Annotated in this window: 38 protein-coding genes (1 of these 38 running past the window's edge); 14 read left to right on the plus strand and 24 right to left on the minus strand. The window is 72.4% G+C overall.

Annotation, left to right across the window (positions count from 1 at the left end):
- Nucleotides 1-666, plus strand: a 666-nt coding sequence (locus AC4IJH_RS21795) for an acyl carrier protein (RefSeq protein WP_490853481.1), incomplete at its 5' end; no start/stop codon positions are given.
- 91 nt (nucleotides 667-757) lie between these two features.
- Here AC4IJH_RS21795 and AC4IJH_RS21800 read toward each other — a convergent pair.
- Nucleotides 758-1,879, minus strand: coding sequence for a tyrosine-protein phosphatase (locus AC4IJH_RS21800; protein WP_490853482.1), 1,122 nt, complete (start codon nucleotides 1,877-1,879; stop codon nucleotides 758-760).
- 193 nt (nucleotides 1,880-2,072) lie between these two features.
- Nucleotides 2,073-2,414, minus strand: coding sequence for a transposase (locus AC4IJH_RS21805; protein WP_490853483.1), 342 nt, complete (start codon nucleotides 2,412-2,414; stop codon nucleotides 2,073-2,075).
- A gap of 152 nt (nucleotides 2,415-2,566) precedes the next feature.
- Between AC4IJH_RS21805 and AC4IJH_RS21810 the strand changes: the two genes are divergently transcribed.
- Complete coding sequence (locus tag AC4IJH_RS21810; RefSeq protein WP_490853484.1) at nucleotides 2,567-3,469, plus strand: NAD(P)H-binding protein; 903 nt, start codon at nucleotides 2,567-2,569, stop codon at nucleotides 3,467-3,469.
- Nucleotides 3,470-3,912: 443 nt separating this feature from the next.
- A complete protein-coding gene (amaB, locus tag AC4IJH_RS21815) occupies nucleotides 3,913-5,478 on the plus strand; it encodes an L-piperidine-6-carboxylate dehydrogenase (protein ID WP_490853538.1) in 1,566 nt (521 codons plus the stop codon).
- 108 nt (nucleotides 5,479-5,586) lie between these two features.
- On the opposite strand, the gene AC4IJH_RS21820 is transcribed toward amaB, so the two are convergent.
- Genes AC4IJH_RS21820 through wecB form a run of 4 tightly spaced genes read right to left on the minus strand, consistent with a single transcriptional unit; the run spans nucleotide 5,587 to nucleotide 13,798 of the window.
- Nucleotides 5,587-7,890, minus strand: coding sequence for an NHL repeat-containing protein (locus tag AC4IJH_RS21820; protein ID WP_490853485.1), 2,304 nt, complete (start codon nucleotides 7,888-7,890; stop codon nucleotides 5,587-5,589).
- A gap of 32 nt (nucleotides 7,891-7,922) precedes the next feature.
- Complete coding sequence (locus tag AC4IJH_RS21825; RefSeq protein ID WP_490853486.1) at nucleotides 7,923-10,205, minus strand: NHL repeat-containing protein; 2,283 nt, start codon at nucleotides 10,203-10,205, stop codon at nucleotides 7,923-7,925.
- Between the two features lie 36 nt (nucleotides 10,206-10,241).
- Entirely contained in the window at nucleotides 10,242-12,554 is a 2,313-nt protein-coding gene (locus AC4IJH_RS21830; RefSeq protein ID WP_490853487.1) for an NHL repeat-containing protein, read from the minus strand.
- Nucleotides 12,554-13,798 (minus strand): non-hydrolyzing UDP-N-acetylglucosamine 2-epimerase, encoded by a 1,245-nt coding sequence (gene wecB / locus AC4IJH_RS21835; protein WP_490853488.1) that lies wholly within the window; start codon nucleotides 13,796-13,798, stop codon nucleotides 12,554-12,556. The genes AC4IJH_RS21830 and wecB overlap by 1 nt, the downstream gene beginning before the upstream one ends.
- A gap of 779 nt (nucleotides 13,799-14,577) precedes the next feature.
- Between wecB and AC4IJH_RS21840 the strand changes: the two genes are divergently transcribed.
- Nucleotides 14,578-16,017, plus strand: a complete 1,440-nt coding sequence (locus AC4IJH_RS21840) for a glycosyltransferase (protein WP_490853489.1) — start codon at nucleotides 14,578-14,580, stop codon at nucleotides 16,015-16,017.
- A 1,108-nt stretch (nucleotides 16,018-17,125) separates the two neighbouring features.
- Complete coding sequence (locus tag AC4IJH_RS21845; RefSeq protein WP_490853490.1) at nucleotides 17,126-17,347, plus strand: dodecin; 222 nt, start codon at nucleotides 17,126-17,128, stop codon at nucleotides 17,345-17,347.
- A gap of 98 nt (nucleotides 17,348-17,445) precedes the next feature.
- Here the strand turns inward: AC4IJH_RS21845 and AC4IJH_RS21850 are convergent, their stop codons facing one another.
- The 3 genes from AC4IJH_RS21850 to AC4IJH_RS21860 form a co-directional block, all read right to left on the minus strand.
- Nucleotides 17,446-17,907: a universal stress protein gene (locus tag AC4IJH_RS21850; RefSeq protein ID WP_490853491.1), complete on the minus strand. Its 462-nt coding sequence runs from the start codon at nucleotides 17,905-17,907 to the stop codon at nucleotides 17,446-17,448.
- 120 nt (nucleotides 17,908-18,027) lie between these two features.
- Nucleotides 18,028-20,889 (minus strand): peroxidase family protein, encoded by a 2,862-nt coding sequence (locus AC4IJH_RS21855; protein ID WP_490853492.1) that lies wholly within the window; start codon nucleotides 20,887-20,889, stop codon nucleotides 18,028-18,030.
- Between the two features lie 109 nt (nucleotides 20,890-20,998).
- The gene (locus tag AC4IJH_RS21860) at nucleotides 20,999-21,655 is read right to left on the minus strand and encodes a helix-turn-helix transcriptional regulator (protein ID WP_490853493.1); all 657 of its coding nucleotides are present in this window, start codon (nucleotides 21,653-21,655) and stop codon (nucleotides 20,999-21,001) included.
- A gap of 105 nt (nucleotides 21,656-21,760) precedes the next feature.
- Here AC4IJH_RS21860 and AC4IJH_RS21865 point away from each other — a divergent pair, with 105 nt between their 5' ends.
- Both AC4IJH_RS21865 and AC4IJH_RS21870 read left to right on the plus strand, forming a co-directional pair.
- Complete coding sequence (locus AC4IJH_RS21865; protein WP_490853494.1) at nucleotides 21,761-24,916, plus strand: cytochrome P450; 3,156 nt, start codon at nucleotides 21,761-21,763, stop codon at nucleotides 24,914-24,916.
- A gap of 206 nt (nucleotides 24,917-25,122) precedes the next feature.
- On the plus strand, nucleotides 25,123-26,313 hold the full coding sequence (locus AC4IJH_RS21870; protein ID WP_490853495.1) for an FAD-dependent monooxygenase: 1,191 nt from the start codon (nucleotides 25,123-25,125) through the stop codon (nucleotides 26,311-26,313).
- 40 nt (nucleotides 26,314-26,353) lie between these two features.
- Here AC4IJH_RS21870 and AC4IJH_RS21875 read toward each other — a convergent pair whose 3' ends face one another.
- Nucleotides 26,354-27,076 (minus strand): SDR family oxidoreductase, encoded by a 723-nt coding sequence (locus tag AC4IJH_RS21875; RefSeq protein ID WP_490853496.1) that lies wholly within the window; start codon nucleotides 27,074-27,076, stop codon nucleotides 26,354-26,356.
- A gap of 119 nt (nucleotides 27,077-27,195) precedes the next feature.
- Here AC4IJH_RS21875 and AC4IJH_RS21880 point away from each other — a divergent pair, with 119 nt between their 5' ends.
- On the plus strand, nucleotides 27,196-27,507 hold the full coding sequence (locus AC4IJH_RS21880; protein WP_490853497.1) for an ArsR/SmtB family transcription factor: 312 nt from the start codon (nucleotides 27,196-27,198) through the stop codon (nucleotides 27,505-27,507).
- On the opposite strand, the gene AC4IJH_RS21885 is transcribed toward AC4IJH_RS21880, so the two are convergent.
- The 8 genes from AC4IJH_RS21885 to AC4IJH_RS21920 all read right to left on the minus strand — a co-directional run bounded on the left by AC4IJH_RS21885 (nucleotide 27,497) and on the right by AC4IJH_RS21920 (nucleotide 37,398).
- Nucleotides 27,497-28,012, minus strand: coding sequence for a DUF2165 domain-containing protein (locus AC4IJH_RS21885; RefSeq protein WP_490853498.1), 516 nt, complete (start codon nucleotides 28,010-28,012; stop codon nucleotides 27,497-27,499). The two genes, AC4IJH_RS21880 and AC4IJH_RS21885, sit on opposite strands and share 11 nt — an antisense overlap.
- A gap of 219 nt (nucleotides 28,013-28,231) precedes the next feature.
- The gene (locus AC4IJH_RS21890) at nucleotides 28,232-29,239 is read right to left on the minus strand and encodes a hypothetical protein (protein ID WP_490853499.1); all 1,008 of its coding nucleotides are present in this window, start codon (nucleotides 29,237-29,239) and stop codon (nucleotides 28,232-28,234) included.
- The gene (locus AC4IJH_RS21895) at nucleotides 29,236-30,144 is read right to left on the minus strand and encodes a hypothetical protein (protein ID WP_490853500.1); all 909 of its coding nucleotides are present in this window, start codon (nucleotides 30,142-30,144) and stop codon (nucleotides 29,236-29,238) included. Before AC4IJH_RS21895 ends, AC4IJH_RS21890 begins: the two co-directional genes overlap by 4 nt.
- Nucleotides 30,145-30,203: 59 nt before the next feature.
- Complete coding sequence (gene glgX / locus AC4IJH_RS21900; protein WP_490853501.1) at nucleotides 30,204-32,210, minus strand: glycogen debranching protein GlgX; 2,007 nt, start codon at nucleotides 32,208-32,210, stop codon at nucleotides 30,204-30,206.
- Nucleotides 32,211-32,241: 31 nt separating this feature from the next.
- Nucleotides 32,242-33,495 carry a cupin domain-containing protein gene (locus AC4IJH_RS21905; RefSeq protein ID WP_490853502.1) on the minus strand — a complete coding sequence of 418 codons (1,254 nt, stop codon included), beginning with the start codon at nucleotides 33,493-33,495 and terminating at the stop codon, nucleotides 32,242-32,244.
- A gap of 28 nt (nucleotides 33,496-33,523) precedes the next feature.
- Nucleotides 33,524-34,654 carry a cupin domain-containing protein gene (locus AC4IJH_RS21910; protein WP_490853503.1) on the minus strand — a complete coding sequence of 377 codons (1,131 nt, stop codon included), beginning with the start codon at nucleotides 34,652-34,654 and terminating at the stop codon, nucleotides 33,524-33,526.
- Nucleotide 34,655: 1 nt separating this feature from the next.
- Nucleotides 34,656-36,458: a GMC oxidoreductase gene (locus AC4IJH_RS21915; protein WP_490853504.1), complete on the minus strand. Its 1,803-nt coding sequence runs from the start codon at nucleotides 36,456-36,458 to the stop codon at nucleotides 34,656-34,658.
- 10 nt (nucleotides 36,459-36,468) lie between these two features.
- Nucleotides 36,469-37,398 carry a gluconate 2-dehydrogenase subunit 3 family protein gene (locus AC4IJH_RS21920; protein ID WP_490853505.1) on the minus strand — a complete coding sequence of 310 codons (930 nt, stop codon included), beginning with the start codon at nucleotides 37,396-37,398 and terminating at the stop codon, nucleotides 36,469-36,471.
- A 247-nt stretch (nucleotides 37,399-37,645) separates the two neighbouring features.
- Between AC4IJH_RS21920 and AC4IJH_RS21925 the strand changes: the two genes are divergently transcribed.
- Complete coding sequence (locus AC4IJH_RS21925) at nucleotides 37,646-38,686, plus strand: NADPH:quinone reductase (protein WP_490853506.1); 1,041 nt, start codon at nucleotides 37,646-37,648, stop codon at nucleotides 38,684-38,686.
- Here the strand turns inward: AC4IJH_RS21925 and AC4IJH_RS21930 are convergent.
- Both AC4IJH_RS21930 and AC4IJH_RS21935 read right to left on the minus strand, forming a co-directional pair.
- On the minus strand, nucleotides 38,671-39,231 hold the full coding sequence (locus AC4IJH_RS21930) for an SRPBCC domain-containing protein (protein WP_490853507.1): 561 nt from the start codon (nucleotides 39,229-39,231) through the stop codon (nucleotides 38,671-38,673). The genes AC4IJH_RS21925 and AC4IJH_RS21930 overlap by 16 nt on opposite strands.
- Before the next feature lie 51 nt (nucleotides 39,232-39,282).
- Nucleotides 39,283-45,432 (minus strand): DUF5979 domain-containing protein, encoded by a 6,150-nt coding sequence (locus AC4IJH_RS21935; protein ID WP_490853508.1) that lies wholly within the window; start codon nucleotides 45,430-45,432, stop codon nucleotides 39,283-39,285.
- 246 nt (nucleotides 45,433-45,678) lie between these two features.
- On the opposite strand from AC4IJH_RS21935, the gene AC4IJH_RS21940 reads away from it, so the two are divergent.
- The 4 genes from AC4IJH_RS21940 to AC4IJH_RS21955 all read left to right on the plus strand — a co-directional run bounded on the left by AC4IJH_RS21940 (nucleotide 45,679) and on the right by AC4IJH_RS21955 (nucleotide 50,861).
- Entirely contained in the window at nucleotides 45,679-46,266 is a 588-nt protein-coding gene (locus AC4IJH_RS21940; RefSeq protein WP_490853509.1) for a hemerythrin domain-containing protein, read from the plus strand.
- A 106-nt stretch (nucleotides 46,267-46,372) separates the two neighbouring features.
- Nucleotides 46,373-47,782 carry an NAD(P)/FAD-dependent oxidoreductase gene (locus AC4IJH_RS21945; protein ID WP_490853510.1) on the plus strand — a complete coding sequence of 470 codons (1,410 nt, stop codon included), beginning with the start codon at nucleotides 46,373-46,375 and terminating at the stop codon, nucleotides 47,780-47,782.
- A complete protein-coding gene (locus AC4IJH_RS21950; RefSeq protein WP_490853511.1) occupies nucleotides 47,763-49,637 on the plus strand; it encodes a transketolase in 1,875 nt (624 codons plus the stop codon). Before AC4IJH_RS21945 ends, AC4IJH_RS21950 begins: the two co-directional genes overlap by 20 nt.
- Nucleotides 49,638-49,817: 180 nt before the next feature.
- Complete coding sequence (locus tag AC4IJH_RS21955) at nucleotides 49,818-50,861, plus strand: phosphatidylinositol-specific phospholipase C domain-containing protein (RefSeq protein ID WP_490853512.1); 1,044 nt, start codon at nucleotides 49,818-49,820, stop codon at nucleotides 50,859-50,861.
- Between the two features lie 107 nt (nucleotides 50,862-50,968).
- Here the strand turns inward: AC4IJH_RS21955 and AC4IJH_RS21960 are convergent, their stop codons facing one another.
- The 4 genes from AC4IJH_RS21960 to AC4IJH_RS21975 form a co-directional block, all read right to left on the minus strand.
- Nucleotides 50,969-52,102, minus strand: a complete 1,134-nt coding sequence (locus AC4IJH_RS21960) for an alpha/beta hydrolase (protein ID WP_490853513.1) — start codon at nucleotides 52,100-52,102, stop codon at nucleotides 50,969-50,971.
- A 112-nt stretch (nucleotides 52,103-52,214) separates the two neighbouring features.
- A complete protein-coding gene (locus AC4IJH_RS21965; protein ID WP_490853514.1) occupies nucleotides 52,215-53,120 on the minus strand; it encodes a phosphatidylinositol-specific phospholipase C domain-containing protein in 906 nt (301 codons plus the stop codon).
- Between the two features lie 275 nt (nucleotides 53,121-53,395).
- On the minus strand, nucleotides 53,396-54,439 hold the full coding sequence (locus AC4IJH_RS21970; RefSeq protein ID WP_490853515.1) for a phosphotransferase: 1,044 nt from the start codon (nucleotides 54,437-54,439) through the stop codon (nucleotides 53,396-53,398).
- Nucleotides 54,440-54,496: 57 nt separating this feature from the next.
- Nucleotides 54,497-54,904, minus strand: coding sequence for a VOC family protein (locus AC4IJH_RS21975; RefSeq protein WP_490853516.1), 408 nt, complete (start codon nucleotides 54,902-54,904; stop codon nucleotides 54,497-54,499).
- 261 nt (nucleotides 54,905-55,165) lie between these two features.
- Between AC4IJH_RS21975 and AC4IJH_RS21980 the strand changes: the two genes are divergently transcribed.
- A protein-coding gene (locus AC4IJH_RS21980) for an AAA family ATPase (protein ID WP_490853517.1) crosses the window boundary here: on the plus strand, nucleotides 55,166-57,671 show its 5' portion. It continues 344 nt past the right edge of the window; 2,506 of the gene's 2,850 nt are visible here — the first part of the coding sequence; its start codon is at nucleotides 55,166-55,168; the stop codon falls past the right edge of the window.

Raw genomic sequence — 57,671 nt, forward strand, 5'->3', positions numbered from 1 at the left:
CTGCCGGTCCGCCTGGACCTGGCGACGCTGCGGGCCCAGGGCGAGCCGCAGCCGCTGCTGCGCGGCCTGATCCGTACCCCGGGTCGGCGCACGGCGGCAGCCGCGGCGGACGGCAATGCCCAGGCCGCCTTCGCTCAGCGCCTGACCGGCCTGTCGGCGGCGGAGGGGCGCGAGGTCGTCCTGGACGCCGTACGCGGCCAGGTCGCGGCGGTCCTCGGACACTCCGGGGCCACGGAGATCGACCAGGACCGCGCCTTCCTGGACCTCGGTTTCGACTCGCTCACCGCGGTCGAACTCCGTAACCGTCTGAGCGCCCTCACCGGAATCCGCCTGCCGGCGACCCTGCTCTTCGACTACCCGACGCCGGCGGAACTCGTCGACCACCTCCATGCCCGGATCGCCCCCGAGCCGTCCTCCGGCCCGGAGGCACTCCTGGGCGAACTCGAAAGGCTGGAGAAGGCCTTCGGCGGACTCGACATCACGAAGGAGACCCACGAACAGATAGCCGGCCGTCTGGAGGTCCTCGCGTCGAAGTGGAACGCCCTGCGGGACACGGCGGTGGCCACCGAGCGCGACGGCTCCCCGTCCGACAAGGACTTCGACTTCGAGTCCGCCTCCGACGACGAGGTCTTCGACCTTCTCGACAACGAACTCGGCCTGTCCTGACCTGAGACACGAGCCGCCACGCGGCAGAAACACAGCGCCCCTCTCCCGACTGCCGGGAGGGGGGCGCTTCTTCGTGCTGTCAAGCTGCCGTTCAGTCGGTGAGCAGCACCTCCCGCAGCCGCTCCAGGTACTGCTTGTTCAGGCCCAGCCCGTCCCGCAGGTAGGCGTCGAAGGTGCCGAAGCGGGTCTTGACCTCGTCGAAGGCCGCGTTCAGGTACGCGGCCCTGACGTCCAGGACGGGCTTGAGGCGGGCGGCCACCTCCGGCGTCTGCGCGGCGAGGGTGGCGGCGTTCTGCTCGGCGAGGTAGTCGTTGCTGGCCAGGTAGTCCCGCATGACCGTGTCGCGGTCCACGCCCAGGGCCGTGAGCAGGGCGGCGGTGGCCCAGCCCGTACGGTCCTTGCCGCCCTCGCAGTGGTAGGCCAGCGGGTGGGAGCCGGGGTCGTTGGCCAGGCTGAACAGCGAACGGTAGGCGTCGATCGCGGAGGGCTTGGAGACGTACCACCGGTAGGCGCCGTCCATCATCTGCTCGGACGCCTCGGCCGTGGGGGGCAACTCTTCCTTGACGTCGCCGCCGAGGACATCGGCGACGACGTAGCGCGCGCCCGCGGGCACGCGGTCCGGGGCCTTGGCGCGCTGGCTCGGCGTGCGCAGATCGACATCGGTACGGATGCCCAGGCGCTGGAGCTTGGCCAGGTCGGCGTCGGTGAGCGCGTGCAGGTTGTTGGTGCGGTACAGCACGCCCATCTTCACCCACCGGCCGTCGGCGGTGCGATAGCCGCCCGCGTCGCGGAAGTTGACGGCGCCCTCCAAGTGCAGGGAGCGGTCGGCGAGGGTGAGCGGGTCGCCGCGGTCGGGGACGATACGGAACCACTGGCGGTCGGCTGCGGGCAGCCCGCGTACGGTGACGGTGGCCTCGGCCCCGCCGTACGCCACGGCCTTGTCACCGGCGTAGACGGTCACCGCACCGACGCCGGGCGCCTTCCAGGACACGGTGAACGAGCCGTCCTTCCGCTGGGTCACCGCGGCGTCGGTGAACGGGATGCCGTGCGCGGCAAGCGGTGCCTGCGGCGCGTGCTGGCCCGCTCCGGCGGGCGCGGCGAGGGGCTCGGCCGCGGCGAGGGGCGCGGTGATCCCCACCGCCGATACGGCGGCCACGAACGACAGGGCGATGTGGCGGGCGGTCAGTACCGCCGGCGTGGAATGGGAGTTCATAGCGGGACCGTACGGCCTGAAATGGCCTGAAATTACCTAGAGTTGGTGAGGGCTACCGCCCCCTGCCGGGGCGGCGGCGGGCCGTGACCGTTCTGCGCCGGGACAGGTGGTTCCGGCGCGCAGGCGCTGCGAGCTGGTCCGCCCGTGATGGGCGGGCGCCAAAAGAAGTGCCATGTCTCGTTTGGTGAGCTTCTCAGCGGTAGCGGCGGCGTGCCGCACACTCGTGGATCGTCCTGGTCCAGGCGGCGAGCTCCGGGGTGTGGGATGTTGTCGCCTCGCTCAGGTCCTGCCACAGATGCGCATTGCTCCAGCGGGTGAACCAGCGGTGGGCCGTAGGCACGCTGACCCCGAACGAGGAGGGCAGCTGCTGCCACGCGCAGCCGCTGGTGACCACGTAGACGACGGCGGCCATGACCTTGCGCGCGTCGGTCGCCGCCCTGCCGCCGCCCTGGGGTCGTGGCGGCAGGGCGGGCAGCAGCGGACGAGCCGCCGCCCACATCTCGTCGGGGACCAGGCGCTGAGCGAGTGCCTCCATTCTCCTGATCGTACGCAGCCGTGAACGCACCGCGACGGGCGCCCTGCCGATCCACCGGCCGATCCACCAAACGAGATGTGCGCGCCAGAGCCGCGCGGCCCTATCGTCGGCCGCCCGCCGACGAGTTCGGCACTCATCACGAAGGGGAATTCATGACCATTCTTGTCACGGGCGCGACGGGGACGACCGGCCGTGTCCTGGTCGACCGGCTGCTCGGGGCCGGACCGCGAGTGCGGGCCCTGACCAGGAATCCGGCAACAGCTCAGCTTCCCGATGCCGTCGAGGTGGTGGAGGGAAGTCTCACCGAACTCACCGGAGTCCCGGAGGCACTTGAGGGAGTGGAGGGCGTCTATTTCCTGTCCGGAGCGCTCGACCCGGAGCACGCGATACCACAGGCCCGCGCCTTCGTGGAGCTCGCCGCGGGTGCGGGGGTCAGGCGCATCGTCGACCTCTCCGGCCTCGCCGTCACCGTGCGGCGGCCGGGCAGCTACGAAATGCTGCGCGACGTCGAGGAGGTCATCGAAGCCTCGGGTCTGGAATGGACGCACATCCGGCCGGGCGAATTCGCCAGTAACAGGCTGGACATGTGGGGCGCGTCGATCCGCGCGGAGAGCACGGTGCGCAGCGCCTTCCCCGACGCGCGCGGCGTCCCCGTCCATGAGGCGGACATCGCCGAAGTGGCCGCTGCCGCGCTCCTTTCGGACGGCCACGCCGGGCAGGCTTACTCGCTGAGCGGGCCGCAGCAGCTCACGTACCGGGAGCAGGCCGCGGCGATCGCCCAGGGCCTGGGCAGGCCGCTGCGCTTCGAGCCGTTGACGTACGGCCAGGCCCGCGCCGCGTACATCACGGCCGGAATGCCGTGGGACATCGCCGAATACCTGATGGGGTATCAGGCCGAGTACGCGGAAGAGCCGCCCGAGGTGCGGCCCGATGTCGAACGAGTCCTGGGCAGGCCGGGCCGCACGCTGGCACAGTGGGCCGCGGATCACGCCTCCGACCTTGCGGATGACTCCGTGCGGCAGGCGAAGGACCCGGCCGGTACCGTAACGGGCTGACCCGAAGCGCTCTCCCCGTTCCGGGCATTGCGGCTTCCCGCGCTGACGGCCCGTCGGATTCTCCGGCGGGCCGTTTCGGCTTCCGGGGCGTATGCGAGAAGTTCTCGGCAGGGTTCGGGCCGACCCGGAACTGTATATCGCCGTCGCTGTACAGGTACGGGTTGGGCGGCAGCCGGTGAGGGAATGCACGCTGGCGGCATGACATGCGGCGGGGCTGGCTTGGCGGCTGCGCGCGAACGGACCGGAACGCACGGCAGCGGACCTCGGCACGGCTCCTGCTGGGGGAACGAGTACAAGTCGCTGACCTGCATGGTGGTGAGAGGCAGGTGCACCGGCCAGAGAAGCGAATTCCCACCGATCGACGAGGTCGCCCTATCTGCCCGCAGAACCGGCAGGAAAGGAACTTCACGATGACCGACGGACCGAAGACCGCCAAGGGAACGATGTCGGCGGAGGAACCGAGCACGGCCGGCCTGCCGCACCTTCCTGCGACCGGCGAACTCCGCGACCGCGCCGTCACGGGATTGCGGCGCTGCGGCGTGCCGGACAGTCAACTGCGCGGTTCCGAGGGTGAGGTGACAGCCCGTACACCCATAACCGGCGGCGAGCTGTGGCGGCTTCCCGCCGCCACCGCGCGGGAGACGGACGCCGCCATCGCCGCCGCGCACGACGCGTTCAAGCGCTGGCGCACCGCCCCCGCGCCCCGTCGCGGCGAGCTGGTGAAGCGGCTGGGCACGCTGCTGACCGAGCACAAGGAGGACCTGGCCGACCTGATCACCATCGAGGCCGGGAAGATCCGCTCCGAGGCGCTCGGCGAGGTCCAGGAGATGATCGACGTCTGTGACTTCGCGGTCGGGCTCTCCCGGCAGCTGTACGGGCGCACCATGGCCAGTGAGCGCCCCGGCCACCGGCTGTCCGAGACCTGGCACCCGCTCGGCGTGGTCGGCGTGATCTCCGCCTTCAACTTCCCCGTGGCGGTGTGGTCCTGGAACACCGCGATAGCCCTGGTGTGCGGCGACCCGGTCGTGTGGAAACCCTCCGAGCTCACCCCGCTCACCGCCTTGGCCTGCCACGCGCTCCTGGGCCGCGCCATCGCCGACACCGGCGCGCCCGAGGCCGTACACCGCCTGCTCCTGGGGCACCGCGAAACCGGCGAGCTGCTCGCCGACGACCCCCGCATCGCCCTGGTCAGCGCCACCGGCTCGGTCCGCATGGGGCGCGAGGTCGCCCCGCGGGTGGCGGCCCGCTTCGGCCGCTGTCTGCTCGAACTGGGCGGCAACAACGCCGCCGTCGTCACCCCGTCCGCCGACCTCGAACTCGCCGTACGCGGCGTCGTCTTCTCCGCCGCGGGCACGGCGGGCCAGCGCTGTACGACCCTGCGCCGCCTGATCGTCCACGAGTCCGTCGCCGACGACGTCGCCGCACAACTGGCCCACGTATACGGCCAATTGACGGTAGGAGACCCCTTCCGCCCGGACACACTGGTCGGCCCGCTGATCCATGAGGCGGCCCACGCCACCTTGTCCGACGCCCTCGCCAAGGCGCGCGCCGACGGCGGCACGGTGCTGTACGGCGGCGACCGCCTGCTCGCCGACCGGGCCCCGGACGCCTACTACGTACGCCCCGCCCTGGTCCGCATGCCCGCCCAGAGCGCGATCGTCCGCCAGGAGACCTTCGCCCCGCTCCTGCACATCCTGACCTACCGCACCTTCGAGGAGGCCGTGGCCCTGCACAACGACGTCCCCCAGGGCCTGTCCTCCGCCGTCTTCACCCGCGACCAGCGCGAAGCCGAGCGCTTCCTGGCCGCCGACGGCTCCGACTGCGGCATCGCCAACGTCAACATCGGCACCTCCGGAGCCGAGATCGGCGGCGCCTTCGGAGGCGAGAAGGAGACCGGCGGCGGCCGCGAATCCGGCTCCGACGCCTGGCGGGCCTATATGCGCCGCGCCACCAACACCGTCAATTACTCCGACGAACTCCCGCTGGCTCAGGGCGTCAACTTCCTCTGAGGGAAGAGGAGCCGGGACGGTCACCGCTCCGGCCCGATGCGCATCAGGGCCGGAGCGGGAGCCGTTCGGGTCACCCGGCGCGGGCCCGGGCGGCCGTGCGGGGTGCGGTCACAGCACCCGTGCGGTCAGCGGGATGGGCGTGAGGCGGCCGATGGCGGCCTGCCCGTCGTCCGACTGGGTGCCGGACTGGGCGTCGGGCAGCGCCCGGATGCCGAGGGTGTAGATCAGGGCGGTCTTGTCGGTGGTCCCGGTGTTCAGATGCGGGTTGGAGGTGACGACCAGGGTCTTGCCGCCGTCCTCCAGCCGGGCGTCCAGGTTCCCCGTCACGTACGGCGAGGTGAAGTAGTAGCCGTACGAGGCGCCGCCGGTGAACGCGAAGCCGGTGGGCGCGGTGAAGCGCTGCTCGATCGTGCCGGGGTTGACCGGCTGGTTGTTCAGCGAGCGGATCTCCAGGTTGAACGTGGTGCTCTGGCCCGGCGCCGCGTCGGGCACCGACTCCTGCACGATGCGCAGCGCGGTCTCGTTCTGCGCACTGCCGATGATCTTGCCGGTGAGCTGGACGGGGGTGTGCCGGCCGACGCTGGCCGAGCCGTTGTCGTACTGCCCGGGGATGGCGCTGGTCCGGGCCTGCACCGGAATGGTGTAGATCAGCGAACCGGTGTCGCTGGTGGTGGTGTTGAGGTGCGGGTTGGCCGTGATGAGCAGGGTCCGGCCGCTGTCCTCGATGCGGTGGGTGACGTTCCCGGTGATGACGCCGTGGATGGTCTGGTAGTACGCGTAGGTGGGCTGACCCGAGAAGACGAAGCCGCTCGGGGCGGTGAAGCGCTGGTTGATCGTGCCGGGGTTGACCGGCTGCCCGGTGGGCGCGGTGAACTTCACGTTGAAGGCGGTGTACTGGCCCGGCGCGACCTCGGGAACCGTGTCCTGGAAGATCGTCAGCGCCGTCTCGTCCGCTACGGAGGCGGGCACGACGACCGTGACGGGCAGCGTGTAGGTGTTGTCGCTCAGGCTGAGGTCGCCGCCGTACTGGATCTCCAGCGTGGAGGTGTAGGTGCCCGGCGGGGTGCTCTCCGGCGCGCTGATGCGGAACACCCCGTCCAGGGTGCCCGCGTGGGGCATCAGCTGCTGACCGGTGAAGGTACGGGTGAGCCGCCGGCCCGTGCTGCCGGGCCCGCCGACCAGACCGTCGGCCAGCGTCAGCACCACGGTCACCGACTTGCCGTCGGCGGGGTTGGGGCCGCGGCTGCGGATGCGGGCGCCGAGGTCGAACTCCTGGCCGCGCTGGACCCGGTACGGGCTGATCACCTCGCCGTACAGGTCGGCGGTGGGCGGGGGCGGCGGGGTCATCTGGGCGACGGAGGTGACGCCGCGGACGCGGTGGTTGTTCGCGTCGCCGATGTAGAGGTTGCCGGCCCGGTCCAGGGCCAGCCCTGAGGGGTAGAAGAGGCGGGTGCCGGCGGCGGGTCCGCCGTCGTCGACGTAGCCCGCGGTGCCGTTGCCCGCGACGGTGGTGATGTTGCCGTCCGACGTCACCTTGCGGACGCGGTGGTTGTGGCCGTCGCCGATGTACAGGCTGCCGGCTTCGTCCAGCGCCAGACCCCAGGGGTAGTGGAGGCGGGTGGCGATGGCGGGTCCGCCGTCGGAGACGTATCCGGCGGTGCCGTTGCCCGCGACGGTGGTGATGATGCCGTTCGTGGTGACCTTGCGGATGCGGTGGTTGTGCCGGTCGGCGACGTACAGATTCCCTTCGGCGTCCACCGCCACTCCCAGCGGGTAGTGGAGGCGGGTGGCGATGGCGGGTCCGCCGTCGGAGACGTATCCGGCGGTGCCGTTGCCCGCGACGGTCGTGATGTTCCCGTTCGTGGTGACCTTGCGGACGCGGTGGTTGCCGTGGTCCGAGATGTAGAGGTTTCCGCTGCGGTCCACGGCCACGCCCCAGGGGGTGTGGAGGCGGGTGGCGATGGCGGGTCCGCCGTCGGAGACGTATCCGGCGGTGCCGTCGCCCGCGACGGTGGTGATGATGCCGTTGGTGTTGACCTTGCGGACCCGGTGGTTGTTGGTGTCCGCGATATAGAGGTTGCCCGCGTCGTCCACGGTCACATCGCCGGGGTAGTGGAGCCGGGTGGCGACCGCGGGTCCGCCGTCGGAGATGTATCCGGCCTCACCGGTGCCCGCGACGGTGGTGATGGTGCCGTTGGGCGTCACCTTGCGGATGCGGTGGTTGTGCCGGTCGGCGACGAAGAGGTTGCCGTTCTTGTCCACGGCCACGCCGTAGGGGTAGTGGAGCCTGGTCAGCGCGCCCGGCCCGCCGTCGGAGATGAATCCGGCCGCGCCGTTGCCCGCGACGGTGGCTATCGCGCCTTCGAGCAGGCCCGCGGGCTGCGGGCCCGCTTTACTGGTGCTGGTCGTCATGATTGCCGCTCCTGTCGTGGATCAGTCGTGGGTCAGAGGACGTGGCCGGTCAGCGGTACGGGGGCGAGCCGCCCGATGGCGGCCTTGCCGTCGGCGTACGTACCGGCCTTGGCGTCCGGCACTACGCGTACCGAGAGGGTGTAGAGCAGCTGCGTCTTGTCCGTGGCGCCGGTGTTGACGTGCGGGTCCGACTCGATGACCAGCGTCCGGCCGCCGTCCTGGACGGTGGTGGTCAGATTGCCGGTGACCTGCGGCTTGACGTAGTAGTAGCCGTAGGAGGCGCCGCCGGTGAAGACGAAGCCGGTGGGGGCGGTGAACGTCTGCAGGACCGTGCCCGGATTGACGGGCACGTCGTTCAGCGACCGGATCTCGATGTTGAACGTCGTCGTCCCGCCCGGCTTCGCCTCGGGCACCGTCTCCTGCTTGACCCGCAGCGCCGTCTCGTCGTGCCAGCTGCCGGTGACCTTCGCGGCGATCTGCACGGGCGCGTGCTTGCCGACGGCGGCGCTGCCGTCCGTCCGCAGACCGGGCTCGGCGTCCAGCTGGGCCCTGATGCCGAGGGTGTACACCAGCGGGCTGGTGTCGCTGTCGCTGGTGTTGACGTGCGGGCTGGCCTCGATGATCAGCGTCCGGCCGCCGTCCTCGATACGGTACTTGTCCAGGTTCCCGGTGATGACCCCGTGGATGGTGCTGTAGTAGCCGTAGGTCGGCTGCCCGGTGAACCCGAAGCCGGAAGGCGCCGAGTAACGCTGGGTGATGACGCCCGGGTTGACCGGCTTCCCGGTCGGCGAGGAGTGGACGACATTGAACTTGGTGGCCTGGCCGGGCGCCGCGTCGGGCACCGTCTCCTGGTGGATGTCCAGCGCGGTCTCGTCCGCCACCGCCTCCGGCGCGACGATGACCACGGGCAGGTTGACGGCGTTGTCCTTCAGGTTCAGCTCGCCGCCGTACTGGATCTCCAGAGTCGAGATGTAGACGCCCGGGGGAGTGTTCGCCGGCGCGGTGATACGGAACGTACCGTCGAACGAGCCCTGGTGCGGCGTGAGTTGGGCGCCGGGGAAGGTGCGGGTGAGGCGTCGCCCGGTGGTGCCGGGACCGCCGGTCAGGCCGTCGGCCAGGGTGAGCACCACGGTCACGTCCTGCCCGCCGACCGTGTTCGGCCCGCGGCTGCGGATGCGGGCGCCGAGATCGAACTCCTGGCCCCGCTGGATCGAGTGCGGCTGCACGGTCTCGCCGTACAGGTCGGCCGTGGGGGGTGTCGGAGCGGCGGCCCTGGCGGCTCCGGTGACCTTGCGGATGCGGTGGTTGTGGGTGTCGGCGATGTACAGGTTGCCCTGGCCGTCCACCGCCACGCCCAGCGGGTGGAACACCTGCCCCTTCGTGGCCTGGAGGCCGTCGCCGCTGTACCCGGCGACGCCGTTGCCCGCGACCGTGGTGAGGACGCCCGCCGGGGTGACCTTGTAGATCCGCTGGTGGTCGTTGGCGGCGATGAACACATTCCCGTCGGTGTCCACCGCGACGCCCACGGGGTGGGCGAGGAGGGCGGAGGTGGCCTGGATACCCTCGCCGGTGTAGCCGCCGGCTCCGTTGCCCGCGACGGTGGTGATGGTCCCGTCCGAAGTCACCTTGCGGATACGGTGGTTGAGCTGGTCCCCGATGTAGAGGTTCCCGGCGGTGTCGACGGCCACGGCGCGCGGGTGGTAGAGCTGGGCGGCGGTGGCCGGCCCGCCGTCCCCGTTGAAGCCCGCGGCGCCCTTGCCCGCGACCGTGGTGATGACACCGCCCGGGGTGACCTTGTAGACGCGGTGCTGGTCGTTGCCCGCGATGTAGAGGTTGCCCGCACCGTCCACGGCGACGTCGGTGGGCCAGGTCAGCAGGGCGGAAGTGGCCTGGCCGCCCTCCCCTGTGAACGCGCCGTGGCCGTTGCCCGCGACGGTGGTGATGATGCCGCTCGGGGAGACCTTGCGGACCCGGTGGTTGCGGTGGTCGGCGATGTAGAGGCTGCCCTGGCCGTCCACCGCGAGTCCGAGGGGGTGGTAGAGCTGGGCGGAGGGCCCCGGCCCGCCGTCCCCTCCGTACCCGGCCGTGCCATTGCCCGCGACCACCGTCAGCACGCCGCTCGGCGTCGCCTTGTAGACGGTGTGGTGCTCGTTGTCGGCGACGTACACATTGCCCTGTGCGTCCGCCGTCACTGCCCAGGGGTACCTGAGCTGGGCGGAGGTGGCCTGGCCGATGCCGGGCAGGTAGTCGGCCCGGCCGGTGCCCACCACCGTGGTGATGGTGCCGTCGGGGACGGGCGCGCTGGCGGTTGTCACTGTCGGTACCCCATTTCTGCTGCGCAGCAGGTGAGTTCAGCTGATGCGGCCACTGAGCGGTACGGGCGCGAGGCGGCCGATGACGGCCCGTCCGTCGCTGTAGGTACCGGGCCTGGCATCCGGCACGGCGCGGACCGCGAGGGTGTAGACCAGCGCGGTCCGGTCGGTGGTCCCCGTGTTGAGGTGCGGGGCGGAGCTGACGATCAGCGTCCGCCCGCCGTCTTCCAGGCGGGTGTCGAGGTTCCCGGTGACCCAGGGCCGGACGTGGTAGTAGCCGAAGGAGGCGCCGCCGGTGAAGGCGAAGCCGGTGGGAGCGGTGAACCGCTGGGTGATCGTGCCGGGGTTGACCGGCTGGCCGTTCAGCGAGCGGATCTCGATGTTGAAGGTGGTGGCCCGGCCCGGTGCGGCCTCGGGCACGCTCTCCTGCACGTAGCGCAGCGGCGTCTCGTCCTGGGCGGGGCCGGTGACCTTGGCGGTGAGCTGTACGGGGGCGTGCTTGCCGATGCTGGCGCTGCCGTCGCTGTGGACGCCGGGCCGGGCGTCGGTGAGCGCCTGCACGCCGAGGGTGTAGACGAGCGGTCCGGTGTCGCCGGTGGTGGTGTTGACGTGCGGGTTGTCGGTGACGATCAGCGTCCGGCCGGCGTCCTCGATGCGGTGGTCGAGGTTCCCGGCGACCACACCGTGCAGGGTGTTGTAGTAGCCGTAGGACGGATGCCCGGCGAAGCGGAAGCCGGTGGGCGCGGTGAAACGCTGGTCGATGACACCGGGGTTGACCGGTTTCCCGGTGGCCGAGTCGAGGACGACATTGAACTTGGCGCGCCGGCCCGGTGCGGCCTCCGGCACGTTCTCCTGCCGGATGTCCAGGGTCGTCTCGTCGGCGATCGGCTCCGGCACCACGATCTGGACGGGGAGGGCGAAGACGTTGTTCTTGAGGTTGAGATCGCCGCCGTACTGGATCTCCACCGTCGACTCGTAGGTGCCCGGAGGGGTGGTCGGGGGAGCGCTGACGCGGAACCGTACCTCCCGCATGGCGTTCATCAGCGCGCCGGCGCGAGGTGGCCAGACCTGCGAGATCGGACCGATGCGGTCGCCGGGGAAGGTGCGGGTGAGCCGCCGCTCGTCGGTGCCGGGGCTGGCCACCAGGCCGTCGGCCAGGGTGACCACGACGGTCACGTCCTCGCCGTTGACGGTGTTGGGGCCGTCGTTGATCACGGTCACGCCGAGGTCGAACTCCTGGCCGCGCTGGGCCGTGTACGGGGATATCGCCAGCCCGCGCAGGTCCGCCACGGCGGGTTTCGGCGGCAGCACCCGGCTCGCCTCGGCCACTTTGCGGATGCGGTGGTTCTCCCGGTCGCTGATGTAGAGGTTCCCGGCGCCGTCCACCGCCAGCGCGTTGGGGAAGTAGAGCCGGGTCTCGTAGGCCGGGCCGCCGTCCGCGTCGTATCCGCCCACGCCGTTCCCGGCCACCGTACGGATGCTTCCGTCCGGGGAGAGCCTGCGCACCCGGTGGTTGCCGAAGTCCGCGATGAAGAGGTTTCCGTCGTTGTCCAGCGCCACCGCGGTGGGCTTGTTGAGCCGGACCTTGACGGCGGACTCGCCGTCCGGGTCGTCCCCGGCCTGCCCCGTTCCCGCGACGGTGGTGATCACCCCGATGGGGTTGACCTTGCGCACCCGGTGGTTGTCGGTGTCGGCGATGTAGACATTGCCGTCGCGGTCCCGGACCACGCCTTCGGGGTTGAAGAGCTGGGCTGTGGCGGCGGCTCCGTCGTCGCTGGAGAACCCTGCCTGGCCGGTGCCGGCCACGGTGTGGATGGCCCCGCCCTCGGTGACCTTGCGCACCCGGTCGCCGCCGAACTCGCCGATGAACAGGTTCCGGTCGTAGTCGACGTAGACCCCGGCGGGGGTGTGGAACTGGGCCTCGACCGCGGGTCCGTCGTCGCCGGAGTACCCCGCCTGGCCGGTGCCTGCCACGGTGTGGATGGTCCCGTCCGGGGTGATCCTGCGGACCCGATGGTTGTTCGTGTCCGCGAAGTAGACGTCGCCGGAGCTGTGCCAGGAGAGCTGCCCGGGGCTGTTGAGCCGGGCCGTGGTGGCCGGTCCGCCGTCTCCGGAGAACCCGGCCTCACCGGTGCCGGCGAGGGTGGTGACGGTGCCGTCGGCGGCGACCTTGCGTATCCGGTGCCCGGCCCGTTCGGCGATGTAGAGGTTGCCGGAGTGGTCCACCGCCACCCCGTAGGGCCGGTTGACACCGGCGTCGGTGGCGGGTCCGGAGTCGCCACCGGACTCGGCCCGCCCGGTGCCCGCCACCGTGGTGATCGTGCCGGCCGGCACCGCAGTTGGACTCGTCATCATGTCTCCTCGGTAAGGTCCGACGGCCTGGGGGCCAGGCCCAGCAGCCAGCCGCAGGCGGCCGCGCAGCGCCGGGCCGCCCGCCCGTCGCCGTACGGATTGCGCTGCGGAAACGGCCGGTTCAGATCGCCCAGCAGTGCGCCCTCGCGGGCGAGTTCCTTTTCCGCCGCCGCCACGATCTCCGCCTCCTGGGTACCGACCAGTCGGGCGAGGCCGGAATCGATCCCCTCGGTGCGCTCGGTGTTGTCACGGGTCACCAGAACGGGAAGGCCGAAGGCGGCCGCCTCTTCCTGAATTCCGCCGGAATCCGTGATGGCCAGTACGGATCGGGCCAGCAGCCGGGCGAAGGTGCCGTACGGAATGGGGCCCGGCAGATGCACATTGGGGCGGCCGCGCAAGGAATCCTCGATCGCGGTACGGACCAATGGATTCATATGTGCCGCGACCACGAAGCTGACTTCCGAGTATTGATGGCTGAGAGTCGCCACCGCCGCCCCGATACGCCGGATCGGATCTCCCCAGTTTTCTCTTCGGTGCGCGGTCACCAGAACCAGCGGAGCGGAATCCTGTTCGATTTTACGGAATGCCGGATCGTGATCCGCGGGCGGACGGCGGCTCGCGGAAACCACCGCGTCGATCACCGTGTTGCCGGTCACCACGATGCGCTCGGCCGGCACGCCCTGGGCGAGGAGGTTGCGGCGGGCGGCGTGGGTGGGCGCCAGATGCAGTGCGCTCACCTCGGCGATCATGCGGCGGTGCGCCTCCTCGGGGAACGGGCTGCGCAGGTCACCGGAGCGCAGCCCCGCCTCCACGTGCACCACGGGCAGTGAGGAGAAGAACCCGGTCATCGCCCCTGCCAGGGCCGAGGAGGTGTCGCCCTGCACCACGACGGCGTGCACAGCGGGCGCGCTCGACCCCTGGTCACTCAGCCCTTCGCCGCTCAGCCCTTTGCTGATCTGGCCTTTGATGATGTGTCCATTGCTGCTCAGCCCCTTGTCGAGGCCGCTGAGCAGGCCTGCCGTCAGTTCGGTGACCGAGTGCGCGCCCGGTGGCAGGGCCAGCTCGATCTGGGCGCGCAGCCCGAAGCAGGCGAGGGTCTCCCGTACCACCGCGCCGTGCTGGCCGGTGGTCACCAGCACCGGCCGCGCCCAGCGCTGTCGCTTCAACTCCTGCACCACGGGGGCGAGTTTGATGGCTTCGGGGCGGGTGCCCACGATTATCGCGATGTGCCGTCGGCCGCTCAACGCGCTATGACCCCTGTCCGCCGTACGGGAAATTTGACCTTCATCTCGACGGCATCGCGAAAGAAGGGATGGCGCACAGGATCACCGCCCGTCGCTCGGCAGAATGAAAGATCGCGCAATGGCGCGGAAGTTGAAAGGGGGACCGGTCGCTCAAGCCTGGGAGTGCGGCCCGCCGACGAAGCTAACTCCGGGTGTGCACAGCGTGCAATGGCCAGGACCCGGAGTGAATGGCCGGATCCGGGTAGCGTTCACAGGAAGCGAGCGGAAATCTCCTGGTGCGCTCGGAGAATGAAGAAATCCGTTTTCTCTGGGGTCGGCGCGAAACCGCCTGAGAGCGCCGCATTCACGCCGCGCGTGGTCTGGCCAGCGGGTGGTTTCTCGGCGAGAGTGGTCGGCCCCTGGTCCCGCGCACCATTCGCGCTCTTCCCTGCCCGGAGGTACGGCCGCGCCATGTACATGGGATTCACCTGGCCGCTGGCCGGCGCCATGGCGGCGGCGCGGACGGGCGCGGGACCGGCGCCGGGACGAGGGGCCCTGATCGCGGCGATCGGCGCGGCCGCGCTCCCCGCCTGCTTCGTCCTGGGCCGCGAGATACAGCGACGGCTGACCGGAAGAGACCACGCAACACCGGCCCCCGAGACCGGAACCCCCCGCCCGCCGCAGACCCACCCACCGCACCCCCGCCCGCCTACGCTGAGCCCCGTGCACCCCACTCGCCCCCCTGGTACCGCCTCCACGGCACCCAACCTGACGAGCCGTCAGGAACAGGAGGTCCCCCGGTGAAACGCGCCCTGTTCAAGGCCGTCGACGCCATCGGCTGCACCGTCATCGGCCTGTCCGCCGGCTATCTCGCCCTCGCCATGGGCGCGGGCCTCCTCGAACTGCGGCGCCAGAGAGCCGCGTTACGGGTACAGGGCGACGCCGCGTACGGAAACCCGCACCTGGACCGCCGCGACGACCGCCACCTCTACGTCCTCCTGCCCTGCCTCAACGAGGAGTCGGTGATCGGCACCACGGTCGCCGGCCTGCTGGGCCCCCGTACCACCGTCGTGGTCATCGACGACGGCTCGGACGACGCCACCGGCGAGGTCGCCCGGCAGGCGGGGGAGGAGGCACGGGCGGCAGGCCGCAAGGGAGAGGCGGTGGTCCTGCGCCGGGAACTGCCCAACGCCCGCCAAGGCAAAGGCGAGGCACTCAACCACGGCATCGCACTGATCCGCGAGCGCGTCGCGGCCCGCGGCCAGGACCCCGCGGACACCGTCGTCTGCGTCATGGACGCCGACGGCCGGCTCTCGGACCGGGCGCTGGGGCACATCCTGCCGCTCTTCGACGACGCCCGGGTCGGCGGCGTACAGCTGGGCGTACGCATCCGCAACCGCCGCGGCAACTTCCTGACCTGGTTCCAGGACTACCAGTTCTGGGCGATGGCCGCCGTCACCCAGTTCGGCCGCAACCTCACCTCCACCGTCAGCCTCGGCGGCAACGGCCAGTTCACCCGCCTCTCGGCCCTGGACGCCCTGGGCGAATGCCCCTGGTCCCAGTCCCTGACCGAGGACCTGGACCTGGCCATCAGCCTGGCCGTACGCGGCTGGCGACTGCGCACCACCGCCCACGCCTCCGTGGACCAGCAGGGAGTGAGCGACCTGCGGCGCCTCATCCGCCAGCGCACCCGTTGGTACCAGGGCCACATGACCGCGATCTCCCGCATGGGCGAGATCTGGCGAGCACCCCGCATGCGCCACCTCGCCGCCCTGGAGATGTTCGCCTACCTCCTCGTCCCCTGGGTCCTGGACCTCCCCTGGTCCCTCCTCTTCCAGTACTGCCTCATCTGGTTCATCCGCAGCCCCAACGTCCTCGTCCTACGCGGCAGACCGGCCTCCACCCTCAACCCCACCTGCCTCAAATGGCCGGCCAACCTCCTGGCCTGGTACCTCCTCACCTTCGCCCCCGCCCTCCTCACCTCCTTCACCTACCTACGCCGCGACAAAGACGTCGGCCCGGCCCGAGCCCTCCTCCTCGGCCACTCCTTCGTCCTCATGAACTACCTCTCCTTCCTCTGCGCCTGGCGCGCCCTCTTCCGCATGCTCCGCGGCCACACCGGCTGGACCAAAACCACCAGAGAATCCGAAACCCCCACCCCCGCTTGCCCCACCCCCGCTTGCCCCTCCTCCGCAAGCCGCCCTCCAGCCCCACCTGCCAGCGCCCCACCTCGCCGTTGACGGTGTGACCGAAGACGACGACGCCCAGCCGCCCTGACGCCTCATCCACGGCACGCCCCAGACTCCGAAGGCCCCACAGGCTCGCAGCGGCGCGCCCGCAGTCCCTCGGCGGCCTCGCAGGACGGACCGCAGACGTAGCGGTCAATGGCTTCAGAACCGCGCCCATAGCGGTCGTACCTGACGGTGCCGAGCAACCGGTCGGCGTGGAGGCGCCAACCGCACAGCACGCGATGGAAGCCGTCGAGCTGCTGGGCGTGCAGCGTGCTTGGGTCCGGCAGGCCTGGTGCGACTGCCGGGTGGTGTGCGGTCACCGTCCAGCCAAGCGGCAGCCGCCTCAGGAGGAAGCAGCGGGTACGTGGACGTTCTGGCCTTCGCTCTCATGGCACCAGGACATCGTGCGAGTGAGGGGTGGACCAGGCCGGAGCTGAGGCGGAGGTAGCCATGCCGGGTCAGCCGGGGAACCCGCTGTTCGTGAACGCGCGTCTGGCGAAGGGCATCCACACGCAGGAGGAATTCGTCGACGCCTACCAGAACATGGCGGCTGAGCTGGGGTTCACGCTGACGATCTCGGTTCGGCAAGTGCGCCGGTGGGAGTCCTTCACCCCGGGGTGGCCGCACGGGGATTCTCGTCTTCGGGTCGTCGAAGTACTCGGTACGTGCCACGGGCTCACCCTTCCACGGGTCGGGCTGCGTCCCACACGGCGCTGAAGCTGTCCGCGTAGGTGTCGAACGTGCCGCCCTCGCTGCCGCGTCGGAGATGGCAGACGGGAGCGGCCATAGGCGTTCACGCCCATGAGCACGCGACACGAGACGGCTCAGGAACGGCCAGTGGTCCTGCCGGTGCCGGGGAGAGGGGCACGGACGGCGCGGGCCGGGTGGGCATCCCGCGGGAGGTGATCTCTGATGGGGAGGACCCGGCGGAGTCGCCGGGAGATCGCAACAAGCGTCCTGCGGCGTTCGTGCGGCCCGAGGGTGGGGGCGCGAGGGGCCGGCTCGCCGTGAGTGTTCGAGCGGATGTCGGGGTGTGTGTTGCGCTCGTCTGGCGCGGTGCTGGCCGGTGGGTCACGGTGGTGGGGTGTGGCCTGTCTGATTGCCTCGAGGAGCAGCTATGTCGAATCACACCTACCGCGTGACCGAGATTGTCGGGACCTCGCACGCCGGCGTGGATGAAGCCATCCGTAACGGCATCGCGCGGGCGTCGCAGACCCTGCGCAATCTGGATTGGTTCGAGGTCACGCAGGTGCGCGGTCATATTGAGGACGGGCAGGTCCGGCATTACCAGGTGGGGCTGAAGGTCGGTTTCCGGCTGGATGACGACGTCGAGGGCTGAGAGGGCGGACTTGTCACCTGCGGCCTATGGCGGAAGGGCTTGACCTGCGGTGATGCGTTTTACGGCGGGTCGTCCTCCGCGCTGCGGACGAGGAGGCGTTACGGGACCACCGTGACCGGCCAGCGGCCGGCTTTGACCAGGCGGACGGCGACCGAGCCCATGATGCGGTGGCCGGCGGATTCTGAGGCGCCGACCACTACTGCGTCGGCGGTGAGTTCGTCGGCCATCTGGACCATGCCGTTGTACGGGTCGGCGCGCAGGGTGTGGAACTCCCAGCGGACGTTGTAGGTGCCCTCCAGGCGTTCGGTGGCCGCCCGGATCTCGGCCATCAGCTCCTCGGCGATCTCGGTGGTGGTGTCCACCACGGGGGCGCCCAGGGCCGTGCCGGCCGACAGCATCGGCTGGATGTAGACCAGGGCCAGCTTGGAGCCCTGGCGGCGGGCCAGGCCCGCCGCGTAGGCGGCGGCGCGCCATGACGAGTCGCTGCCGTCGATGCCGACGACGATCACCTTCGGGCCGTCCGTACCGCGCTCGAAGGGCGCGGGCGTTTTGTCCTCCACGGAGGGAGAGATTAGTCCTCCGAGGCCGGCGACGGCCTCCCGGGGTGCCCGGGCCCCGGGAGGAGGTCGCACGCTACGGGGGTGAGTACCCCCGGTGCGCCGTGCGCTGGTCGCGGTCCCTCACGTGTCCGCGCCGGTGCCGCGCACCGGGAGCACCGGCCGCCACGGCGCGAAGGCGCTCGCGTCGCGCGGCAGCATCGCGGCCAGCTCCGGGCAGTGCCGCAGGATGACGGAGTTCATGCCGCTGCTGGCGATCCAGTCCATGCCCAGCGGGGTGTAGAGCTCGGGGCGGAAGTCCACCGTCAGGAAGCGGTCGGACTGGATGCGCCGGGTGGCCATCAGGATGAACACCCGGAAGGCGGTGTCGCTGAAGCCGAAGCCGCGCGGCGGGTTCTCGGCGAACAGGCCGACCATGGTGTCGATCTCGTCCACGTCGCGGTAGACGTCCTTGAGGGCCGCGACGGTCGCCGGGTCGGTGGTGATGTCCTCGAAGCGCTCCACCCGCCCCTTGTGCAGCCCGGCCCGGAAGTCGTTGTAGCGGGGGACGCCGCGCCGGCGGGTGCGTACGAGATCGACGACCGACAGGTCGATCAGCTCGCCGTCGCGCTCGAAGCGGGTCAGCGCGCGCGGGTAGTTGCGCAGGGTGATCGCGCCGGGGTGGGCGATGCCGAAGGAGTACAGGGTGTCGGCCAGGCCCGTCTTGCGGGCCACCGCCTCGGCGGCCGTGCCCTGGATGTCGTTGAAGGCCAGGGTCTCCAGGCGCCGGCCGAAGCGGTGCTCGCGCAGCTCGTAGTCGTCCGGGATCAGCGGGTGCATCCGGTAGACGGTGACGAAGTCCTCGGTCAGGGAGTAGGGCACGTCGTGGTGGTCGGGCAGGGTCTGCGGAATGCCCTTGAGGGAGTGGGCGTCCACCAGCCACAGGCCGAGCTTGGTGAGCCATTCGTTGGGCGGGCCCTGCCAGTTGGTCTTCAGGCCGATGTCGATGGCCTCGGTCGCCAGGATCGCGGGGGTCCACTCCACCGTATGGATCTTGGCGATCAGGGCGCTGACGACGAGCCGCGCGGTGTGGTGGATGCGGTCCTCGCTCATCGAGGGGTACGCCGAGCGCAGCGCCTGGCACACGGCGTTGTGCTCGCGGGCGAAGAGCGTGTGCATGACGCTCAGGCCCAGCCACCAGTTCTCGTTGAAGCCGGTCAGCGGTATCCCGTTGGAGCCGATCGGCAGGTGGCCCTCCTCCAGGCGCAGCTCGGCGCGGTCCGGTTCGCGCAGGGAGCGCGCGGTGCGCTCGTCACCGCCGTAGACTTCGGAGCCGTCCCACCACGGCGAGGTGGTGTTGGTGAAGAGCAGGGGCGGCCGGCCGGGCTGTTCGACGCCGATGTTGTCGGCGATGCGCATCACGTTCTCGGCGGGGCCGCCGGGGGTGTTCTGCCAGCTGCCGCCGGGCGGCAGCGGCACCTCGACGGAGCGCTCGGCCAGCGGGTAGCGCTGGTGGTTGACCCAGTCGTGGACCTGGAACTGGATCCAGGCGGCGGCCAGGATGTTCAGCGAGGCCGCGGGCTGGAAGGCGGTGCGGTGCAGCAGGTGGCGGGCGACGGTGACGGGGTTGGGGGTGTCGAAGAGGTCGGGCCGGTACACCGGGGCCAGGTTGCGCCCGAAGGCGGAGCCCACCGCGCCCATGTGCGGGGCCGACAGGTCGGTGGAGGAGCCGTCGTAGGTACGGGCCGTACGCGCCTTCTCGTCCACCGTCTCGGGCACCGGCTCGGCCCGCGGTGGCGCCTCGGGGATCTCGGTGTCGATGAGGTTGAAGCGGCGCAGGACCTGGCGCAGCGCGACCAGGTTGAGCAGGCTCAGCCGCAGCGGCAGCCGGTGCCAGGGCACGTACCGGTTCAGCAGGCCGAACCCGGCGCGCACCGGCGTCCCGAGCAGGGTGTTGCGTACCGGCTCCTCGGTACGGAAGCGGGTGCCCAGCCGGTGTGCGGCACTGGCCCGGTAGGCGGCCTTGCGGGCCCGGTTGAGGTTGCCGAGCGGGCGGAACTCCTCGGTGGTGTGCCAGGGGTTGAACGCCAGCTGCTCCACGCGCCGGGCCGCCGAGACGGCCTCGGCGGTGGTCAGGTCCTGGCGGGGCACGGTCAGCAGTGCCACCGGCACGATCGGGGTGTCCGCCTCCCGCCAGTCCCTGGCGCCGTCCTCGACGGGGGTGCGCCGCTCGTTGACGAACCGCTGCACACACAGCTCGAACCGCACGTCGGCGGCGGCCAGCCGGTCGGTCAGCTCGTGCCGCAGATGGTCCGGGTCGTGCCGGTCGGGGCTCGGTGAGGGGGCCGCGCCGGGCGCGGGACGCAGCAGGTAGCGTACGGGCCCGGCCTCGCCCCACAGGATCGCGCCACGGCTCCAGTACGTCTCGCGCGCCAGCGATCCCACCGCGTGCCGGGCCGCGGCCTGAACGTTGCGCCGCATCCGCGCCGCGGTGCCCCAGCCCACCGCCAGCGGCAGCTTCACCAGCAGCCCGAACGCCTTCTGCAGCCGTGTGGTGGCGCCCGCCATGGCCTTGGCGAAGGCCACGAACTCGCGTGCGTCACGGGCGTGCGAGACGGGGAAGTTGGTGGCCAGCAGGTCGTGGTTCTCCTCGGCGGAGACCTCCACGCGCACCGCGATGCCCCGCAGATCGGGCTGTGCGTCGGGCTGCGCCGTGCCTCCGGCGTTGGACAGCCGCACCAGTGCCGGGTATTCGGCTCCCGGCCGGGCGAAGCCCACGGCGAGGGCCGGCGGCAGCTCGTCGTGGAAGCGCAGCCGGGCGTTCTCCACCCCGAGTGCGGCCTTGGCGTGGAAGGCCCGCTGGATGTCCCTGGTCCCGCCGCTCTTGCGGTTCTTCAGCTGCACCCGCATCAGCTCGCGCGCCAGCTTCTCGAAGACCAGCCGCTCCGCCTCCGGACTGCCGCCCTGATAGATCTCGTACTGCGCGTGACTCACGGTGTCGGCCATCGCTGAGCACCCTCCGTACGGAAGAAGGGCGCCCGACCCTACTCGCCCAACTGGCCCCGGACAGCGGGGGTTTCGGGCGGATCGGCGGATCGCGCGGTGGTGCGCGGGGTCACTCGGGGGGCGGTGTGGCGGGGGAGGGGGGCCAGGTGTGGGGGGCCAGGACGCCGAGGGTGAAGGCCTTGGCGACCAGGGCGGTGCGGCCCTGGACGCGCCAGCGGCGGGCGAGGCGGGTGAGGTGGTAGTTGACGCCGTCGACGGTCAGGCCGAGGGGCTTGCCGATGGCGGCGGTGGTCGCGCCCGAGGCGGCGAGGGCCAGGATGCGGGCCTCCACGGGGCTGGCCGTGGAGTGGGGCGGCGGTGGGTCCGGCGGCGCCTGGACGGTGCTCAGGATGACCAGCAGGGCCGGGGGAGTGGTCAGGGAGGGGGCGCCGACCGGGTCGACGGTCAACTCGCCGATGCGCTCGGGGCCGTAGCCGCCGGAGGGCCAGCGCACCTCGACGGGGTAGCGGGACCTGCGCCCGGTACGGACCGCGTCCACCACGCGGTAGACCTGGGCCTTGTCCCGGGGCCGGAACAGGTCCAGCAGGTTGCGGCCGCGCAGCTGCCCGGGGGCCGAGCCCCACTCGGTGGCCATGGCGGGGTTGGCGATGAACATCTCGCCGTCGGCCCGGCACACCGCCATCGGGGTCGGCACCCGGTCGAAGAGGGTGAGGAAGTTGTTGCGCCAGGACTCCGCGTCCGCGGGCTCGTGGGCCGTGCCGTCCATTGCTCCTTCTCGGGTCCGCCCGCAAGAGGGGGCAGCGAAAAACCACTGCACAATCATGCAGTCGGCGGGCCGGGCCGTACGCACCGGGCCCATCACGCTGGACATATGACGGACACGATCCTGCACACCGAAGACATACCCGTCGTCGACCTGTCAGCGGGCGGCCTGAGCGACACCCCGCTCCAGCAGGCCATGGAACTGGCCCGGCTGCACGGCCCGGTCTTCAAGCGCCGCCTGCACGAGCGCGAGGCCCTCTTCGTCAGCTCCCTGGAGCTGGTCACCGAACTCGCCGACGAGGAGCGCTTCTCCAAGGCCATTGCCCCCGCTCTGGACAATGTGCGCGAGTTTGCCGGTGACGGACTTTTCACCGCGTACAACGACGAGCCGAACTGGGCCAAGGCGCACGACATCCTCATGCCCGCCTTCGCGCTCGGCTCGATGCGCACGTACCACCCGGTCATGCTGAAGGTGGCCCGCCGGGTGATGGACAGCTGGGACCGCAAGGCCGCGGCCCGGGTGCCCGCCGATGTGCCCGACGACATGACCCGCATGACGCTGGACACCATCGGGCTGGCGGGCTTCGGCTTCGACTTCGAGTCCTTCGCGCGCGAGGAGGCGCACCCCTTCGTCGAGGCGATGGTGCACTGCCTGGAGTGGAGCATGAAGCGCCTGGGCCGCGCCCCGGGCAGCGACCACAGGGAACAGGACGCGGCGTTCCGCGCCGACGCGGACTACCTCGCCTCGGTCGTGGACGAGGTCATCCGCGCACGGACCGTCGAGGGTGGCGACCGCGGGACCGACGACCTGCTCGGGCTGATGCTCGGCGCCGAGCACCCGGCCGACGGTACGACGCTGGATCCGGCCAACATCCGCAACCAGGTCATCACCTTCCTCATCGCCGGGCACGAGACCACCTCGGGCGCCCTGTCCTTCGCGCTGTACCACCTGCTCAAGGACCCGGAGGCGCTGCGCCTGGCCCGGCGCGAGGCGGACGAGCTGTTCGGCGACGCCACCGACCCCGACCCGTCCTTCGAGGACATCGGCACGCTGCGCTACACCCGCCAGGTGCTCAACGAGGCGCTGCGGCTGTGGCCGACGGCGGCCGCCTTCAGCCGCCAGGCGCGCTGCGACACCCTGCTCGGCGGCCGCTACCCGCTGCGCGCCGGCCAGCTGGTGACGGTGCTCACGCCGATGCTGCACCGCGACGCGGCCTGGGGCGACAACCCCGAGCTGTTCGACCCCGCGCGGTTCACCCCCGAGGCCGAGGCGGCCCGCTCCCCGCACGCGTACAAGCCCTTCGGCACGGGCGAACGCGCCTGCATCGGGCGGCAGTTCGCGCTGCACGAGGCCACCATGCTGCTCGCGCTGCTGGTGCACCGCTACCGCTTCGTGGACCACGCCGACTACCGGCTGCGGATCAAGGAGACCCTCACCCTCAAGCCGGACGGCTTCACGGTCACCCTGGCTCCCCGTACGCCGCAGGACCGGGCGGCCGACCGCGCCGCGCTGGCCGTGCTGCCCGGCGCCGCGCACCCGGACGGCGGCGCGAGCGCGGCCGCCCCCGCCGACGGCCTGCCCACCCGGGTACGGCAGGGCACCGGGCTGCTGCTCCTGCACGGCTCCAACTACGGAACCTGCCGCGACGTCGCCGAGCGGCTGGCCGACCGGGCCGCCGAGCTGGGCTGCGAGAGCGCCGTGGCGCCGCTGGACGCGTACGCCGGCAAGCTGCCCGCCGACCGCCCCACCGTGATCGTCGCCGCCTCCTACAACGGACAGCCCACCGACGACGCGGCCGCCTTCGCGCGCTGGACCGAGACCGCGGCCGACGGAGCCGCGAGCGGAGCGCCGTACGCGGTGCTGGGCGTCGGCGACCGCAACTGGGCCGCGACCTACCAGCGCGTCCCCACCCTGCTGGACGACCGGCTGGCCGCGCTCGGCGGCGAGCGCATCCTGCCGCGCGCCGAGGCGGACGCATCGGGCGATCTGAACGGCGCGGTACGGGAGTTCACCGCCGCGCTCGGCGCCGCACTGCTGGAGCGGTACGGCGACCCCGCGAGCATCGGCGCCGCCGCGGACCCGGCGGACGGACCCGCCTACACCGTCACCGAGGTCACCGGGCGCCCCGGCGACGCGCTGGCCGCCCGCCACGCGCTGACTCCCATGACCGTCACCGAGGCCCGCCCGCTCACCGCCCCCGGCCACGCCCGACCCAAGCGCCTGCTGCGTCTGGCGCTGCCCGAGGGCGTCACCTACCGCACCGCCGACCACCTGGCCGTACTGCCCGCCAACGCCCCCGGCGCCGTCGACCGGGCCGTCGCCGCCCTCGGCGTGGACCCGGACGCCGTCCTGGACATCCGCGCGGCCCGGCCCTCCCGCGACACCCTCCCGCTGGACCGACCGCTGACCATACGTCAACTGCTCACCCACTACCTGGAGTTGGGCGCCCGTCCGAGTGCGGAGCAGGCGGCCCTGCTCGCCGCGCACAACCCCTGCCCGCCCGAGCGCGCCGCCCTCCAGGCGCTCACCGGCGAGGACCCGCGCACCGTCGTGGACCTGATCGAGGCACACCCCGCGCTGCGCGGCGCGCTGCCCTGGCCCGTCCTCCTGGAGCTGCTGCCGCCGCTGCGCACCCGCCACTACTCCATCTCCTCCTCGCCCGCCACCGACCCCGCGCACGCCGACCTGATGGTCTCCCTGCTGCCGGGCGGCACCGGCTCCGGCCATCTGCACGCGCTGCGGCCCGGCGACACCGTCCTGGCCCGCGTCCAGCCCTGCCGGGAGGCCTTCCGGATCGACCCCGCCGATTCCACCCCGCTCATCATGGTCGCGGCCGGCACCGGCCTGGCCCCCTTCCGCGGCGCGGTCGCCGATCGTCTGACGGCAGGTCAGAAGAGCCCCGCGCTCCTCTACTTCGGCTGCGACGCCCCCGACGCCGACTTCCTGCACGAGGACGAGCTGCGCGCCGCCGAGGCCGCCGGAGCCGTAGCGCTGCGCCCGGCCTTCAGCGCCCGCCCCCAGGACGGCAGGCGCTACGTCCAGCACCGCATCGCCGCCGAGGCCCCCGAGGTGTGGTCGCTGCTGGAGGCCGGGGCACGGGTGTACGTGTGCGGCGACGGCAGCCGGATGGCACCGGGCGTGCGGGACGCCTTCTGCGACCTGCACACCCAGCACACCGGCAGCACCCCGCAGGCCGCCCGGGCCTGGCTCGCCGAGCTGGTCGCGAACGGCCGCTACGTCGAGGACGTCTACGCCGCGGGCTGACCCCGCCGGCTCCCACGGGCCGCGCACGCCGGAGGGCCTGCGCGGCCCGTACGCCCCTACGGCTGGAAAACGCCTGCGCGGGCCGTACGCCGCCTACGGCCAGACGCGGTCTGGCTGTCCTGGTCCGCCGGCGCCAAGGTGGACAAGTGCGGGGACGGTAGCCGCACTTGTGGGGGAACGGCGGCTGGAGTGGACTGGGGAGGGTCATGACCAACGCCTTGATCATCGGTGGTGGCATCGCGGGCACGGTGGCCGCGATGGCCTTGCACAAGGCAGGCATCGACGCGGAGATCTACGAGGCATATCCGCAGGACGCGGACGAGGTGGGGGCGTTCCTCGTGGTCTTCGCCAACGGGCTGGAGGCGCTGCGGGCGATCGGCGCCCATGAGCCGGTGCTGGCGAACTCCTTCCCCGCCGAGCGGGTGGAGTTCTACAGCAGCGCGGGCAAGCACCTGGGCTCGCGCCCCATCGCGGGCTCGACGGGCGCGGGCGGGCTCGGCCCGCGCACGCTCCAACGCGCCACGCTGTACCGGGTGTTGCGCGAGGAGGCGGTGCGCCGCGGTATCCCGGTGCGGCACGGCAAGCGGTTCGTGGCCGCCGAGACGGTGACGAACGGGTTCAGTTACGGCCATATCGTGGCCTCCTTCGCCGACGGCAGCCGCGCCGAGGGCGACGTACTGATCGGCGCGGACGGCATCCACTCGGCCACCCGCAAGCTCATCGACCCGGCCGCGCCGCGGCCCCGGCACACCGGTCAGACCACCGTGTGCGGCTATGCCAGGGACGCCAAGTCCCTTCCCGCGCCCGGCACCTACACCATGATCTACGGAAAGCGGGCCTTCTTCGGGTGCACGCTCGCCCCGGACGAGAAGGAGGTGTGGTGGTTCGCCAACGTCCCCGGGCCCGAGCTGACCCGGCAGGAGCTGGCCGCCGTCACCCCCGACCAGTGGCGCCACCGCGTCGTGACCCTCTTCGAGGAGGACAACACGATGGCCGCCGACCTGGTCCGGGCCACCGGCGAGCACATCATCGGCTCCAACGCCTTCGACATCGCCTCCACCCCGACCTGGTCCAACGACACCATGGTCGTCATCGGCGACGCCGCGCACGCGTGCGCCCCCAACGCCGCCCAGGGCGCCTCGATGGCCATCGAGGACGGTGTCGTACTGGCCAAGTGCCTGCGCGACCAGCCCGATACACGGCGCGCGTTCGCGGCGTACGAGGAACTGCGCAGGGAGCGGGTGGAGAAGGTCGTCGCGGCCAGCGCCGAGATGGCGCGGCACATCACTCCGGGGCCGGTGCGCAGAGTCGTACGCGACGCGGTGCTGGCCCGGCGCATCGAACGCGGCGGCGCGGGCGCCGACGACTGGCTGACGGGCTACCGCATCGACTGGTGAGGCGGGCACCACGGGCAGGCACCGGCGCGGGTCGCTTCTGTCACAGGGAGCGGGCCGCGCCGCCGTCGATGCGGATGCTCTCGCCGTTGATGTACGCGGCATCGTCGGAGAGCAGGAAGCGGGCGAGCTTGCCGATCTCCTCGGTGGTGGCATAGCGCCCGGCCGGGATCCTGGCGAGGAATTCCGGGTCCTCGGGCCAGCTGTTCACAAAGCCCGGCAGGATGCTGTTCATGCGGATGCCCTGGGCCGCGTACCGGTCGGCATAGAGCTTGGTGAAGCTGCTCAGCGCCGCCCGCAGGCTGGAGTTGAGCGGGATCATCCCCATCGGCTCGAAGGCCGTGTAGGAGGAGAGGTTGACCAGCGCGCCCTTGCCGGCCCGCTCCAGGTGCGGGGTGACCAGGCGGGCCATCCGCACCACGCTCAGCACCAGCATGTCCAGGCCGTCGTGCCAGTCCTGGTCGGACATCGCCAGCAACTCGTCATTTCTGGCGTGGCCCGCGCCGTTGACGACGGCGTCGATCCGGCCGTACGTGTCCATGGTGCGCTCGACCAGCCGCGCCAGGTCCTCGGGCTCGGTCAGCGAGCCGACCGTGGCGATGCCGCCGAGCTCCCGCGCGAAGGCCTCGACGGAGGCGTCGATGTCCAGGAGGGAGAGGCGGTAGCCGGCGGCCGCCAGCTCGGTGGCGATGCCGCGGCCGATGCCAAAGCCGGCGGCGGTGACGAGGGCGACGGGCGCCGGGACGGGGGTCGGGGTGGTGCTCATGACGGGGCTCCTGTGCTGCACGCCGAAGCGGCGTCCGTACGTCTGTATGGCATTCACCGTACAGTCGAACGGTGAAACGGACAAACGGCGCAGTATGGGATCCGTCGTACGATCGATGCATGAGCATGTACCACCCCGACCGCGACCAGCTGCTCGTCGAGGACGTCCTCGCCGCCCTGGGCAACCCCGTGCGGCTCGGCATCGTGCGGGAGCTGGCCGCCTCCGGCGAAGCGCGGACCTGCGGCAGCCTCCCGCTGGAGGTGACCAAGGCCACCGCCACCCACCACTGGCGGGTGCTGCGCGAGTGCGGGATCACCCGCGAGCACAAGGAAGGCCGCTACAAGGCCGTCAGCCTGCGGCGCGAGGACCTCGACGCCCGCTTCCCCGGCCTGCTCGAAGCGGTCCTGGCGGCCACCTCGCCTACTCGCTGACGCCCTCCGGCCGCGCCTGGCGGGAGCCGGCGGCAGGCAGGTGGATCAGGATCAGGACGGCGGCGGCGACCAGGAAATTGCGGGTGGCGGCCTCCAGCCCGTTCCACTGCTTGGACTGCCACATGGCGAACCACTCGCCGCCGATGGCCAGGAAGCCGCCGCCGAAGAGCAGCATCAGCATCAGCAGCCCCGCGGTGCTCAGCTGCTTGGCGCGGGCGGTGCGGCCGCTGCGCAGCGCCCGCACCCACAGCACGGTCGCGGCGATGAGCAGCAGCGCGGCGATGGTCTCCCAGGCGATGACGGCGATGTACGCGATGTTCTGCACGGTGCGCGACTCGATGGCCCGCCACATCAGGTCCGGGTCCTTGAAGGTGGTGTCCATCGCCAGGACATGCTGGACGAACGCCTGGTTCGTACCGAAGTCCGTGATGTTGCCGAACGCGACGAGCGCGATGTAGAGCGCGACCGTGCCGGTGAGCACGGCCGCAGCTGATCTGATGGACATTCATCCTCCACTGCCCCGTGCGGGCCGCGACGGCAGGGCCGCCCGCACGAGGTCCTACTTCGAATCGACGGGGTAGGCGCGGCGGCCGCTGCCGGGCCGCCGTCGAATCCCCCTCGCCCCCGTGCGCGAACTGCCGCGATCACTCTGCCGTATACAAAAGCACCCAGGTGAGGCGATCGGGCAACGGGGTCCGCCTTCTTGGTCATCTCACCTGTCCGCTCAGCCCGCACGGCCCGCGCCGAGGCTGATGCGGACGGCGCCGTCGTAGGGCACAACGAAGGTCCGGCTGCTGCCCGCGGTCCAGTGCGCGGGGACCAGGAACAGCCGGGCGTTGGACTCCACGAGCAGCCGCAGCCCCCGGTAGCGGTAGGGGAACGTGCCCTTGGCGGGGCGGGGCAGCGGTGTCTCCGCGACGCCGGGCGGCAGATCCCCGAGCGGCTCCTTGGTGTAGAGCGTGACCTCCGGGCGCAGCGGCAGGGAGCCGGCGTCGTCCAGGGCCCGGCCCCGTCCGTAGGCGGCGGCGAAGCTGTTGGCGGCCCAGAACGAGCCGGCCACGACGATGACGGCGGCCCAGGCCAGGGCGTATCTGCCGATGCGCGCCACGGCGGCGGACTCCAGCCAGGCGGCCAGGGCGGTGGCGGTCGCGGCGGACGGGGGCAGCGGTGGCGGATCGTCGGGAGGAGGGTCCGGGGCGGTGTGCCGGTGGCCCCAGCGGATGCCGACGGTGCGCAGCAGCCACAGGCCGTACGCGGTCGCCAGGATGCCGCCGCCGAGGGACAGCGGGGTCGTCGCGATGCTCTCCGTGCGGGCCACCTGCGCAACCAGCAGGCCCATCACGCCCCGGGCGAACGCCAGCAGCCCGGCCAGGACCGTGAACAGGCCCACCCACCCGCTGAGCGCGTCGCGGTCCGGCGATACGAGCAGCCAGCGGACCGCGGCGTGCGCGGCGACGACCAGCAGGCCCGCGATCGCCAGGACGATCAGCGGCGGGTAGACCGCTTCCACTCCGTAGAGCAGCATCTCCTGGAGCGAGAGGTCGACCATGTCGAGGTAGACGCCGAAGTAGCGAAAGCGCGCGGTGGTCGCCACGTAGCCGAAGTAGAACAGCAGCGTGGTGGCCACGGTGGTCGGCGCGATGACGTTGGCCGCCGCCCACAGACGGCGGCCGATCTCACTGCCCAGCGGTCCGGGCTCGGGCTCCGGGTCCGGCGCGGGGGAGGGCGTCACGCCCCGGCCCGGGAGGCGAACAGCGCGCCGGTGGGCGTCACTTCGGGCGTCGGCTCGGTGGGCGGCTGGGTGGTCGGTGGCGGTGGCGGTGGCGGCGGTTCGGTGGTCGGCGGCTGGGTGGTCTCGGTGCCGGAGGGCGGGGTGTTCCCCTTCACGGTGATGGGCACGTCGCGGGTGACCACGGTCGTCACGGTGTGCCCGGCGGACGGCGCGTACTGGCTGCCGAGCCGCGAGCAGGGGCGCGGGGTGCGCGAGGTGCACTGGGCCACGACCTCGGTGTGCAAGGCCGCCGTCTCGCCGAGGGAGGTGGGGTCCACGACGTTGAGGCTGCAGCCGTTGTACGGCCGGCGCGACGCGGGCTGCAGTACCGTACCGGCCGCGCAGGTGGTGATCGGGTCGGTCAGACCGGAGCCCAGCAGCGCCGCTTCCGAAGCGGAGACCGTGCACGGCTCGCCGGAGAGGCTAAGGCGGTCCGCGCCGCGCAGCTGAAGCGCCTGGATCCGTACGGGGATGTCGGCGCCGTCATTGACGAGGACGATGCAGCCGCCCCCGGGGTTCAGGCCGTCGAGGCCGCCGTTGACCGGGTAGACGTTGTCCAGCGTCGGGCCCGGGATGTGGGCGACGCCACTGCCGCCGCCCGGCCCGCCACTGCCGCCGCCCGGACCTCCGGTCGCCGCGCCGCCGCTGCCTCCCGGGCCTCCGTTGCCTCCCGCGCCGCCGCCCGTGGGGCCGCCGGAGGTGTCCGCCGTCGCGCCGGAGCCGGTGCGCCCGTCGGAGGCCGCCCCCTGGGGTGCGGTGTCCGGGGAGTCGCCGGTCCCGGCCCGGACGACGGCGAAGATGCCGACGAGGAGCAGGACCGCCGCTGCCACGGCGAGGATCACATGGGTCGAGCGGCGTGCGGCCATGGCATCTCCCCCTTTGACCGGATGGTAGGAGGCCAACCGGCCGCGGTGAAGGGGCCTCGTCAGGGCGCGGGCACCACAGCCGTGGCGACCAGTGCCGTGCGCGGCGGGACGGTCAGCCCCTCGCCCGTTTTGAGAGTGATGGGCGCCGCCGGTGCGCCGTCCGCTGTGGTGGTGTCCAGCACGACCTCGTAGACCGCACCGGCCCGGCCGGGCACGGTGAAGTGCGCGGCGCCGGTGTCGGCGTTCAGGGCGGCGAGCAGGTCGTGGTCGGGCGCGGGTGCCCGGTCCCCGGCCAGGACGAAGGCCAGGAAGCGGGTGGCGGGGTCGTGCCAGCGGGCCGCGGTCATCGGGCGGCCCTCGCGGTCGTACCAGGCGATGTCCGGCGGATCGCCCTGCCCGGTGAGGAACGCGGTGCGCTGCAGGGCCGGGTGGGTGCGCTGGAGGGCGACGGCCCGGCGGACGAAAGCGGTCAGCTCGGTCGGCGTCGACCAGTCGTACCAGCTGAGGGCGTTGTCCTGGCAGTAGGCGTTGTTGTTGCCGCGCTGGGTGCGGCCCAGTTCGTCGCCGCCGTACAGCATCGTGCAGCCCTGCGACAGCAGGAGGGTGAGCAGCATGTTGCGGCGCTGGCGCTCGCGCACGGCGGTGATGGCGGGGTCCGAAGTGGGGCCCTCCACGCCGTAGTTGGCCGCGCGGTCGTCGTTCGTGCCGTCCTGGTTCCCCTCGCCGTTGGCCTCGTTGTACTTGTGCTCGTAGGTGACCAGGTCGTGCAGCGTCTTGCCGTCGTGGCAGGTGACGAAGTTGATGGAGGCGTCCGGGCCGCGCCGGTCGGCGGCGTACAGGTCGCAGGAGCCGGCGATACGGGTGGCCAGCTGCGCCACCGCGGGGCGGCCGCGCCAGAAGTCGCGGTAGGTGTCGCGGGAGCGGTCGTTCCACTCGTTCCAGCCGGGCGGGAAGCGCCCGACCTGGTAGCTGTCGGGGGCGCCCACGTCCCACGGCTCGGCGATCAGCTTGACGCGGTTGAGGACCGGGTCCTGGTAGAGCAGGTCGAAGAAGGCGGAGAGGCGGTCCACGTAGCCGAACTGGCGCGCCAGGGTGGCGGCGAGGTCGAAGCGGAAGCCGTCGATGTGCATCTCGGTGACCCAGTAGCGCAGCGAGTCCATGATCAGCCGCAGTACTTCGGGGCGGCCCGCGTTGAGGGTGTTGCGGGTGCCGGTGGTGTCGATGTAGCGGGAGGGGTCGGCCGGGTCCAGGCGGTAGTACAGCTCGTTGGCCAGGCCGCGCAAGCACAGCGCCGGGTCCTCGGGCGGGCCCTCGGCGGTGTGGTTGTAGACGACGTCCAGGATCACCTCCAGGCCCGCGGCGTGCAGGGCGCGCACCATCTCCTTGAAGTCGGTGAGCTGGCCGCCGTCGGCGCCGCGCGCACTGTAGGCGGCGTGCGGGGCGAAGAAGCCGATGGTGGAGTAGCCCCAGTAGTTGCTCAGGCCGCGGTCCAGCAGGAAGGGCTCGGAGAGGAACTGGTGCACCGGCAGCAACTCCACGGCGGTGACGCCCAGTTGGCGCAGGTGCTCGACGACGGCCGGGTGTGCGAGCCCGGCGTAGGTGCCGCGCAGCTCGGGCGGTACGGCGGGGTGGGCGGCGCTGATGCCCTTGACGTGGGTCTCGTACAGGACGGTGTGCGGCCACGGGTGGCGCGGCGGGCGGTCCGTGCCCCAGTCGAAGGAGGTGTCGGCGACCAGCGAGGCCAACGTGCGCGCGGCGAGCGGCTTGAGCACCCGCGCATAGGGGTCCAGCAGCACCTTGGTGCCGTCGAAGCGCAGGCCGCGCCCCGGCTCGAACGGCCCGTGCGCGCGGAAGCCGTAGGACTGCCCCGGGCCCGCGCCGGGCACATAGGTGTGCCAGATGTCGCAGTCCACCGCCATCGGCAGCCGCCGCTCGCCGCCCGCGTCGAACAGGCACAGCTCGACGTGCCCGCCGTACGCGCCCGCCGAGGAGTGCACCGCGAAGGAGGTGCCCGCGCCGTCCCAGTGCGCGCCGAGCCGGTACGGATCGCTCGCCGGTGTCGTCATCCGCCGTAACCGCCCATCGAAGAACCGTCCCTCAGTCGTATCCGCCGAACATGAACAGGGAGGCGCGCTGGTCCGCCGGGTTCATCAGCCCGTGCAGCTGGCCGCCCTTGAGGAAGGCCAGATGCCCGGCGGGCAGCCGGCGCACCTCGAAGCAGCGCACCCGGGTTCCCGAGTCGGCCCAGTCGCCGATCACCATCAGCCCGTCGCCCTCCAGCATCAGGAAGACCTCCTGGTTGTCGCGGTGCCGGTGCAGCCCGATGCCGCAGGCCGGGTCCAGGACGTGCAGATCCATGTAGTTCACCGCGAGGAAGGGCTCCGCATCGCCGCTGACGTGCCCCTTGTTGCCGTACGCGTCCAGGTTGTACGGCTCCAGCGCGCGCCGCAGCTCGTTGCTGCCCGCCCAGCGCCCGTAGTCGCTGAAGAGCGTGCGGAACTCCAGGAAGCCCACCCCGCCGTGCGGGTTGGGGCTGGTGCCCACGCTGAGGTAGTGCTCCCAGCCGCGCACCTTCATCTCGAAGGCCAGGCGGACCGTGCCCGAGGGCGGGTCGGCCGCGCCCGCGCCGTCCGGCGCCGCCGTCCAGCGCAGGTCGATGGTGCAGGGGAGCACCGGGTGCATGGCGTGGCGCGGGGCGACGGCCCGCAGGTCCTGGTTGGTCAGCTGGTCGCGGGCGAAGTCCTGGCCCAGGCCGGTGACGATGTCGGGGCGGGGCGTGAGGAGCCCACGATCCAGCGCCGACCTGCCGCGCTCGCCCAGCAGTTCGCGCAGCCCGTCGCCGACCCGGCCCCACAGCTCGACCGTGTAGAAGTCGCTCTCCTCGTCGTAGGGCACCGGCACGGTCACCGGCGGGCCGCCCTGTACGGAGACCACACAGCCGATCACATCGCCCAGCCGCCCCGCCTGCCGCCACAGCGCCGAGTCGGGGCCGCCCCGGTAGGACAGCTGGAGGAAGGGGCCGCGCCAGTCGCCGACCGCCGCCCAGCCGCGCACCGCCCGGGTGTCGCCGAGCGTGAAGTCGCGCAGATTCTGCTTCTGGAAGTCGCTCTTGTCGTCCTGCTGTGCCGGATCGAGCTGGTCCTGGTTGGGGGAGGCGGGTCCGTACAGCTGCAACGACCGCAGGGGATACAGGTGTTGGAGCGACTCGGGCTCGTACAGCTCGCGCTCGGCGGCGAGCCGGGTGCGCTCCAGCAGGCCCAGGAGTTTCAGGAGGGGGTTGTCGGCCGCGTAGTCCGGTGGCTTGACGGGGTCGACGCGGAAGACCGAGTCGGTGTGCACGATCTTGGGCATCGCGGGACCGCCTTGAGGGAAAGGGGATTCAGGTGGTGTGGTAGAGGAACGCGACGAACTTCAGCGGCTCCTGGTGCGGATTGCGGATGCCGTGCACGCCTCCGCTCTTGGTGTAGATCACGCTGCCCGGCTTGACGGGCAGCTCACGGCACTTGACCGGCCCGACACCGAAGACCGGGCGCTCCACCAGCGGATAGCCGCTGGTGGTCGGGTCGTCGCCGTCGCTCATGTACGCGATGCCGGTGCCGGAGACGACGTAGTACAGCTCCTCGGAGCCGATGTGGCGGTGGGCGCCCTCCACCGCGCCCGGCGGCACCGTCACCTCGTGGAAGAACACCAGATCGCTGCCCAGCTCGCGCTGGAAGAGCCAGCGCATCTGCACGATGTTGTCCTCGTGCCGCTCCGGATCGCCCTCGTCCGTCATGGCGTTGCGGTAGTTGACCGGCTGGAGCTGCGAGGCGTCCGGGAGGAAGAAGCCGCGCTGGAAGTCCAGCAGGTAGTTGCTGTCGGAGACGGTGTTCTGCGGCGAGCTGGGCTTGGGAGTGCGCGGCTCCTGGTGGGAGCGCAGATAGGCGTTGTCCCACTGCGGATTGCCCAGTTTCTGGCCGGTGGGGTACAGCATCCCGTCCTCGCGGAAGGCCATCGCGACCTCGGTGACCGAGCCCAGCAGGGGGGAGAGGCGCGGGACGCGGGTGATGGGCGCGTCCTTGCCCATGAGGGGCAGTACGCGGTGGTCGTGCGGGGTGCCGTCGGGCGGCTCCAGGGTCTCCCAGATCTCGGTGGCGTACGCGCCGATCACCGGGTCCCAGTGCAGGGTGACGATGGCCTCGGCCGCTTCGGCCGGGTCCTCGCCGGTGACCTTCAGCCACGCCTTGGTGCGCGGGCCCAGCCGCCGCCCGAACTCCCGCGCCTGCTCCACCAGGCGGATGCCGGAGTACTCGATGCGCAGCATCGGGCACAGCTTCACCCCGCCCAGGAACACATCGCCCTTGATGGCGGTGCCGTCGGCCGAGCCGCGTACCTCGGCGACGTAGTAGCGGTAGCGCGAGGAGCGGGTGGCGTTGAGATAGCGGGCGTGGTAGATCCGGTCGGGGTAGAAGACGACCCGGAAGATCTCGTTCTCGGGGTGGGTGAAGACCTCGTCGAAGCGGCTGTCCATGTCATGGCCTCCCGGCCCGGTCCAGCAGCGCGTCGCCGACGCGGAAGGAGTTGGCCTCGATGGTGAGGGTGGGGTTGGCGCTGCCGGAGGTGGGCATGAACGCGCCGTCGGTGACGTAGAGGTTGTCGAAGTTCCAGGCCCGGCAGTCCCGGTCCAGCACCGAGTCGCTCGCTTCGGTGCCGAACCGCGCTCCGCCCAGCACGTGGTTGGCGATCCGCACCACCGAGCCGCCCACCGACCCGGCAGAGACATCCCGTACGTCCCCGCCGCGCACCAGGATCTGCCGGCACTGCTCGGCCAGCACGTCCATCAGCGCGCGGTCGTGCGGGTGCCAGGTCTTGAGGATGTACGCGGCCGGGCGCCCCCACTTGTCCTTGACGGTGGGATGCAGCTCGATGCGGTTGGCGCGCTGCGGCACCTGGTTGGCCATGAACGCCACCGACAGACGGCGGCCGAAGCTGGCGTCGAGGTAGTCCTCGAAGCCGTCGCCGAGAATGCCGGTGTCGAAGAGGTAGCCCTTCCACATGTTGTCCATGTCCATGGCCTGCCAGGTGCGGGCCAGCGACAGGGGCAGCGCGCCGTCGGAGGTGTTGTTGTAGATCACCCCGCCCGCCCACAGCCGCTGCTCGCGGAACCACTCCGGGCGGGCGCAGTGGTCGGTGGCCCAGTCCGAGTCCAGCGTGCGCGACTTGTCGGCGCGGGTGGGCACCACGCACTGCGCGCCGCCGAAGCAGTGCGTCAGGAAGTAACTGCCCAGCAGGCCATTGGCGTCGATGCGCTTGCCGAAGGCCGGATCCAGCTGGGCGGAGAGCTTCAGCAGCCGTACGGACTCGACCGCGGAGCAGGCCACGATCACCGTGCCGGCGGTGATCGTACGGGGCGTGCCGGCCGGGTCGCGGTAGTGCACGCGGGTCACCCGCGGCCCGTCGGCCTCCAGGTGGGTGACCGTGCAGTTGGCGCGCAGCTCGAAGCCGCCCGCGCCGTCGGCCAGCGGGGCCAGCAGCGACACCCAGACGTTGGACTTCAGGCCCAGCGGGTCGCCGTAGCGGTTCACGAACGCCGACTTGATGGTCTCGGGGTCGGCGGGCACGGTACGGCCGCTGGGCGCGTGGTCGCGGGTGATCACCGCGAGCGGGGTGCGGTAGCGGCGCATGCCCAGCGCGTCCATCCCGGCGGCGGCGTACGCGCTGATGGGGTTGGCCTCGAGCGGCGGCTGATAGAAGTCCTGGGAAGGGGACTTGGCCTGCCCCTCCCAGGTGCCGTTGATGCCCACCAGGCGCTCGGCCTTGGTGTAGTACGGCTCCAGCTCCGGGTAGCCGATGGGCCAGTCCCGGGCCTCGCGGCGCACCTCGCCGCCCGGGTCGTCGCGCAGATCGGTGCGGGCGGCGTTGAAGGAGGCCAGCGTCAGGTCCTCGGGGGTGAAGCGGGGTGACACCCCGCCGTACAACTGCGTTCCCCCGCCCACCACTTGGGCGGTGTAGCCCTCGATGGTGACCCGGTCCCTGCCGTCGCTGTCGCGGTAGACGTGCGGCTCGTCGTTGAGGTCCGGCTCGACATGGCTGGAGTAGTAGGACTCACCGGTGTTGGCCACGCCCTGGACGGTGATGCGCTTCTCCGCGCCGGTGGCGAAGCACTCGTCGCGCTTGAAGTCCGACAGGCCCGACGGGCTCTGCTGCTGGGTGCGCAGCAGCGGCCCCTTCTCCAGCATCACCACGCGGTGCCCGGCGCGTACCAGGGTGTGGGTCAGCGGGGCACCGCCCGCTCCGCTGCCGATGACCACGAAATCGGCCTGCTCCTGGGACATAGGGGCCCCCTCAGCCGCGGTAGTCGGTGTTGTGGCCCAGCGGCGCCTCCAGCGCCCGCCGCCAGTCGAAGAGCGTGCCGTCCGCCTCGTCCCGGAAGCGGCTCTCCAGATATATCCAGCCCGCTGCGCCGGAATTCCCGCCGTGCCTGGGGTGGGCGAAAGCTCCGGTCATCGCGTGCCGTCGCAGGAGCAGCAGGAAGTGGCGCGGGCTGCCGTAACGGGAGTAGTCCCAGCCGTCAACCTTTTCGCTCTCCATCTGCCGGTACAGGTCGGCGAACATTTCCGGCGGCGCCGCGGCCGGGTCGAGGCCACCGAACCGGGCGCGCAGAATCTCCCCGGCCATGGCGAGACAGGTGCGGTAGTCGTCCGCGTGGTGCTGTTCCTGGCGGGCCAGGACCTTGTCGATGTAGTTGACCGTGCCGACCTCGTCGTCCAGTTGATAGGCCAGCGGGAATTCCTCCGCCCGCGCGGCCCGGTCCAGCGATTCGTACACCCCGCGGATGAAGCGTCGGTTCTCCTCCAGGCGGAAGGGCAGCAGGTGGCGCACCAGCCGGCCCAGCAGATCGCGCTCGGCGCGGGTGAAGGTGAGCGGCACCGCGCAGCCGTCGGTGAAGAACCGCGACCACGGCTCGCCGTTGTCCAGCACCGTGCGCTGCGGGTTGACCGGGTCCAGGCCGAAGACGCCGTCCGCGGCGAACTTGTAGGCGTGCACCTGCGCCTTGGGTACGCGCACGGTCGTGGCGTAGAAGCCGGTCGGCTCCCCTCCGAAGCGCACCGCACGCAGCGGCAGCGGCGCGTGCAGCGGCCCGAACGTGCCCACCACGCTCACCTCGCGCACCGCTTCGCGGCCGGTTCCGGCCCGTGCGTCATAGACGAAGGTGACGTCGTTGTAAGGGTAGGAACCGGCCGCCGAAACTCCGTCCCAATGGGCGTCGATCACCGGGAAACGCCAGGCCTCGCAAATCGCGGAGCGTGGATCTCCCGCGGCGTACTGGCCGAAATCATGGCGCGGTTCACCGCTTTGCCGGGCAAGGTATTTGGTGCAGTGATTCAGGATGTACTGATCGTCCTTCTCCATGACCACGATCGCCACTGTGGCACCCCCGAAAGGCCGTGCTGTGTCAACGAACGTATTGCGGCCGGAGGGGGTTGTCCACGCCACGAGCGGACGTCGTATCGTGCCTGATATGCGGGCAGCATGGTACGAGAGCAAGGGACCGGCCCAAAAGGTGTTCCGGGTGGGGGAGTTGTCGACTCCCGAGCCGGGTCCCGGCGAGTTACGGATCAGGCTGGAATACTCCGGGATCAATACCGGGGACGTGAAGAAGCGCCAGGTGTGGCTGGGCGCGGACCGTATGCCCTATCCGCGGGTGGTGCCGCACAACGACGGCGCGGGAGTGGTGGACGCGGTCGGCGATTCGGTGCCCGGCGACTGGCTGGGCGAGCGGGTGTGGTGCTCCTACGCCCAGAGCTACCGGCCGTACGGCACCGCCGCGCACTGCACGGTGGTGCCCGAGGGCTGCGTCGGCGTGCTGCCCGACAGCGTCTCCACCGAGCAGGGCGCCTGCCTCGGCGTGCCCGGACTCACCGCCCACCGCGCGCTGTTCGCCGACGGCCCGCTCTCCGGGGCCACGGTGCTGGTGGCCGGCGCGCTGGGCACGGTCGGCCGCGCGGCGGTGGTGCTGGCGCACCGCGGCGGGGCGCGGGTGATCGGCACGGCCACCCGCGCCGAGCAGCTGGAGCACGTCCGCGAACTGGGCGCCGACCACGCGCTGCGGGCGTTCAGCGGCCTGGCGGACGCGGTCCTGGAACTGACCGGCGGCCGCGGCGCCGACCGCATCGTGGAGGTCGCCCTGGACGCCAACGCCCGCCCCGACGCCCGGCTGCTGGCCCCCGGCGGCACCATCGCCGCCTACGCCACCCACGAGCCCGACCCGTCCCTGCCGTTTTGGCCGCTGGCCTTCAAGAACGCCACCCTGCGGCTGCTGGGCTACGACGACTTCCCCCAGGACGCGGTACGCGCCGGCATCACCGAGGTCACCGCCGCCGCCGCGGCCGGCGCGCTGCGCTACCCGATCGCGCACGTCTTCCCCCTGGAGGACATCGCGGCCGCCCACGAGGCGGTGGAGCGCCCGTCGCGGCCGGGCCGGGTGCTGATCGGTCTGGGCGCGGACCGGTGGCCCGACGACCCGCGGCCCTCAGGGCCGGACCGTCACAGGCCCTGGTAGCGCTCCGGTTCGACCACCGTGGACAGCCCGTTGAGCAGCAGCCGGGTGCCGCCGCGCAGATGGGCGGTGTCCTGGCTGCCGTCCCCGGTCAAGGCGAGAGAGGCGTACTGCTCGGTCCACACCAGCCGGGATCCGCCGTCCTGTGCGGCGAGTTCGACCGTGACCAGGGAGACCCAGCGGCGGACGCCGTCGACCTGCGCTTGGTAGCTGTAGACGATGCGCCGGTCGGGGACGATGTCCAGGAAGCGGGAGCGGTAGGCGAGATGCTCCTCGATGCCCATGGAGGAGAACACGTTACGGGCCTCCTCGCCCCCGCCGACGCGGAAGTCCAGCTCGTGCGAGGCGGTCTTGGAGGAGCCGGGGAGACGGAACCAGCGGGTGCGCAGCGCCGGATCGGCGAAGGCCGCGAAGACCCGCGCCGGGGGCACCAGGAAGTCGGACGCGACGGAGAACGAACCGTGCAGGACCGGCCCCTGGGCCCCGCCGGACGGCTCGTCACCCAGGGAACTTCCTTCGCCCACCAGCGCTGTGCCATCGGCAGTCATCGCCTGGGCGTAACCCACGGTCCACGGGCGCCCCGGCCGGGGCCGCGGCGCCTACATCCGCCTCCCGCGCCGCCGCGCGCGGAACCCGAGCAGCAGACCGGCCAGGGCGAAAGCCAGGCCCGACGCGGCGATCAGCCAGCGCATCTCGGCTCCGGTGGCGGGCAGTTCGGGGTGGTCGGGGTCGGGCCCCGGCGTGGGCGTCGGGTGCGGGGACGGCGGCACGGGCGGGGTGGGCGTGGGGGAGGGGGTCGGGGTGGGCGGCGGCGTCGGCTCGGGCGGGAAGGCGTTGGTCACGGTGACCGAGGACCGGTCGGCGGCCCGCACCACGCCGTCCCCGGCGCCGCCCGCCGTACCGGCGTCGGAGTCGGTGACGGTCACCTTCGCGCCCGCGGGCCGGGGGGTCTCCCGTACGGTGCACACCGCGCCCTTGAGGACCTCGATGGTGCGCGAGCGGCCCGCGGCGAGACTGAAGCGGGCGTCCTCGGGGCGCAGTCGCAGGGGCAGTTCGCTGCCGTCGCTGTCGTGGGCGACGCAGGAGACGGTGAAGGTGAACGGGCCCTTGCCGGCCGCGTTGCCGGTGACGCGCTTGGTGACGGTCAGCCGCCCGCGGTCGAAGGTGTTGGTGGCGGTGACGGTCACGGCCGGGTCGCCGGTGCCGCCCAGGACCACCGCCCGCTCGGCCGTGCCGTGGTCGACGCTGGAGGACGAGGCGCCGCCGTTGCGCTCCTCGGCCGCCCAGCAGCGGGTGCCCTTGGGCAGCGGGAAGCCCAGGTCGTCCACCGTGACCGTGTCGCTGCCGGTGAAGGTGTAGCGGCGGCGGTCCACCAGCGTGCGGGTCTGTCCGGGGGCGGTGTGCAGGGTGCAGGTCAGCAGCAGCGCGAAGGTGCGTCCCTCGGCGAATCGCGCGGCGCCGCCGGTGACCTTCTTCGCCAGGCGCAGCGTGCCGGTCTGGTAGGTGTTCGTGGCGGTGACGGTGACCTGGGGGGCGTCCTTGGTGACGATGACCGCGTCACCGTGGTTGCCGTGGTCGACCGTGGTCTCGGTGGCGCCGCCCTTGTCCATCTCCTCCGCCCAGCAGCGGGCGCCGATGGGCAGTTCGGTGGGGATGCGCAGGGTCTCGCCCGCCGCGACGGTGTAGCGCTTGCGGACCACGAAGGCCACCAGCGGGTCGCCGTCCGGGCCCTCGGCCTCGCGGATGCAGGTGACGCGGAAGACGAACTCCCGGGCGTACGGGGCGTCTTCGGGCGCGCCCTCGATCTTCTTGGTCAGGGACATGCGGCCGGTGGAGAAGGTGTTGGTGAAGTCCACGGCGACGGGGGTGGTGGTGTCCTTGGTGACGGTGACCGGGCCGACCGGCGGCGGGGTGTCGTCGGCGCCGCCGTTGTCGGCCTCGCTGACCGTGCACTCGGCGCCCACCGGCAGATCGGTCAGCTCCGCGGTCAGGTTGGGCGCGCGGGCGGTCAGCGTACGGACCACCACCTCGCGCCGCCCGTTGAAGTCGCAGGCCACCCGGAAGCGGAAGGTGCGGTCGGCGAACTTCGTCCCCGGCCCCTGCACCTGCTTGACCACCCGCAGCCCGCCCACCGCGAAGTCGTTGGCGACGGTGAGGGTGGCGGTCCGGTCGGGCACGGAGCCGATGACGGCGGTGTCGCTCTCACTGGACCCGGTGGCCGTGACGGTCACCGAGCTCGCGCCGCCGTTGCCCGGCTCGGTGGCCGTACAGCGGGCCCCGCGCGGAATGTTGTCCAGGCCCTGCTCGCCCGCCCCGTCGAAGGTGAGGTCCTTGGGGAACCCGGCCAGCGGCTGGCCCTGGTAGGTGCAGGCCACGCGGATGGTGAAGGGGCCCTGGCCGACGGTTTTCGCGGCCGGACCGGTGACGGACTTGCGGATCTTCAGGGCGGCGTTGGTGTAGGTATTGGTGATCGCGATGTGCTCGCCCTCCTGGTCGGGCGTGGCCGGAGTGATCACCACCCGCCGGGCGTTGGCCTCCCCCAGGTTCTCGCTCTGCGCGCCCGCCGAGTCGGTCTCCCACACCAGACAGGTCGCCCCGGCCGGGACGCCGATCAGCGCCATCGGCGTATAGAGCGTGATCTCGGACGTGTCCTCGCGGACGACCTGCGGGGTGCCGCCGGTGGGGGTGACGGTGCAGCGGTAGGCGACCTTGTAAGGGCCCAGCGCGACGCCCGGCGGCGGATTCTCCGCGATCTTGTCGATGCGCAGATTGCCGAACCGCATCCCGATGCCGACCTTGGGCGGCTCGGTGGTGGGCAGGTCCTGCGGCCGGCCGCCGCGCAGGATCGTCTCGGAGTGCGCGAAGGAGTTCCAGGCGATCGAAGGGTCACCGGGCCGGTCCAGGTCCACCGGCGAGGACATCGGCAGCCGCACGAACACCTCGCCGCCCGGGGCCAGGGTGTCGTTGAAGGTCACCCGCATCTCCACACCGCTGGCCTCGCGGGTGTACCCGTCTTTCCAGTCTCCGGCCGTGCAGTTGCGGCGCGGTGTCTTGATCAGGTCCGAGCAGGGGCTGGTGACGGTGGCGTACCGGGTCCTGAGGTTGCCGTCGCCGATCAGGGACGGCGCCCCGGACAGCCGCGGGCGCGGGCTCCACTCGGTGCCGCGCGGCTGGTTGCCCAGCAGCACCCCGGTGTCGCCCTCGTACGGGAGGATGTCCAGCAGCCGCACCTCCGAGGTCGGGTCGGTGCCGGAGTTGACCGCGCGGATGAGGTACTCGAAGTCCTCGCCGGGCTGCACCAGCGCGGTGCAGGGGTACTGGGTGTAGGTGCGCCCGCCCTGCTTGAGCAGCGGGCAGGAGGGCGAGTCCAGCGGTACGTACTGCTTGGTGACGGTGTTGTAGAAGGCCAGCGAGTCGTTCCCGGCCACCCACTTGGTGGCCTCGAAGGCCGTGCCGGGCAGCGTGGTGATCTCGGCGCGGGAGGTGCAGTAGCGGCCCGGCCCGAAGTTGGCGGTGTCGTCGACCACCTGGCCGTCGCGCCGGGAGTTCATCAGACAGGACACGTCCTTGCGGCCCTCGGAACCGGCCCCGAAGACGTTCTGCGCCACCGAGTCGCCGGGCACGCCGGGCGCCAGCTTCACCTGGAAGGTGATCTTGATTTCGGCGCCGGGCAGCATCGTCCAGTTAGGCCAGCGCCAGCGCACATGGGTCACCCGCCCGTCCGCGTTGCGCTGCGGCTCGTACGTGGGAGCGGGCGGGGCGGGCGTCCCGGAGGGCACCTTGTACGTCATACGGAAGGGCAGCCCGCCGTCGCCCGCGAAGGTCTCGTCGAAGCGCAGCAGTTCAGGGATGGGGTCGGCGATGACCAGGCCGGGGATCGGGCCCGTGCCCGTGTTGCGGACGGTCAGCGTGAACGGTGCCGTCTCCCCGGGGCCGATCCGCGAGTCCGGGGTCTTCTCCACGTCGAGCTGGGCGGTGCCCTCCTTCACTGTGAGCGTGGCCTCGCTGTCCCCGAACGGGAAGAGTTTGCCGGGCTGTTGGAGGCGGCTCTCGCCCGCGGCGCTCGCGGTGTCGTGCAGCGTCTCGGGGATCTCGGTGTCGGGGTCGGAGCGCAGGGTGCGGCGGGCGGCGACCTTGAAGCAGACGGTGGTGTCGCAGGCCCGGCCGGGGCGCAGCGGTGCGCCGGGGGTCAGCACGTACTCGCCGCTGGAGTTGGTGAAGGTGATGCGCAGTCCGCGGACGTCGGCGGCGTTGACTCCGGCCGGCAGGTCCGGGGTGTCGCTGGCGGTCGGGGTGCCGTTGGTGAAGACCGGCGGACTGGCGGTGCAGCCGGTGGTGCAGGCGTCGACCTGGACCCGGTCGGCGCCGGGCGGGAAGGTCACGCCGGTGAGCCGTACGAAGTCCACCGCGTCGAAGAAGTCCGCGTCGAGGTCGGTGACCTGGAGCTGCTTGAGGTTGATGTTGCCGGTGTTGCGGGCGGTGATCCGTACGTCGGGCTGTTGCGGGGGGACGCCCGGCAGGGTGCGCGCCACGGTGGAGGGGGAGATGGTCTTCTGCACCGAACCGGCGGTGCGCGCGGGGCGGGTGACACTCTCCTCGTGGGTGCAGGCGTTGCCGCCGATGGGCTTGCCGTTCGAGGTGATCTGCGCGCAGTTGCGGAAGCTGACGTCGTCGGCGACGCCGTCGCGGCGCACCACCTCCACGTCCACCATGATCCGGCCGTTCGGCGGCAGACTGCCGTCCGCGAGGCGGGCCCGAACGCCCTTGGCGCGGGCCAGCAGCGCGGCGTCGGAGGCGTTGTAGGCCACCCAGGCGCGGGCGTTGGGGTCGTAGACCTCCAGCAGCACGGGGAGACCGGCGGGGCTGCGGTAGCGCAGCGTGAGCTTGGTCAGCCGGACCACGTCGAAGGGGTTGCCGGCGGCGTTGGGGTCCGGCGGGTCGGTGATGGCGGGCTTGTCCAGCGGTACGGTGCCCGCGTTGGCCAGGTCGAGGGTGAAGGTCACCGGCTGGCCGGGCGGCACCTCGGTCTGGGAGGCGGACTTGGAGGTGCGTACGTCCTCGGTCTGCTGTCTCAGGGGCAGGGTCGCACAGGCGGTTCCGGCGCCCGCGCCCGCCCCGTCGACGGGGTTGGTGGCGCCCGCGTCGGCGCAGTTGCCGACGCTGGTGCCGGTGGCCTTGTCGTTGAGCGTGCCGTGCAGGGAGAGACGTCCGGTCGCGTTGGTGGCGATGGTGCCGCTGCCGGCGGCGTCGGTGCCGCGGAAGGTGACCGAGACCTCCTTGGGCGGGCTGCCCGCGGGGCATCCGGTGGACGGGAAGTCCTGGCGGGCGGGCGGCTGGGTGAGCTGGCGCGGGGTGGGCCTGCTGCCGTCGCGGCAGACGACGGTGACCGTCGCCGAGGTCGCGCCGCTGGGGAACTCCACCCGCATCTTGGACACATCGACCATGTCGAAGTTGTTGCGCGCGGTGGCCGAGGGCTCGGTGATGGTGAGGGTGGCCACGGGGAAGGAGGAGGTGTTGCGGGCGCCGATCACCATGGCGACGGGCGCCTTGGTGCCTTGCACGGCCTCGCCGTCGGCGATGTAGTTGCCGTCGGTGTCGGAGAAGAAGCTCTTGGTGGGCTGCACGGTGGCGATGTTGGGCAGGATGTCGTACGTCGCACACGCCTCGGGCCCGCTCACCGAACCGGCCACGGTGTCCCGCGCTGTGGTGGTGGCGCAGTTGCGCACCTGCTGACGCGTGGTCGGGGCGAGCGGGGCGCCGGTGGAGCGGACGGTGTCGCGCAGCTTCAGCCGCATCGCGACCTCGCCGCCGGTCGCGTCGTAGGGGAGTTTCGCGCCGGAGGCGGCCGTGAACTCGAACTTCACCCCGGTGATCTTGTCCGCCGCGACGCCGGGAGGCAGGGTGACGGCCGGTCCCGCGGTGGCCGGGCCCGCGACGTACTCGCTGTCCCGGCAGGGCGTCCCCGGCGGCTTGGTGCACACCAGCACCCGTACCCGGTCGGCGCCGGCGGGGAAGCGGGCGACCGGGCCGACGGAGACCACGTCGAAGTTCTCGTAGGTGGCGGGCGTGGTGTCGGCGGTGGTCAGGGAGGTGACCTCGGCCGAGGTGGAGGAGGCGTTGCGCACCCCCAGCGTGATCGTGGACTCCTCGTCGGACTGGGCGACGGCCGCGCCGTCCGACCACTTCTTGGTGGTCGCGGGGCGCACCTGGCGGGGGATACGGACCGTCACATCAGCGCCGTCGGAGGCCGGGTCGGCGTTGTCGGCGTCGATGGTGGCGGTGTTGGGGACCTTCGCGCCGTCGGCGAGGGTGGTCTCGGCCGGCACCCGCATGCCGATGGCGATATTGCGGCTGACGCCGGCGGGCAGCCCGGTCGACCCGGCGGGGGCCGGCGGGCTGGGCAGCGCCTCGGTGAAGCGGATGGTCAGTTTGCGGGTGGCGGCGTCGTAGGTGACCTGCCGGGTGTCGGTCGTCTTGGGCAGCGAGGAGATCTCGAAGTCCGCCGGCAGCACGTCCTCGAGGACCACGTTCACACAGGCGGTGGTCAGTGAGGAGCAGGAGGCGGTGAGGGTGTAGGTGAAGGTGCCGCCGGGCTCGATGGGCATGGTCGCGCCCGTGACGCGCTTGACGATGCCGACGTCGGCATCGGCAGCGTGCGCGGGGCCGACGGGGGCGCCCAACAGGGTCCCCGCGACCGTCGCGACGACCACGGCCATCGACAGGCCAAGGCGAATCAGCCGCTTCCGCACACCTGCTCCTTGCGCTATGCCAGGGATATCGCGAGACAGCATCACAGGCGAAGCGCAATAAATCGGTTGATGCACGGATGAAACTATTGTTTTGCCCCCAAATAGACCTGCCTGGCGCCGAATGGACCGGCTGGAACGGGGCGGCCGCCGCGCCGGGCGGAGCGGATGCGCGGCCCGCGGACATATCGGGCCGCGTGCTGGGCACCCGGAGGGTTCCGGACGTCCGGAACCCGAAAGGAGAGCGACATGGCCGAGCAGCGCGCATCGTCCGGCACGGGCCCCGAGCAGCACGACGTGGTGGCCCTGCTGATGCGGCAGCACGGTGAGATCCGCCAGCTGTTCGCGGAGGTGGAGTCCTCCAAGGGGGAGGACCGGCGGGACGCGTTCCACCGCCTCGTACGGCTGCTGGCGGTGCACGAGACCGCCGAGGAGGAGGTCGTCCACCCCTACGCCCGCCGGGTGCTGGCCGACGGCGACCAGGTCATCGACGCGCGGCTGAAGGAGGAGGAGCAGGCCAAGGAGATCCTCGGCCGCCTGGAGCACCTGGACGTGGACGACGCGGGATTCCTGCCGCAGCTGCAGGAACTGCGCGCCGACGTGGACGCGCACGCCCGCGCCGAGGAACGCGAGGAGTTCGTCGCACTGCAGGCCGAGACGGACGCCACCAAGCTGCGCGGCCTGGCCGTGGCGGTCCGGGCGGCCGAGGCCGTCGCCCCCACCCACCCGCACCCCGGCACCGGCACCGCCGCCAAGAACCTGGCCGTCGGCCCGATGGCGGCCATCGCGGACCGGGTCAAGGACGCCATCCGCAAGGCCCGGGAGGAGAACTCCTGACAGCGCGGGCAGCCAGCCGCACACCGCCCAGCGGCCTGTCCGGGGCGGGCGGGGGCGCCGTGCCCCCGCCCGCCGTCCGTCCCGTTTCCGATCGCAGGAGGCCACCGTGTCCCGCCCCCGCATCGTGATCGTCGGCGCCGGCTTCGCCGGTTACCAGTGCGCCCGCACGCTCACCAAGAAGGCCAAGGGCGCCGCCGAGATCGTGCTGGTCAACCCGAACGACTACTTCCTGTACCTGCCGCTGCTGCCCGAGGTCGCGGCCGGAGTGCTGGAGCCGCGCCGGGTCTCGGTGTCGCTGACCGGCACACTGCCGCGCGTCAAGCTCGTACTGGGCGAGGCCGGCTCGGTGGATCTCGCCGAGCGCCGCCTCTCCTACACCGACCCCGAGGGCCGGGACGGAACCCTCGGCTACGACCGGCTCGTCCTGACCGTCGGCAGCGTCAACAAGCTGCTGCCCGTCCCCGGCCTGGCCGAGCACGCGCACGGCTTTCGCGGTATGCCCGAGGCGCTGTACCTGCGCGACCACGTCACCCGGCAGATCGAACTGGCCGGCGCCGCCGAGGACCCGGCCGAGCGGCTGGCCCGTACCACCTTCGTCGTGGTCGGCGCGGGCTACACCGGCACCGAGGTCGCCGCCCACGGCGTGCTGCTCACCGACGCGCTGGCCCGCCAGAACAGCGGACTGCGCGACGACCGGCGCCCGCGCTGGATGCTGCTGGACATCGCCGAGAGGGTGCTGCCCGAACTCGACTCCCGGCTGTCCAGGACCGCCCACCGGGTGCTGCGCAAACGCGGGGTGGAGGTGCGCACCGGCACCTCCGTCAAGGAAGCCACCGCCGACGGAGTGCTGCTGGACGACGGGGAGTTCGTGCCCAGCCGGTCCCTGATCTGGTGCGTGGGCGTACGGCCCGACCCGCTGGTCGCCTCGATGGGGCTGCCCACCGAGCGCGGCCGGCTGTGCGTGGACGAGTACCTGGCGGTGCCGGGCCACCCCGAGGTACTGGCCTGCGGCGACGCCGCCGCCGTACCGGATCTGACCCGGCCCGGCGAACTGACGCCGATGACCGCCCAGCACGCCCAGCGCCAGGGCAAGGTCGCGGCGCACAACGTCGCCGCCTCCTGCGGGCAGGGCACCGCCCGCCCCTACAAGCACCACGACCTCGGCTTCACCGTCGACCTCGGCGGCATCCAGGCCGCCGCCAACCCGCTGCACCTGCCGCTGTCCGGCCCGCTCGCGGGCGCCGTCACCCGCGGCTACCACCTCATGGCGATGCCCGGCAACCGCGTGCGGGTCGCCGCCGACTGGCTGCTGGAGGCCGTACTGCCGCGCCAGGGCGTGCAGTTGGGGCTGGTGCGGTCCTGGTCGGTGCCGCTGGACACCTCGACGCCCGAGGTGGCGAGGGTGCCGGGCGGGCCGGACAGGCCCGGGCGGACGCGGGCGCCGGAAGAGAACGCAACAGCAGCCAAGGACAAGGAAGAGGAAAGGGAGAGCACCGATGACCGCGCACGACCCTGAAGGGACCACGGGCCCCGCCTCGCGCCACGAGCTGATGCGCGAGCTGGGGCAGCAGCTGCGGGTGGATTCCGTCCGGGCCGCCGACGCGGCCGGGTCCGGGCACCCCACCTCCTCGATGTCCGCCGCCGACCTGGCCGCCGTCCTGCTGGCCGGGCATCTGCGCTACGACTTCGCCGCACCCGACCACCCCGGCAACGACCATCTGATCCTCTCCAAGGGGCACGCCTCCCCGCTGCTGTACGCCATGGGCAAGGCCGCCGGAGCCCTCACCGACGAGCAGCTGCTCAGCTTCCGCAAGCGCGGCAGCCGCCTGGAGGGCCACCCCACGCCCGTACTGCCCTGGGTGGACGTGGCCACCGGATCCCTGGGCCAGGGCCTGCCCGTCGGCGTGGGCCTGGCGCTGGCAGGACGGCAGCTGGACCGCGTCCCCTACCGCGTGTGGGTGGTGTGCGGGGACAGCGAGATGGCCGAGGGCTCGATGTGGGAGGCGTTCGAGCACGCGGGACACGAGGGGCTGGACAACCTCACCGCGATCATCGACGTGAACCGGCTCGGCCAGCGCGGACCCACCCGGCACGGCTGGGACCTGGACGCCTACGCCCGGCGCATCCAGGCCTTCGACTGGCACACCGTCCAGGTCGACGGCCATGACGTCCAGGCCGTGGACCGGGCCTTCGACGAGGCGCGGTCCACCGTCGGAAAGCCCACCGCCATCCTCGCCCGCACCTACAAGGGGCGCGGCGTGGCCGCCGTACAGGACCGCGAGGGCGCGCACGGCAAGCCGCTGCCGGACGCCGCGGCGGCCGTCGAGGAGCTGGGCGGCGCCCGGGACGTGCGGGTGAGCGTACGCGAACCCGTCCCCGCCGAGCGGCAGTTGCGCACCGGCGCGGGCGCCCTGGACCTGCCCGCCTACGAACCGGGCGAGCAGGTCGCCACCCGCACCGCCTACGGGGAGGCGCTCACCGCCCTCGGCACGGCGCGCGGCGACGTGGTCGCCCTGGACGGCGAGGTCGGCGACTCCACCCGCGCCGAGTACTTCGCCAAGTCCCACCCCGAGCGCTACTTCGAGTGCTACATCGCCGAGCAGCAGCTGGTCGCCGCGGCCGTCGGCATGCAGGCGCGCGGCTGGGTCCCCTACGCCGCCAGCTTCGCCGCCTTCCTCACCCGCGCCCACGACTTCGTACGGATGGCCGCCGTCAGCCGCGCCGACCTCAACCTCGTCGGCTCGCACGCGGGCGTCGCCATCGGCGAGGACGGCCCCTCCCAGATGGGGCTGGAGGACCTGGCGCTCTTCCGCTCCGTGCACGGGAGCACGGTCCTGTACCCCTGCGACGGCAACCAGACCGCCCACCTGGTCGCGGCGCTGGCCGACCGTCGGGGCATCGGCTATCTGCGCACCAGCCGCGGCAACACCCCCGTCCTGTACGGCCCGTCCGAGACCTTCCCCATCGGCGGCAGCAAGACGCTGCGCGCGGGGGAGGAGGACCAGGTGACCATCGTGGCGGCCGGGGTGACCGTCCACGAGGCGCTGGCCGCCGCCGACACGCTGGCCGCCGAGGGCGTCGCGGCGCGGGTGATCGACCTGTACTCCCTCAAGCCGGTGGACGCCGCGGCGCTGCGCGCGGCGGCCGATGCCACCGGGCGCATCGTCACCGTCGAGGACCACCACCCCGAAGGCGGCCTGGGCGACGCGGTGGCGGACGCCTTCACCGACGGCCGCCCCGTGCCCCGGCTGGCACGGCTGGCCGTACGCACCATGCCGGGCTCGGCCACCCCCGCCGAACAGCTGCGGGCCGCCGGCATCGACGCCGAGGCCATCGCCGCCACCGTACGGGGGCTGCTGGCCACCACCTGACGGGCGGGCCGGGACGGGCGCCGCCGGGCCAACCGCCCGGCGGCGCCCGCACGTTGATGCCACCGGCGCCGCTCCTGACCCCGCCCCGCCGACCCGCTGATCATCCCGCCGCGCCCCTCCCGTACGCTGCTGCTCACCCGGCCACAGGGGCCGAGGGGGGCGAAGCGAGAGCGGGGGAGCATGAGCGGGAAGAGCACGTTGCGCGGTGCGGGGGCGGTGGTGGTCGCGGCGGCGGCCGTCGTCGCGACGGCGGGCCCGGCCGGAGCCGGGACCGCCCGGACCGGCACCTATGACACCACCACCTCCGTCGGCGTCCACAACGCCTACGAGAAGGCGAAGTACCCCTACTTCGCCGACGCGCTGGACTCCGGCGCCGCCCTCCTCGAACTCGATGTGTGGACCAACTCGCTGGGCCGCTCCTGGCGGGTCTCGCACAGCAACCCGCTGGGCAACAACAACAATTGCGCGGGCGCCGCCAGCGCCGCCGAGCTGCGCACGAACGACCGCAACCGGGACCTGGGCGGCTGCCTGGCCGACATGAAGGCCTGGCACGACGCCAACCCCGGCCACCGGCCCATCCTGGTCAAGGTCGAGATGAAGGACGGGTTCAACGGGCGCGGCGGCCGCGGCCCCGCCGAGTTCGACGCGCTGGTGCGCGCCAAGCTGGGCGGCGCGGTCTTCGGGCCCGGCGACCTCATCGGCGGCCACCGCACCCTGGACGAGGCCGTACGGGCCGACGGCTGGCCCGCGCGGTCCGCGCTCGCCGGGAAGTTCCTCTTCGAGCTGATCCCCGGAACGGTCGAGGAGGACAACCCGCTGGACAAGCTGTGGACCGACCGGGAGTACGCCACCCACCTGAAGTCCCTGGCCGCCAAGGGCGAACTGGCCCGCTCCACCGCCTTCCCCGCCGTGCACGGCGCGGTCGCCGGTGACCCGCGCGAGCGCTACACCGACCCCGCCCTGCGCCCCTGGTTCGTCGTCTTCGACGGCGACGCCTCCACCTACGTCGGCGGCGGCATCGACACCGCCTGGTACAGCAGCCGGAACTACCTCGTCGTGATGACCGACGCCCACAAGGTGCCCCCGGCCATCGACGGCACCAAGCCCACCGAGGCCGAGGCCAAGGCCCGGGTCGGGCAGCTCGCCGCCGCCCACGCCAGCATCGCCACCGCCGACTGGTACCCGCTGCCGCGGGTCCTGGGGACCGTGGTGCCGCGCGGCTGAGCCCGCGGGCGGCCGGTGAGCGTCCTCGGCGACGGCTGGTCCCGAGAACGAGGGCGGGAGCGAGGGCGAGGGCGGGCGTGCCCCGGCCCCGGGGCCGGCCGCGGGGCTCAGGCGCCGAGCGCGGCCATCAGCATCGGGAAGGACGCCACCAGCTCGCGCTCCCAGTACGGCCAGGCGTGGGTGCCGTAGGAGGCGCAGACCGTCGCCGGTATGCCCAACCGGGCCAGCTTCGCCCGCAGTTGCTCGTTCATGCCGTACACGCCGCGCTCGACCGGGTCGTCGGTGCCGTGCCGCTGCGGGTCGGTGCAGCGGGCGGGGGAGGGCGGCTCGGGATCTCCCCAGCGCCAGCCGGGGCCGGAGTTGGTGCCGTCCCCGTAGGAGAGGTAGAGCTGGGTCCCGGACAGCCGCGCGGCCTGCTCCAGGGGGCTGTTGCGCTTCCACAGCCACTGCTGGCGCAGATCGGCCGGGTCGTCGGTGTCGAAGGGGTAGCCCGGCTCGCCCCAGGTGCGCTTCCAGTCCACACCGCAGGTCAGCGCGCCGAGCTTGACGGCGTCCGGCCCGCTGAGCCCGCCGTCGGGGGACTTGTAGAGCGGATTGACGGCGCCGCTGTAGGACGCGGCGGCGCGGAACATGCCGGGGCGCGCGGCGGCGAACTTCAGCGCGCCGAGGCCGCCCATCGACAGCCCCGCCACCGCCCGGCGGGTCCCGGCGCGGAACTCCCGCTCCAGCAGCGGCCGCAGCCCGTCCAGCAGATAGGTCTCCCAGGCCGGAGGACCCCAGGCACCGCGGTTGTGCCAGTCGCTGTAGCCGCTGCACCCGCTGGTCTCCGGCATCACGACCAGCACATCGCGGTCGGCGGCGAGCTGGGCGAGGTGCGTACGCGCCGTCCAGTCCGTGTGGTTGCCCGAGCCGCCGTGCAGCATCCACAGCACCGGCCAGGTGCGGCCCGCGGTCTTGGACCAGCCCTTGGGGACCAGCAGCCGCACCCACTTGACGGCGGCGTCCAGATCGGGCGAGGAGACGGCGACATCCAGCATCCGCTCGCCGACCCACACCTCGCGGACGACCCTGGCGGGCCGGTCCGAGCCGCCCGGTGTCCCCGGTGATGGCGGCTCACCGGCACCTGCGGGCGCCGCCATCGCCGGGGCCGTCAGCAGCGAGACGAGCAGGGCCAGCACCAGCCCCAGCCATCCCGCCCGCCGCCGCCCTCTCCCGACGACTCGTGTGGTCCTGTGCGCCATGAGCGTCCCCCTCACACCCCTGCTGCCGACGCCAACCTCCGGCATCGCCAGCATCATCCGGCCACCGGCCGAGGCCGCACAAGGCCTGTGGATAACTCCCCGCGACTGCTCGTCAGTTGTGGCGGATCAGGGTCTGCGTGAGCCCGAACTCATGGGGGAAGTCCATCGGCACGATGCCCAGCCCCGTCCAGCCCTGCGCCTCCGCACCCTCCAGGAACCGCTTCACCTCGGGGTTGAGGCGGTCCGCGTTGGACCGCGGCGGCAGCAGCGCGGCCGTGCTGACGTAGTTGATGAAGAGCTTCCCCGGCTCCTTGACGGCCTTGCGGAAGTGGTCCTCGATCCGCGGGTACTTCTGGAGGGGCTCGGTCATGAAGTCGTCCTGAATGGCGAAGAGCGCGGGATCGCCGTAGCGCACCCCCGGCAGCCCGTCGGAGTCCGCGAGCAGCACGACCCGGCCGCGCGCCTGCCCCAGCGTGGGCAGGGTGCTCTCCAGCCGGAACAGGTCGCGCCAGCCCTTGCCGTCCAGATAGATGTCGAAGATCCGGCGGAACTCCTGCGCGCTCTCCTCGGAGTACTCCTGCTTCACCCGCATCAGCACCGTCTCCGAGGGGTGCGCCCGCAGGAACGTCCGGCAGGCGCCGAGGACGTCGCCGAACATCAGACGCTGGTAGAACGCGCCGTGGTGGATGGCGAAGACGGAGTCGATGGCCCGGCAGCGTACGTCCAGGAACCGTATCCCGCTGTTCAACTGCGCCTCGACGGTGGTGTTCTGGCACTCCACCCAGGGCCCGCCGAACCGCGCTCCGGAGTCATGGGTGCCGGGCAGCGTCATGCGCTGTACGGGAGTGGCGTCGGCGATGCCCGCCATCCAGTCCCGTACGGACAGCGCGGCCCGGGTGCGGGGCCGCGCCGCCGTCCGGGGCGCGGCGACGGCCGTGGACGCGCCGCCGGTCACACCCGTCAGCAGCCCCGCGGCCGATATCGCCGCCGCCCCCTTGAGAAACCCCCGCCGGTCCATCCGCCCCGCCCGCCTCTCCGTACCGCTGCCTTGGTGCCCGCCGGCGATCGCACCGTCAGTCGTGTGCGCTGGCTGCGTGCGCTCGGTGTGTGCTCCGAGAACGACCGATGCGTGATCGCCGGGGGTCGCTGCACCGAAGCACAGGAGCGGTGCGGTGAACAGGTCTTCGAGCGGGAACGGGGGAGGGACGGGAGGTGCAGGGCAGGTGCCAGGGCGCGCCGTGACGGCCCGTCATCGCCTTGGTGTCGCAGGCCGGACGGGGCGTTACGGCAGACCTAGGGACGGCGGGACGGTACCGCGCGCAGGGACGGCCAGCGGGCCAGTACGGCGGTGCGCAGAGCGCGGGAGAGGTGACGGAGGGCCGCGAGGTCGGCGCGTCCGCCCGTCACCTCCGCGACCACCCCGAGCCGGTGGGCCAGGCGCTCGCGGGCGGTGGCCGTGCCCCACTCCCAGTCCTCGCGCACGAGCCGGGCCAGGTGGTCGGTTCCGTCGCGGTGGGCGCGCTGGACCAGCGCGTCGCCCCGGATCAGCCAGCCCGCGCAGGCGTCGACCACGTCGCCCTGCACGGCTGTGCCCGTCGCGGCCCGCCAGGCCTCCTCGTACGCCGACTCCGCCCGGCGCAGCATCCCGGGCGAGGGCGCGGTGACGCACCAGCAGGTGGGGAAGCCGATGCGCAGATAGGCCAGTTCGACGGCGCCGGGGCCGAGACTGGCCTGCTCGAAGTCGATGAACCGGATGCCGTCGGGGGTGTGCAGATCGTTGCCGGGGCAGGGGTCGCCGTGCAGCAGCGAGCGGCCCGGCAGCGCGCAGAGCCGGGCCACCAGCGCGTCCAACTCCCGCTCCACGCCGGGTGGGAGGGGCACTTGAAGGGCGTCGGCGAGAGCGAGGAAGGACGCGGTGTCCTGCCGGGTGGGTCCGGACCACAGGGGGAGGGCGGCGGTGTCGCGCGGGTCCGCGCCTTTCAGACCGGTTGCCGCGTGCAGCCGGGCCAGCGCCGCCGCGTACTGGACGAGCCAGCTCTGGGAGGGGCGGCGGTGGTCGAGGTGCTCCAGGACCAGCAGCCGCTCATCGGGGTCGGTCGCCAGCAGCCTGGGTGCCACCGGAGGGTCCGCCAAGGCGGCCAGGCGCAGCGCGGCCACCTCGCGGGTGAACCTCTCGTCCGCCTCCGGCCCCTCGACCAGCTGCTTGACCACCGCCGGCGTCCCGGACAGCTCGGTGCGCCACACGCGTGAGCGCGGGCTGCTCTCCAGCCGCCGGGGCCGCTGCGGCGTCCCGAGCCGGGCGCGTACGTCATCTCCCAACGGAGGTCCGGATCCCATGACTTGATCGTCTCACGGCGGGGATCCGGACCCGTACGCATTTCCGGGGGACGGGTGTCAGCTGGTCTTGGGCCCGGAGACCAGGGAGCAGCGCAGCGAGAAGGGGTGGCCGGCCGGGTCGGCGTAGCGCCGCACCTCGTACGGTCCGGTGGTGTCCTTGGTGTCCATCGGCCGCGCGCCCAGGCTGACCACCTGGCGCTCGGCCTCGTCTATGTCCTCCTCGCCGACCAGGAAGTCCAGATGGAACTGGTAGGAGTCGTCGGGGCGCGGCCAGCTGGGCGGCGTGGCGTTCAGATCGCGGCGGAACGCCATGTGCGTACCGCCGGCGCCGATGATCTCCAGCCGGTCGCTGCCCGGCCCCTGGACCACCTCGGCGTCGAGGAACTGCCGGTAGAACTCGGCGAGTTTCTCCGGCTCGGAGCAGTCCAGTACGAGGACCTCCGCTTTGACCACGCTCGCTCCCATGTCGTCTCCTCACGCTCCTGCGGCCCGGTGGGTGCCGCTCGCCCGGTACGGATACGCCCCGGGTACCCGAAGTCGTGCGGGTGAGTCCCCGGTCCCGGGCCCGGCGCCCCGCTCGCCTCGCCTCGGCTGACGATGCGGCAACGCATCGGCCCGGCGCTGAACGGAGGGGCCCCGCGCCACGTACTTCCCCCAGAGGAGTGGGCGCTGCCCCGCGACGCGGGCGCCGGTGCCCGCGAAACGCCCATACGGGGAGGGCGCTTGATGAAGACCGTGGTTCCTTCGACCACGTCGGACCGACCGACCGCTCTGCACCCACCGGCCACATCGGAACAGCTGACCGCAACGGACCGGCCGACCCCATCGGACCAGCCGACCGCTTTGCACCAGCCGGCCCCTACGTACCAACCGGCCCCTGCGCACCAGCCGAACGGCACTCGCCGCCCGGTCCGCTCGCCCGCGGCGCCGGGCCTGCCCGGCAGAGAGGTGCAGTGCCGGCTGCTGGACAGGCTGCTCGCGGCGCCCGCCGCGCCGGTGGCCAGGGCCGTACTGATCACCGGAGAGCCGGGCATCGGCAAGTCCCGGCTGCTCGCCGAACTCGCCCACAGAGCGCGGGCGTACGGGTACCGGGTGCTGGACGCGGGGCGCCCGTCTGCCGAGGAACGTACGGGGACTCGCGGGACGGGCGCGGCAGGCGTACGCGGAACCGGGAGCGGTGGTGGAGGCGTCGGCGGCAGGGCCCTGGCGCGGATCGAGGAGTTCGCCGCGAACTGCCCTGCGCCCGGTGCCGTAGTGCTGCTGGACGACGCGCAGTGGGCGGATGCGCGGACGGCCGCTCTGCTGGAGCGGGTGCTGCGGTGTCCGCCGAGGGTGCCCGTGCTGCTGGCCGTGGCGTACCGGCCGCGCCAGGTGCCGCGCGGGCTGCGTGCGGCGATCGGCGCGGCGGCCGCGCGGGGGACGGTCGCCGCGCGGATCGCGCTGGGGCCGCTGGAGGGCGAGGCGAGTGCCGTGGCGGTCGTGGGCGACGGGCGCACCTCCGCCGAACTGCGGGCGCTGCTCAGGGAGTCCGGCGGCAACCCGCTGTATCTGCGGGCGCTGGCCCACGTCGGCGGCGAGGAGGGCGCCGAGTGTCTGGACGCCGCCGTCGCGGGCGAGCTGGCGCGCGTACCGGCCGTCGCCCGGCAGGTGGCGAGGGCCGCCGCCGTCGCGGGCGACCCCTTCGGCACGGAGGCGGCCGCCTCCGTCGCGGGCATGGACGAGTCGACCGTACTGGCGGCCATGGACGAGCTGGTCGCCGAGGACATCCTGCGGCCCGCCCGCGCGCCCCGCACCTTCGCCTTCCGCCACCCGCTGGTCCGCGAGGCGGTCTACCGCAGCGCGCCCCCGGGGTGGCGGGCTCTCGCGCACTCTCGCGCCGTGGAGGACCTGATCCGGCGCGGCGCACGGCCCGAGGACTACGCCCGGCATGTCGAACGTGCCGCCCGGCCGGGCGACCTGGACGCCGTACGGATGCTCGCGCTGGCCGCGTACTCCGCCCGCCGCAGCGCACCGCAGGAGGCCATCGGCTGGCTGCGTACCGCCCTGCGGCTGCTTCCCGCGGGCGCCGAACCCCTCGGCGCCCGGCTGCGGTTCCGGCTCGCCCGGCTGCTGGGCGCCGCAGGCCGCCTGCACGAGAGCCGCGACCTGCTGCACTCGCTGCTGGACGTGCTGCCGGGCGAGCCCGCCGACCGGCACGCCGAAGCGGTCGCCGCCTGCGCCCTGGCGGAGTGGTCGCTGGGCAGGCGTGCCGAGGCCCGCGCCCTGATCGCGGCCGAACTGTCCCGGCAGCCGGTGAAGGCCACCCCGGCCGCGGCCCGGCTGGCCATCTCCCTGGCCCGCGTCTGCCTGGCCGAGGCGCGCCCGGCCAGGTGCGCCCACTGGGCGCGGCAGGCCCTGACCGAGGCCCAGCGCTACGAACACCGCCCCCTGCGAGCGGCAGGGCACGGCCTGTCGGCCCTGGCCGCGGTGCTCGAAGCGGACCCGGGACCGGCCAGAACCCACTGCGAGGCGGCGGCCACCCTGCTGGACGGGCTGCCGGACGGCGAGGTGGAGCACTGCCCGGAGGCCGTGGTGTGGACGGGCTGGAGTGAACTCCTGCTGGGGCGGCACCAGGACGCCGCCCGCCACCTGGACCGCGGCATCGCCGTCACCCGCGCCAGCGGCCAGCGTCTGGCGCTGCCGCACCTGCTCACCGCCCGCGCCTTCTCCCTCCAGGCCTACGGGCGCCTGGGCGAGGCGGCCGAGGCCGCGGCGCGGGCGGCGGAGCTGGCCGACGGCAGCGACGCCGAAGAGGCCCGGCTGCCCGCGCAGGCCGTGGCCGCCCTGACCGCGGCACGTGCCGGGGACACCGAAGCGGCGCTGCGCGGGGCGGCCTCGCTCATGGAGCGCTGCCCGCCGGGGACGGGGGAGTGGCCGGGGACGACCGCGGCGCGGGTGCTCGCCGAGGCCCGGCTGGCTTCCGGCGACCCGGACGGCGCACTGGCCGCCGCCGAACTGGTCGGCGGGGCCGCGCTGCCGCTGGTGGACGTGTGGTCGCGGGTGGAGTGGTACGAGATGCTGACCCGCGCGGCGCTGGCGGTGGGCCGTATCGACCAGGCCGGTAACTGGGCGGTACGGGCGGAGACCGCCGCGGCGCTGCTCGGCCTGCCGTGCCGTACCGGCAACGCGCTGCTCGCCCGCGCCCACGTCGAGGCCGCCCGCCGGCCCACCGCTCTGGCGACCGCTACGGCCA

The organism is Streptomyces sp. UF-297, from assembly GCF_058245575.1.

Coding starts and splice junctions, on each gene's coding strand:
- AC4IJH_RS21820 (WP_490853485.1), bottom strand. CDS start 7,890: ATGACGACCAGCACCAGTAAAGCGGGCCCGCAGCCCGCGGGCCTGCTC.
- glgX (WP_490853501.1), bottom strand. CDS start 32,210: ATGACGACACCGGCGAGCGATCCGTACCGGCTCGGCGCGCACTGGGAC.
- amaB (WP_490853538.1), top strand. CDS start 3,913: ATGTCGGCGGAGGAACCGAGCACGGCCGGCCTGCCGCACCTTCCTGCG.
- AC4IJH_RS21800 (WP_490853482.1), bottom strand. CDS start 1,879: ATGAACTCCCATTCCACGCCGGCGGTACTGACCGCCCGCCACATCGCC.
- AC4IJH_RS21875 (WP_490853496.1), bottom strand. CDS start 27,076: ATGAGCACCACCCCGACCCCCGTCCCGGCGCCCGTCGCCCTCGTCACC.
- AC4IJH_RS21925 (WP_490853506.1), top strand. CDS start 37,646: ATGCGGGCAGCATGGTACGAGAGCAAGGGACCGGCCCAAAAGGTGTTC.
- AC4IJH_RS21885 (WP_490853498.1), bottom strand. CDS start 28,012: ATGTCCATCAGATCAGCTGCGGCCGTGCTCACCGGCACGGTCGCGCTC.
- AC4IJH_RS21910 (WP_490853503.1), bottom strand. CDS start 34,654: ATGGACAGCCGCTTCGACGAGGTCTTCACCCACCCCGAGAACGAGATC.
- AC4IJH_RS21965 (WP_490853514.1), bottom strand. CDS start 53,120: ATGGACCGGCGGGGGTTTCTCAAGGGGGCGGCGGCGATATCGGCCGCG.
- AC4IJH_RS21905 (WP_490853502.1), bottom strand. CDS start 33,495: ATGCCCAAGATCGTGCACACCGACTCGGTCTTCCGCGTCGACCCCGTC.
- AC4IJH_RS21810 (WP_490853484.1), top strand. CDS start 2,567: ATGACCATTCTTGTCACGGGCGCGACGGGGACGACCGGCCGTGTCCTG.
- AC4IJH_RS21950 (WP_490853511.1), top strand. CDS start 47,763: ATGACCGCGCACGACCCTGAAGGGACCACGGGCCCCGCCTCGCGCCAC.
- AC4IJH_RS21805 (WP_490853483.1), bottom strand. CDS start 2,414: ATGGAGGCACTCGCTCAGCGCCTGGTCCCCGACGAGATGTGGGCGGCG.
- AC4IJH_RS21845 (WP_490853490.1), top strand. CDS start 17,126: ATGTCGAATCACACCTACCGCGTGACCGAGATTGTCGGGACCTCGCAC.
- AC4IJH_RS21855 (WP_490853492.1), bottom strand. CDS start 20,889: ATGGCCGACACCGTGAGTCACGCGCAGTACGAGATCTATCAGGGCGGC.
- AC4IJH_RS21975 (WP_490853516.1), bottom strand. CDS start 54,904: ATGGGAGCGAGCGTGGTCAAAGCGGAGGTCCTCGTACTGGACTGCTCC.
- AC4IJH_RS21865 (WP_490853494.1), top strand. CDS start 21,761: ATGACGGACACGATCCTGCACACCGAAGACATACCCGTCGTCGACCTG.
- AC4IJH_RS21915 (WP_490853504.1), bottom strand. CDS start 36,458: ATGTCCCAGGAGCAGGCCGATTTCGTGGTCATCGGCAGCGGAGCGGGC.
- AC4IJH_RS21870 (WP_490853495.1), top strand. CDS start 25,123: ATGACCAACGCCTTGATCATCGGTGGTGGCATCGCGGGCACGGTGGCC.
- AC4IJH_RS21940 (WP_490853509.1), top strand. CDS start 45,679: ATGGCCGAGCAGCGCGCATCGTCCGGCACGGGCCCCGAGCAGCACGAC.
- AC4IJH_RS21960 (WP_490853513.1), bottom strand. CDS start 52,102: ATGGCGCACAGGACCACACGAGTCGTCGGGAGAGGGCGGCGGCGGGCG.
- AC4IJH_RS21970 (WP_490853515.1), bottom strand. CDS start 54,439: ATGGGATCCGGACCTCCGTTGGGAGATGACGTACGCGCCCGGCTCGGG.
- AC4IJH_RS21860 (WP_490853493.1), bottom strand. CDS start 21,655: ATGGACGGCACGGCCCACGAGCCCGCGGACGCGGAGTCCTGGCGCAAC.
- AC4IJH_RS21955 (WP_490853512.1), top strand. CDS start 49,818: ATGAGCGGGAAGAGCACGTTGCGCGGTGCGGGGGCGGTGGTGGTCGCG.
- AC4IJH_RS21895 (WP_490853500.1), bottom strand. CDS start 30,144: ATGGCCGCACGCCGCTCGACCCATGTGATCCTCGCCGTGGCAGCGGCG.
- AC4IJH_RS21830 (WP_490853487.1), bottom strand. CDS start 12,554: ATGACGAGTCCAACTGCGGTGCCGGCCGGCACGATCACCACGGTGGCG.
- AC4IJH_RS21880 (WP_490853497.1), top strand. CDS start 27,196: ATGAGCATGTACCACCCCGACCGCGACCAGCTGCTCGTCGAGGACGTC.
- AC4IJH_RS21930 (WP_490853507.1), bottom strand. CDS start 39,231: ATGACTGCCGATGGCACAGCGCTGGTGGGCGAAGGAAGTTCCCTGGGT.